Annotated in this window: 50 protein-coding genes, 1 pseudogene and 2 other annotated features (1 of these 53 only partly in view); of the genes and pseudogenes, 27 read left to right on the forward strand and 24 right to left on the reverse strand. The window is 53.9% G+C overall.

Features of this window, described 5'->3' with window-relative positions:
- The first annotated feature begins 64 nt into the window (after positions 1 to 64).
- From AC0LWT_RS15810 to AC0LWT_RS15830, 5 genes are read left to right on the forward strand one after another with little or no spacing between them, the layout of a single operon-like run.
- Positions 65 to 1,216 carry a serine hydrolase domain-containing protein gene (locus AC0LWT_RS15810; RefSeq protein WP_474682218.1) on the forward strand — a complete coding sequence of 384 codons (1,152 nt, stop codon included), beginning with the start codon at positions 65 to 67 and terminating at the stop codon, positions 1,214 to 1,216.
- Positions 1,217 to 1,251: 35 nt separating this feature from the next.
- The gene (locus tag AC0LWT_RS15815; RefSeq protein ID WP_474682219.1) at positions 1,252 to 2,451 is read left to right on the forward strand and encodes a serine hydrolase domain-containing protein; all 1,200 of its coding nucleotides are present in this window, start codon (positions 1,252 to 1,254) and stop codon (positions 2,449 to 2,451) included.
- 5 nt (positions 2,452 to 2,456) lie between these two features.
- Positions 2,457 to 3,266 carry an ABC transporter permease gene (locus AC0LWT_RS15820; protein WP_474682220.1) on the forward strand — a complete coding sequence of 270 codons (810 nt, stop codon included), beginning with the start codon at positions 2,457 to 2,459 and terminating at the stop codon, positions 3,264 to 3,266.
- Positions 3,263 to 4,045 carry an ABC transporter permease gene (locus tag AC0LWT_RS15825; protein ID WP_474682221.1) on the forward strand — a complete coding sequence of 261 codons (783 nt, stop codon included), beginning with the start codon at positions 3,263 to 3,265 and terminating at the stop codon, positions 4,043 to 4,045. The genes AC0LWT_RS15820 and AC0LWT_RS15825 overlap by 4 nt, the downstream gene beginning before the upstream one ends.
- Before the next feature lie 15 nt (positions 4,046 to 4,060).
- Entirely contained in the window at positions 4,061 to 5,074 is a 1,014-nt protein-coding gene (locus AC0LWT_RS15830) for an ABC transporter ATP-binding protein (RefSeq protein WP_474682222.1), read from the forward strand.
- A 5-nt stretch (positions 5,075 to 5,079) separates the two neighbouring features.
- Here AC0LWT_RS15830 and AC0LWT_RS15835 read toward each other — a convergent pair whose 3' ends face one another.
- From AC0LWT_RS15835 to AC0LWT_RS15850, 4 genes are all read right to left on the reverse strand, one after another.
- Positions 5,080 to 5,637: a hypothetical protein gene (locus AC0LWT_RS15835; protein WP_474682223.1), complete on the reverse strand. Its 558-nt coding sequence runs from the start codon at positions 5,635 to 5,637 to the stop codon at positions 5,080 to 5,082.
- Between the two features lie 24 nt (positions 5,638 to 5,661).
- Complete coding sequence (locus AC0LWT_RS15840) at positions 5,662 to 6,843, reverse strand: MGDG synthase family glycosyltransferase (RefSeq protein ID WP_474682224.1); 1,182 nt, start codon at positions 6,841 to 6,843, stop codon at positions 5,662 to 5,664.
- A 69-nt stretch (positions 6,844 to 6,912) separates the two neighbouring features.
- Complete coding sequence (locus AC0LWT_RS15845; RefSeq protein ID WP_474682225.1) at positions 6,913 to 7,512, reverse strand: thymidine kinase; 600 nt, start codon at positions 7,510 to 7,512, stop codon at positions 6,913 to 6,915.
- Between the two features lie 46 nt (positions 7,513 to 7,558).
- A complete protein-coding gene (locus AC0LWT_RS15850) occupies positions 7,559 to 8,536 on the reverse strand; it encodes an HD domain-containing protein (protein WP_474682226.1) in 978 nt (325 codons plus the stop codon).
- Between the two features lie 425 nt (positions 8,537 to 8,961).
- Between AC0LWT_RS15850 and gltB the strand changes: the two genes are divergently transcribed.
- From gltB to AC0LWT_RS15870, 4 genes are all read left to right on the forward strand, one after another.
- Positions 8,962 to 13,554, forward strand: a complete 4,593-nt coding sequence (gene gltB, locus AC0LWT_RS15855; RefSeq protein ID WP_474682227.1) for a glutamate synthase large subunit — start codon at positions 8,962 to 8,964, stop codon at positions 13,552 to 13,554.
- A gap of 358 nt (positions 13,555 to 13,912) precedes the next feature.
- Positions 13,913 to 15,397, forward strand: a complete 1,485-nt coding sequence (locus tag AC0LWT_RS15860; RefSeq protein WP_474682228.1) for a glutamate synthase subunit beta — start codon at positions 13,913 to 13,915, stop codon at positions 15,395 to 15,397.
- Positions 15,398 to 16,405: 1,008 nt separating this feature from the next.
- The gene (locus AC0LWT_RS15865; protein ID WP_474682229.1) at positions 16,406 to 16,843 is read left to right on the forward strand and encodes a PLAT/LH2 domain-containing protein; all 438 of its coding nucleotides are present in this window, start codon (positions 16,406 to 16,408) and stop codon (positions 16,841 to 16,843) included.
- Between the two features lie 309 nt (positions 16,844 to 17,152).
- Positions 17,153 to 17,617: a hypothetical protein gene (locus tag AC0LWT_RS15870; RefSeq protein WP_474682230.1), complete on the forward strand. Its 465-nt coding sequence runs from the start codon at positions 17,153 to 17,155 to the stop codon at positions 17,615 to 17,617.
- Positions 17,618 to 17,692: 75 nt separating this feature from the next.
- Here AC0LWT_RS15870 and AC0LWT_RS15875 read toward each other — a convergent pair whose 3' ends face one another.
- Positions 17,693 to 18,379 carry a response regulator gene (locus tag AC0LWT_RS15875; protein ID WP_474682231.1) on the reverse strand — a complete coding sequence of 229 codons (687 nt, stop codon included), beginning with the start codon at positions 18,377 to 18,379 and terminating at the stop codon, positions 17,693 to 17,695.
- 42 nt (positions 18,380 to 18,421) lie between these two features.
- Positions 18,422 to 19,624: a sensor histidine kinase gene (locus AC0LWT_RS15880; protein WP_474682232.1), complete on the reverse strand. Its 1,203-nt coding sequence runs from the start codon at positions 19,622 to 19,624 to the stop codon at positions 18,422 to 18,424.
- 184 nt (positions 19,625 to 19,808) lie between these two features.
- Between AC0LWT_RS15880 and AC0LWT_RS15885 the strand changes: the two genes are divergently transcribed.
- Both AC0LWT_RS15885 and AC0LWT_RS15890 read left to right on the forward strand, forming a co-directional pair.
- A complete protein-coding gene (locus tag AC0LWT_RS15885) occupies positions 19,809 to 20,747 on the forward strand; it encodes an ABC transporter ATP-binding protein (protein ID WP_474682233.1) in 939 nt (312 codons plus the stop codon).
- Complete coding sequence (locus AC0LWT_RS15890) at positions 20,731 to 21,678, forward strand: ABC transporter permease (RefSeq protein ID WP_474682234.1); 948 nt, start codon at positions 20,731 to 20,733, stop codon at positions 21,676 to 21,678. Before AC0LWT_RS15885 ends, AC0LWT_RS15890 begins: the two co-directional genes overlap by 17 nt.
- Before the next feature lie 59 nt (positions 21,679 to 21,737).
- Here the strand turns inward: AC0LWT_RS15890 and AC0LWT_RS15895 are convergent, their stop codons facing one another.
- The 8 genes from AC0LWT_RS15895 to AC0LWT_RS15930 all read right to left on the reverse strand — a co-directional run bounded on the left by AC0LWT_RS15895 (position 21,738) and on the right by AC0LWT_RS15930 (position 30,058).
- The gene (locus AC0LWT_RS15895) at positions 21,738 to 22,490 is read right to left on the reverse strand and encodes an HAD family hydrolase (RefSeq protein ID WP_474682235.1); all 753 of its coding nucleotides are present in this window, start codon (positions 22,488 to 22,490) and stop codon (positions 21,738 to 21,740) included.
- 131 nt (positions 22,491 to 22,621) lie between these two features.
- The gene (locus AC0LWT_RS15900) at positions 22,622 to 23,077 is read right to left on the reverse strand and encodes a bactofilin family protein (protein ID WP_474682236.1); all 456 of its coding nucleotides are present in this window, start codon (positions 23,075 to 23,077) and stop codon (positions 22,622 to 22,624) included.
- A 1-nt stretch (position 23,078) separates the two neighbouring features.
- A complete protein-coding gene (locus AC0LWT_RS15905; RefSeq protein ID WP_474682237.1) occupies positions 23,079 to 24,071 on the reverse strand; it encodes a peptidoglycan DD-metalloendopeptidase family protein in 993 nt (330 codons plus the stop codon).
- 734 nt (positions 24,072 to 24,805) lie between these two features.
- Positions 24,806 to 25,561: a hypothetical protein gene (locus tag AC0LWT_RS15910; RefSeq protein WP_474682238.1), complete on the reverse strand. Its 756-nt coding sequence runs from the start codon at positions 25,559 to 25,561 to the stop codon at positions 24,806 to 24,808.
- A gap of 23 nt (positions 25,562 to 25,584) precedes the next feature.
- The gene (locus tag AC0LWT_RS15915; RefSeq protein ID WP_474682239.1) at positions 25,585 to 26,955 is read right to left on the reverse strand and encodes a GerAB/ArcD/ProY family transporter; all 1,371 of its coding nucleotides are present in this window, start codon (positions 26,953 to 26,955) and stop codon (positions 25,585 to 25,587) included.
- A 40-nt stretch (positions 26,956 to 26,995) separates the two neighbouring features.
- Positions 26,996 to 27,226 carry a hypothetical protein gene (locus AC0LWT_RS15920; RefSeq protein WP_474682240.1) on the reverse strand — a complete coding sequence of 77 codons (231 nt, stop codon included), beginning with the start codon at positions 27,224 to 27,226 and terminating at the stop codon, positions 26,996 to 26,998.
- On the reverse strand, positions 27,223 to 28,401 hold the full coding sequence (locus AC0LWT_RS15925) for a Ger(x)C family spore germination protein (RefSeq protein ID WP_474682241.1): 1,179 nt from the start codon (positions 28,399 to 28,401) through the stop codon (positions 27,223 to 27,225). Before AC0LWT_RS15925 ends, AC0LWT_RS15920 begins: the two co-directional genes overlap by 4 nt.
- The gene (locus tag AC0LWT_RS15930; RefSeq protein ID WP_474682242.1) at positions 28,388 to 30,058 is read right to left on the reverse strand and encodes a spore germination protein; all 1,671 of its coding nucleotides are present in this window, start codon (positions 30,056 to 30,058) and stop codon (positions 28,388 to 28,390) included. The genes AC0LWT_RS15925 and AC0LWT_RS15930 overlap by 14 nt, the downstream gene beginning before the upstream one ends.
- Before the next feature lie 219 nt (positions 30,059 to 30,277).
- Between AC0LWT_RS15930 and cls the strand changes: the two genes are divergently transcribed.
- Complete coding sequence (cls, locus tag AC0LWT_RS15935) at positions 30,278 to 31,708, forward strand: cardiolipin synthase (protein ID WP_474682243.1); 1,431 nt, start codon at positions 30,278 to 30,280, stop codon at positions 31,706 to 31,708.
- Positions 31,709 to 31,747: 39 nt separating this feature from the next.
- Here the strand turns inward: cls and ligD are convergent, their stop codons facing one another.
- Positions 31,748 to 32,632: a non-homologous end-joining DNA ligase gene (gene ligD / locus AC0LWT_RS15940; RefSeq protein ID WP_474682244.1), complete on the reverse strand. Its 885-nt coding sequence runs from the start codon at positions 32,630 to 32,632 to the stop codon at positions 31,748 to 31,750.
- Between the two features lie 273 nt (positions 32,633 to 32,905).
- Between ligD and AC0LWT_RS15945 the strand changes: the two genes are divergently transcribed.
- The 3 genes from AC0LWT_RS15945 (at position 32,906) to AC0LWT_RS15955 (ending at position 35,333) form a co-directional block, all read left to right on the forward strand.
- A complete protein-coding gene (locus tag AC0LWT_RS15945) occupies positions 32,906 to 33,505 on the forward strand; it encodes a nitroreductase family protein (protein WP_474682245.1) in 600 nt (199 codons plus the stop codon).
- A 660-nt stretch (positions 33,506 to 34,165) separates the two neighbouring features.
- Positions 34,166 to 34,345 (forward strand): hypothetical protein, encoded by a 180-nt coding sequence (locus tag AC0LWT_RS15950; RefSeq protein WP_474682246.1) that lies wholly within the window; start codon positions 34,166 to 34,168, stop codon positions 34,343 to 34,345.
- A 34-nt stretch (positions 34,346 to 34,379) separates the two neighbouring features.
- The gene (locus AC0LWT_RS15955) at positions 34,380 to 35,333 is read left to right on the forward strand and encodes an ATP-dependent DNA ligase (RefSeq protein WP_474682247.1); all 954 of its coding nucleotides are present in this window, start codon (positions 34,380 to 34,382) and stop codon (positions 35,331 to 35,333) included.
- Here the strand turns inward: AC0LWT_RS15955 and ku are convergent.
- Positions 35,326 to 36,207: a non-homologous end joining protein Ku gene (gene ku / locus AC0LWT_RS15960; protein WP_474682248.1), complete on the reverse strand. Its 882-nt coding sequence runs from the start codon at positions 36,205 to 36,207 to the stop codon at positions 35,326 to 35,328. The genes AC0LWT_RS15955 and ku overlap by 8 nt on opposite strands.
- A gap of 166 nt (positions 36,208 to 36,373) precedes the next feature.
- Between ku and AC0LWT_RS15965 the strand changes: the two genes are divergently transcribed.
- Both AC0LWT_RS15965 and AC0LWT_RS15970 read left to right on the forward strand, forming a co-directional pair.
- Positions 36,374 to 36,559 (forward strand): hypothetical protein, encoded by a 186-nt coding sequence (locus tag AC0LWT_RS15965; RefSeq protein ID WP_474682249.1) that lies wholly within the window; start codon positions 36,374 to 36,376, stop codon positions 36,557 to 36,559.
- A gap of 30 nt (positions 36,560 to 36,589) precedes the next feature.
- Complete coding sequence (locus AC0LWT_RS15970; protein WP_474682250.1) at positions 36,590 to 36,772, forward strand: small, acid-soluble spore protein, H family; 183 nt, start codon at positions 36,590 to 36,592, stop codon at positions 36,770 to 36,772.
- Between the two features lie 117 nt (positions 36,773 to 36,889).
- Here the strand turns inward: AC0LWT_RS15970 and AC0LWT_RS15975 are convergent, their stop codons facing one another.
- Positions 36,890 to 37,753, reverse strand: a complete 864-nt coding sequence (locus AC0LWT_RS15975) for a hypothetical protein (protein ID WP_474682251.1) — start codon at positions 37,751 to 37,753, stop codon at positions 36,890 to 36,892.
- A 261-nt stretch (positions 37,754 to 38,014) separates the two neighbouring features.
- On the opposite strand from AC0LWT_RS15975, the gene tsaE reads away from it, so the two are divergent.
- Genes tsaE through tsaD form a run of 4 tightly spaced genes read left to right on the forward strand, consistent with a single transcriptional unit; the run spans position 38,015 to position 40,913 of the window.
- Positions 38,015 to 38,497: a tRNA (adenosine(37)-N6)-threonylcarbamoyltransferase complex ATPase subunit type 1 TsaE gene (gene tsaE / locus AC0LWT_RS15980; RefSeq protein WP_474682279.1), complete on the forward strand. Its 483-nt coding sequence runs from the start codon at positions 38,015 to 38,017 to the stop codon at positions 38,495 to 38,497.
- A 38-nt stretch (positions 38,498 to 38,535) separates the two neighbouring features.
- The gene (gene tsaB / locus AC0LWT_RS15985; protein WP_474682252.1) at positions 38,536 to 39,318 is read left to right on the forward strand and encodes a tRNA (adenosine(37)-N6)-threonylcarbamoyltransferase complex dimerization subunit type 1 TsaB; all 783 of its coding nucleotides are present in this window, start codon (positions 38,536 to 38,538) and stop codon (positions 39,316 to 39,318) included.
- Positions 39,319 to 39,320: 2 nt separating this feature from the next.
- Positions 39,321 to 39,851, forward strand: a complete 531-nt coding sequence (gene rimI / locus AC0LWT_RS15990) for a ribosomal protein S18-alanine N-acetyltransferase (RefSeq protein ID WP_474682253.1) — start codon at positions 39,321 to 39,323, stop codon at positions 39,849 to 39,851.
- A gap of 9 nt (positions 39,852 to 39,860) precedes the next feature.
- Positions 39,861 to 40,913 (forward strand): tRNA (adenosine(37)-N6)-threonylcarbamoyltransferase complex transferase subunit TsaD, encoded by a 1,053-nt coding sequence (gene tsaD, locus AC0LWT_RS15995; RefSeq protein WP_474682254.1) that lies wholly within the window; start codon positions 39,861 to 39,863, stop codon positions 40,911 to 40,913.
- A gap of 505 nt (positions 40,914 to 41,418) precedes the next feature.
- Here tsaD and AC0LWT_RS16000 read toward each other — a convergent pair.
- Positions 41,419 to 41,892, reverse strand: coding sequence for an AraC family transcriptional regulator (locus AC0LWT_RS16000; RefSeq protein WP_474682255.1), 474 nt, complete (start codon positions 41,890 to 41,892; stop codon positions 41,419 to 41,421).
- 154 nt (positions 41,893 to 42,046) lie between these two features.
- On the opposite strand from AC0LWT_RS16000, the gene AC0LWT_RS16005 reads away from it, so the two are divergent.
- The 3 genes from AC0LWT_RS16005 to AC0LWT_RS16015 all read left to right on the forward strand — a co-directional run bounded on the left by AC0LWT_RS16005 (position 42,047) and on the right by AC0LWT_RS16015 (position 44,868).
- Complete coding sequence (locus tag AC0LWT_RS16005) at positions 42,047 to 42,601, forward strand: nucleotidyltransferase family protein (RefSeq protein ID WP_474682256.1); 555 nt, start codon at positions 42,047 to 42,049, stop codon at positions 42,599 to 42,601.
- Positions 42,556 to 43,080 (forward strand): phosphotransferase, encoded by a 525-nt coding sequence (locus AC0LWT_RS16010; RefSeq protein WP_474682257.1) that lies wholly within the window; start codon positions 42,556 to 42,558, stop codon positions 43,078 to 43,080. Before AC0LWT_RS16005 ends, AC0LWT_RS16010 begins: the two co-directional genes overlap by 46 nt.
- Before the next feature lie 501 nt (positions 43,081 to 43,581).
- A complete protein-coding gene (locus tag AC0LWT_RS16015) occupies positions 43,582 to 44,868 on the forward strand; it encodes an RCC1 domain-containing protein (protein ID WP_474682258.1) in 1,287 nt (428 codons plus the stop codon).
- 215 nt (positions 44,869 to 45,083) lie between these two features.
- Here the strand turns inward: AC0LWT_RS16015 and AC0LWT_RS16020 are convergent, their stop codons facing one another.
- Entirely contained in the window at positions 45,084 to 45,530 is a 447-nt protein-coding gene (locus AC0LWT_RS16020) for a GNAT family N-acetyltransferase (RefSeq protein WP_474682259.1), read from the reverse strand.
- 170 nt (positions 45,531 to 45,700) lie between these two features.
- Between AC0LWT_RS16020 and AC0LWT_RS16025 the strand changes: the two genes are divergently transcribed.
- On the forward strand, positions 45,701 to 46,966 hold the full coding sequence (locus AC0LWT_RS16025; RefSeq protein ID WP_474682260.1) for a M48 family metallopeptidase: 1,266 nt from the start codon (positions 45,701 to 45,703) through the stop codon (positions 46,964 to 46,966).
- A gap of 46 nt (positions 46,967 to 47,012) precedes the next feature.
- Here AC0LWT_RS16025 and AC0LWT_RS16030 read toward each other — a convergent pair whose 3' ends face one another.
- The 5 genes from AC0LWT_RS16030 to AC0LWT_RS16050 all read right to left on the reverse strand — a co-directional run bounded on the left by AC0LWT_RS16030 (position 47,013) and on the right by AC0LWT_RS16050 (position 53,716).
- Positions 47,013 to 48,635, reverse strand: a complete 1,623-nt coding sequence (locus AC0LWT_RS16030; RefSeq protein WP_474682261.1) for a response regulator — start codon at positions 48,633 to 48,635, stop codon at positions 47,013 to 47,015.
- Positions 48,632 to 50,440 carry a sensor histidine kinase gene (locus AC0LWT_RS16035; RefSeq protein ID WP_474682262.1) on the reverse strand — a complete coding sequence of 603 codons (1,809 nt, stop codon included), beginning with the start codon at positions 50,438 to 50,440 and terminating at the stop codon, positions 48,632 to 48,634. The genes AC0LWT_RS16030 and AC0LWT_RS16035 overlap by 4 nt, the downstream gene beginning before the upstream one ends.
- 56 nt (positions 50,441 to 50,496) lie before the next feature.
- Positions 50,497 to 51,339, reverse strand: coding sequence for a carbohydrate ABC transporter permease (locus tag AC0LWT_RS16040; protein ID WP_474682263.1), 843 nt, complete (start codon positions 51,337 to 51,339; stop codon positions 50,497 to 50,499).
- Positions 51,340 to 51,342: 3 nt separating this feature from the next.
- Positions 51,343 to 52,287: a carbohydrate ABC transporter permease gene (locus tag AC0LWT_RS16045; RefSeq protein ID WP_474682264.1), complete on the reverse strand. Its 945-nt coding sequence runs from the start codon at positions 52,285 to 52,287 to the stop codon at positions 51,343 to 51,345.
- A 70-nt stretch (positions 52,288 to 52,357) separates the two neighbouring features.
- Positions 52,358 to 53,716: an ABC transporter substrate-binding protein gene (locus tag AC0LWT_RS16050; protein WP_474682265.1), complete on the reverse strand. Its 1,359-nt coding sequence runs from the start codon at positions 53,714 to 53,716 to the stop codon at positions 52,358 to 52,360.
- 243 nt (positions 53,717 to 53,959) lie between these two features.
- Positions 53,960 to 54,203, forward strand: a binding site (T-box leader).
- A 39-nt stretch (positions 54,204 to 54,242) separates the two neighbouring features.
- Positions 54,243 to 54,504, forward strand: a binding site (T-box leader).
- Positions 54,505 to 54,738: 234 nt separating this feature from the next.
- On the opposite strand from AC0LWT_RS16050, the gene AC0LWT_RS16055 reads away from it, so the two are divergent.
- Positions 54,739 to 56,295 carry a 2-isopropylmalate synthase gene (locus tag AC0LWT_RS16055; protein ID WP_474682266.1) on the forward strand — a complete coding sequence of 519 codons (1,557 nt, stop codon included), beginning with the start codon at positions 54,739 to 54,741 and terminating at the stop codon, positions 56,293 to 56,295.
- 325 nt (positions 56,296 to 56,620) lie between these two features.
- Positions 56,621 to 57,671: pseudogene (locus AC0LWT_RS16060) on the forward strand (hypothetical protein) (its annotated part continues 858 nt past the right edge of the window); the annotation flags it as partial.

The following is a 57,671-nucleotide window of genomic DNA, read 5'->3' on the forward strand; positions in this document are numbered from 1 at the left end:
CACTTACAATAGTAAGGTCTTACATTTCCATGATTATCCAAACAAACGACGAGGATGGTGTACGATGGAGCAGCTTATTGCAACAGGAAACGGCTGGACGGACATAAGCCCGAAGGAAGCGGGATATGACGCTTCGGCTCTGCAACGGCTTGATGAGCACTACCGGCATTTGATAGACATCGGGACTATTCAAGCTGCGGGCTACTTGCTCGCGCGCGGCGGCCGGGTGTTCGCGCACCGATCGATGGGCAGGCAGACGTGGCAGCCGGACAGCGGGCCTTTGCAGCCGGGAACGATCCGCAAGGTGTATTCGATTACAAAAGTATTCACGGCGGCTGCCATTCACCGGTTGATCGATCAGGGGAAGCTGCACTTGTCGCAAAAAGTAAGTTCAATCGTGCCCGAATTCGATACGGGGCTCCATCGGGATATTAGTATATTTCATTTGCTTACGCATACATCCGGTCTTTCCGCTGATCCGGGCTTTTATGCCGAGCCCTACGGGCTGCCGTGGTACGAATGGTGGTACAAGCAGGCCAAAGAATCGGGCCTGACCGATAATTGGATCAAACTTTTGCTTAGCGGGCCACTGCAAAATGAGATTGGCAAGGAGTGGATCTACTGCTCGGCCGGATACGTCATTTTGGCGGAAGTCGTTTCACGGGTGTCCGGAAAGCCGTATGAGCAGTACGTCATCGATGAAATCGCCGCCCCGCTGGGGATGAAGCACACCTTCTTTGAAGTTCCCGGGCATCTGCACGAACAAGTGTGCTATGTCGACGAATGGGAAAGGGGGGAGTTGTACAATCCCCAGCCGTTCGAGGGACGACCGCCGCGCGGCGGCAACGGTCTTTATTCCACATTGGAAGATTTGTGGCGGTTCGGGCAAATGATGCTGAACGGGGGCGTATGGGGCGGTACGAGGGTATTGTCCAAACGGGCGGTGGAAATCCAGACGACGAATCATCTGCAAGGAATCCCGCACAACGGATGGGGGGACAGGAAAAAAGATTACCCGTTCGGCCTCGGCTGGTCGCTGTACGGCAAAGACCTGTGCTCGCCGGGCACGTTCAACCACGAAGGCTTCGGACACTGCGGCTTGTACATCGACCCGGTCGAACAATTGGTATTCGTATTCTTCGTTCCCAGCATTAAAGGCTACACGGACGAATCCGTCGTCACTCCCCGTGCGATCGCATGGTCGGGACTACTATAAAGCGGTCAACCGCGGAAGAAAGGTGAACACCTCTCATGCTTACACAAATGTCATTCAGCCATATCAGTCCGGAAGAGGCGCGGTATGAACCTCAAGCCATCAACCGGCTGAACGATCATTTTCAACAGCTAATCGATAAAAAGAGCATCCAATGCGCCTCCTACATGTTGATGCGGGACGGAGAGATATTTGCCGGCGGAGCGTTCGGCCGATTGTCGCATAAAGACGACAACCATGCGCCGTTCAACATCGATTCGATCCGCAAGTCGGCGTCAGTCAGCAAGCTGTTTACCGCGACCGCCGTGTTTCAATTGATCGAGCAAGGCAAGCTGTTTCTGGATCAGCGGGTTTCCAACTGGACCGAAGAGTTCAAGCATCCTTTATTCGAGCGGATACAAATCTGGCATTTGCTCTCCCACACGTCGGGACTTCAGGCGGATGGCGGCTATTATACGGAGCCGTACTCGCGAGGCTGGTGGTCGGTGCTGTTCGCATTCGATCCTGACCGCGATTCTGAAAAGAAAAGCGAGGACGAGCTTGCGAGATTGCGCCGAACGGCATGGATTCGCGCGATGTTGTCCGGGAAGCCGCTCCATGAGCCGGGCGAAGCTTACGCGTATTCCACTATCGGCTATGCCGCGCTTGCGGAGATTGTCGCCAGAGCGTCAGGGATGCCTTTTGAGAGCTATGTGATGACTCATATCGTGGAGCCTCTTGGCATGACGCGCTCTTTTTACGAGGTGCCCGAATCGCTTCGCTCTGAAGTGTGTACGGTCAACGACTGGGATGAAAAGCATTTGAAAGACGAAGAAGACGGGAACGATCCTTACGCCCACCTTGCAATGCCGCCCCGCGGCGGGTACGGATTGTATTCTACGCCGGAAGATTTGTGCAAATTCGGGAATATGCTGCTGGGCATGGGAACCTGGCGTGGGGTTAAAATTTTATCCCGCAAATCCGTGGAGCGCATGCTCCGGAAGCCCTCTGGCAAAATCGGCGGCGTGCATTGGGGAAACCGTCTTGAAGATGTTCCGTTCGGGCTCGGCCCCTGGATGCCGAGCGGCGACGAGTGGGTGTCGCCGGGCTCGTTCGGCCATGAAGGGGCCGGGCGCTGCAAGCTGATCGTCGACCCCCGGGAAAGAGCCGTTATCGTGTTCTTCACACCGTCCGCGTCGGATTGGTCGGCCGAGTCCGTCATTTCGCCGCAGACGATCATTTGGTCGGGGTGGCAGTAGCATCCATGAGAACGCTTCCGCAGTCGATTGCCGCAGTAGGCCTCGCCACTTACAAGGAATGGGCGGCGTTTCGGTCGCATATGGCCGTTTCGCTGCTTGTCGGGCCTGTCTTTTATTTGGTTCAGTATTTTATCTGGCATGCGGTGTATGAAGGGCGCGAGCAGATCAATGGCCTGACACTGCATCAAATGCTGGCCTACTACGGTATTTCCGCCGTCATTCATTATTTGATTTTCGATTTTGCGGACTGGAACTTGCAGATGCTCGTCCGAACGGGGAAGTTCGTGACGTTCGCGCTGCGCCCGATGCCGCACTGGCTGTTCGCCCTGGCCCAAAAGCTGGGGCATCGCACGCTGGGCTTCTGGATCGAGTTCGTGCCGATCGGGCTTTTGTTCCTGCTCGTTTTTCAAGTCGATCTGATTCCGGCTAATCCCGGTTGGGCGGTCTTGTCGATTGCGCTCAGTTTTCTGATGAACTTCATCATCAATTATATGGTGGGGTTGACGGCTTTCTGGCTCGTCAGAGCGGAAGGCATCCGCCGTGTGATGCTGCTGTTGAAGGATATAACGGCGGGCGTGTTCGTGCCGCTTTCCTTTTTTCCCGAGGCGCTGCAAAAAGTGCTGTTTTTCCTGCCGTTTCAGTTCATCGCTTACTTGCCGACGCGGGTCATTATCGGCGATTACGAGCTGGCGGGCATCCGTCTGCCGCTTGCACAAGCCGTCGCGCTCCAGGCGATTGCGGTGGCGTTGATGGGCGCGTTGATGCTGGTTCTTTATAATGCGGCGCTGCGGCGGTTCGCGGGGGTGGGGGTATGAGAGGACTTGCCGCCTGCTTTGCGGCTGTGATCCGCACCAAATTCGGCGAGCAGATGGCGTACCGCAGCCATTTTTTTCTGAGCATCGCGCTGCTTGTGGCGGGCGACCTGATCGTGCCTTTGATTACAGTGCTTGTGTATAAGTCGGGGGCGTCATTTCCGGGCTGGACACTGCATGAAGCGATGCTTATTCAGGCTATTTTCGCTTTATCCAAAGGAATCGCCTTTCCGTTCTTCTTCGGAATGATCGGCACGACGCTCGGGCATGTCCGCGAGGGCACGTTCGATTTGCTGCTGTTGAAGCCGCGCCCGGTACTATTCATGTCGATGCTGTACGGACTTGATGTCGACGATTTTGGCCGTTTGTTCGGCGGGGCGATCTTGTTCGGTTATGCGCTTTCGGGGATTAAGGCGCCGACGACGGCGGAATGGCTGCATTTTGCCCTTATGCTGTTTGTGTCGCTGACCGTGCTGGCATCGTTCTCGTTTGTCATGTCCGCGCTGTTGTTCAAATGGGTGGGCAGCAGCCGGGTTTACGATATTTTCGATGCGGTCACTGCGTTTGGCATGTATCCGGGGACGATTTTCGCCAAGTCGTTTCAAAACCTGCTGACCTACGTGATGCCGATCGCATTGATTGCTTTTATTCCGGCTCAGGCTCTGCTCGGCCAGGCGGGTGCGGAAACATGGCTGATGACAGCTGCCGCTCTGCTGTTCCTCGCTCTGACGCTGGGCTTCTGGCATCGCATGCTGCGCCACTATACGAGCGCAGGCGGATAAGGAAAGGGAGATTGTATGATCGAGATGCGGGATTTGACGAAAACATATACGACCTATGAGCGCGGGCACACCTGGAAGGAAATGCTCGTGAATGTGTTTCATCGGCCGATGAAGGAAGTGTGCGCGGTGCGCGGCATTTCGCTTCAGGTCGGGCAGGGGGAGATGGTGGCGTTCCTCGGGCCGAACGGCGCAGGGAAATCGACGACGCTCAAAATGCTCAGCGGCGTTCTCCATCCGACGTCCGGCGAAGTCCGGGCGCTCGGGTATGTGCCGTGGAAGCAGCGGCGCGAATATGTGCGGCATATCGGCGCTGTTTTCGGGCAGAAATCGCAGCTGCTGTGGGATATACCGCCGATCGATGCGTTTTATATGAACAAATCGATTTACGGCGTACCCGACAAGCCTTACAAGGATACGCTGGAGGAATTATCGTCCCTGCTCGGCGTAACCGGACTTATCCGCAAGCCGACGCGGCAGCTCTCGCTGGGGGAGCGGATGAAATGCGAATTCATCATGGCGATGCTGCATCAGCCGAAGCTCGTTTTTTTGGATGAGCCGACCATCGGGCTGGATGTCATCGCCAAGGAGAACATCCGTGATTTTATCCGCAGCATGAATAAAAAAGGGACGACGTTTATTTTGACCACACACGATCTGGACGATGTGGAAGCTTTGGCGGAGCGCGTCATCGTCATCAATCACGGGGAGATTGTCTTCGACGATGGCTTGCAGTCGCTGAGAGGGCGGCTCGGCAGCAAAAAGATGGTGCGGATTACGACGGAGAAGCCGCTGCGCGACAGCGACCTGGAGGCAGGCATCCGCCTGCTGAGCAGAGGCGGCGATTGCGAGCTGGAGCTGGAGATCGACACGGAGACGCTGCCGCTCAAGCGTTTTATCGCGGAGATCAATGAAACGTACGGCGTGCACGATATGGCGATCGCGCCTTTGGCGATCGAAACGATCATGAAGGAGCTGTACCACGCGGATGCCCGCCGAGAGGCGGCTCCGGCGGGGCAAGCTTCCCGCTGACGGCCTCAGCGCGGCGGCTGGTCCCCATCGCCGCTTTTTCCGCTGCCGTTCGCGCCGCCGTCATTGCTGCCATTGCCGCCGTTTCCGCCACCCCCGCCGCCGCCGTTGCTCCCGTTACTTCCGTTCCCGTTGAAGAACGTATCGGTGAGCGCGCGGATCTTTTCCATAAACTTCCCGTAGCCGTACCCGGTCAGGAAGGCTACACTGATGCGCGCTGCCATGGAATCGCCTACCTGCAGCAGCAGGATGCCGCTTTTGAACAGCACGATCGTGACGATGGCCGAACCGAAGCAGAGCATGGGGCGCATCACATACCAATAAATCCATTGTGTGGTCAGATTGTGATAATGCTCATGAAACATCCGCAGCCCGTAGAGCGCCCCGCCGAGCGCGCCGGCGAAGCCGAAAGAAGCGTAGTCGCGGTACAGCTTCACATCGATGCCCAGCAGCTTCCCTTGCAGCGTTCCGCTGCCGAGCACGGCCATCATCCAGAGGCTGCCGACGAACCAGACGAGCAAATAAGCGAAGATGAACTGTTTGCCGAACCGCTGAACGGGCTCCATAAAAAAACACCGCCTTACAAATGGTTAATACCATTGTATGAGCGGTGTTTTTGTTGATGACTGTATATAGGGGCGATTCTCGGACAGCTTCAAATGGTGAATGATCGCTTTGGAGCAATCCTGCGCCCGGAACTGCTGGCGGGAGCGGATGTCCGACCGGCGCTGCAGCAGAAGCGGGTACTGCTCCAGCAGCAGCCCGAACCAGTGATCGATCATTTCCAGCGATGTGATCATTTGCCCGTAGCCCTGCTCTTGGAAATATTGGCAGTTCTCTTCCTCCTGCCCCGGAATAGGGCTGTAGAACAGCATCGGGATGCCTTTGGCCATCGCCTCGGTGCAGGTCATGCCGCCGGGCTTGGTGATCAGCAGATCGGAGATGTCCATCAGCTTGTTGATTTCCTGCGTGAAGCCGATCAGATGGACGTTCGGATGCCGGAAAGCCGTTTCCCCGAGAAGCTGCTGGCGCGCTTTTTCGTTCGTGCCCAGGCAGATGAGCAGCTGAACGCGATCTTTCCAGGTGGCGATATAAGTCAGCAGGTCTTCTTTTTCATCCTTCTTGAAAATGCCCCAGCCGCCTCCCATGACCATGACCGTAGGCATATCCTTCAGGCCGAATTCGCTGCGGATTTGCTCTTTGCTGTGCTGGCGGCGAAAATTCGGATGCACGGGGATGCCGGTAACTTCCACTTGCACCGCCGGAACGCCGCGTTCGATCATCCGCTCTCTGACCGTATTCGTCGAGACGAGATATTTGTCTACGGCCGGGTCGATCCAGGTGCCGTGCGCGTCGTAATCGGTGATGACCGTAAAGAGCGGCACGGATAGGCCGGCTCGCTTTAACCGGGATACGATGATGCTCGGAAAAGGGTGCGTGCAGACGATGATATCGGGCTTCAACTGCTCGATCACGGCTTTCGTCTGCGAGTAGAAGAGCCGGTGCAGAGCAAGTCCTGCGACGCGATTCAGCGATTTTTTATGCTGATGGCGGTAGATCATACCATATAGTTTGGGCTGTGTAGTCACCGTGCGGCGGTATGCCGAAAAAATCAAGGGAGCCAGCGTCGGATGCAAAAAGGCGCCGAGCTCGATCACGCGCGTAATAATTTCGGAGGAGCTTTGCCTAAGCTCCACGGACAGCGCGTGCGCGGCTTGAGTATGTCCTTTGCCGAAGCCCTCGGAGAAAAGCAGGATCCGTTTTTTGCGCAAGGCACTCACCTTTCTCTGCGATCAAGCCGTAACCGGCTTTTCGCGATCAGACTGTACAAGATTAGACGTTCACTCCGGGGCCTGGCCCTTCACTAACGGGGTTGCCAGCTTTCGTTTTGCGGCATAGCATTTGCGGCATACCGGCACGTAGCTCTCATTGCCCCCGATCTGAATTTGCTCGCCGTGGAATATAGGCTCTCCGTCTTTGCACCGCATATTCATAATCGCTTTTTTGTCGCAGTACCAGCAGACCGTCTTAATCTCCTCAATCGTATCGGCGACTGCGAGCAGCGCGTTGCTTCCTTCAAACAGCTGCCCGAGGAAATCGGCGCGAAGCCCGTAAGCGATGACGGGAATGTCCAAATCGTCCACGATATCGATCAACTGTCCCACCTGCTCTTTATTCAGAAACTGGGCCTCGTCGACCAAAATGCAGTTCGGCCGCTCGTCGCGCGCCATTCGGATCATATCGAGCTGATCGTCGACGACGATGGCGCTTTTGTACATACCGATGCGGGAGGTGATCTTGCCGACGCCGAACCGGTCGTCCACTACCGGGGTGAACAGCAGCACCTTTTTGCCCTGCTCCTCATAATTGTGGGCAACCCGCAGCACTTCAATCGATTTGCCGCTGTTCATCGTTCCATAACGAAAATATAATTTTGCCAACCCGGCCAGTCCTCTCTGCGTAAATAAAATGAAAGAAAATTCACTGTCAAATGGTAAAAAAGTAAGTCGCGGCCAGCCGGTCCAGTTCGTCCAGCTTTCGTCTGGCGTCGATGCTCGCTTCCGAAGCGGGCCTGCCTGCGATCAGCGGCTGCTTTTTATAAAGCTTGCGAATATTGACTTGAATGCTGCCGGGCACAGGCTCGTAGGCGATTCGAATCCGATGGGGCTCGTACATAAGCACATTCATGATTTCCCCGGCCTGACTGTCGCCGCTTTGCAAAAGCTCCTGAATCAATTCATGGTCGGTGAGCGCGGGAATCCGCTCTTTCGCATCCGGCGAGACTCCGCAGTGGAGTGTCGCGGCTTTGGCCAGCAGCGCGTCCATCGCCAAAAATTCCGGCTGCAGGAAGATCCGGTGATCTTCCACGACGGCGTGGATGAGACCCATAGCGGTATCGGCATCCGCTTCCAAATAATGTCCGCGTATCCGCAGCCTTCTAATCAGCTCGGAAGGCGGCTGCAGATGGCGTCCGGCGGCATAAGTATCTCTTAAAAAGCTGTCTAGGTGATCCAGTCCCATAAGGGTCGTTTTGTTGGTTAACGGGCTGTCCTGATTCAATAAAGATACGATGGAAGCCGGAGACATGCCGTATTTCACTAAAATTTGCTCCACTTCGCCGCTTGTCAGCAGCTGCCCGGTGCGCTCATGATGATCGAATCCGATCGTGCGCTCGATCGCATGGGAAAAAGGCAGATGCCCGATGTCGTGAAGCAGAGCGGCAACCCGCAGCTGCAGATCGTCCGGGAAAAAATGAGCCATGAGCGACCAGACGCCGACGGTGTGCTCGAATCGGGAATGGGTCACGGGCGAAAACAGCGCAGAGGCGCCGAAATGATGCAAAAACTTCAAACGCCGAACCGGCTGCGACCGGAAGAGCGCGATCTCTACCGGGTGAGCTTGAATCTCCAAACGGTATAGAGGCTCCCAAATCGTACCGGAAGTAAACGTGTGCTGAATACTCAAAACAGGGTCCTCCTAGGGTGTGATTCTGGATGGGCGTTTCATTGCAGCGGCTTAAGCTATCATAGCATGAAATAGAGAAGGTTCGCTATCATGAGCGTATGAAATACAATCGCAAAACATGCCTTTTATGCAGCAGGGACGCGGATGAAGGGGCAAATGCCGGTTTCCGAAAATAGGACTGCCGCCCGGCCGCATAGCCGTTAAGTCCCGGTGTTTGAAAGTGTGGTAAGGGCCTCTTAACCGCACCTTGAAAAAGAATTATTTTTAATAGTCTGAAAATCCATTCTTTTCAATTTTTTCAATTGATCAATAGGAAACCAGATGATAATATAAAATGAAAATAGGATTTTACTGCGTTAAAGCACACCATAGAGTCTGTCCGATGAACCCGGTAGAAAAAATCAGGAAAAGAAAGGTTGCCCAACATGAAAAGAAACGGATTACCTCCCAAACAGGGAATGTATGATCCTCAGTTCGAGCATGACGCCTGCGGCATCGGCTTCGTGGCCAATATTAAAGGCGTCAAATCGCACGAAATCGTCAAGCAGGCGCTTAAGGTGCTTTGCAACTTGGATCATCGCGGGGGCCAGGGCTGCGAAACCAATACCGGCGACGGAGCGGGCATCCTGATGCAAATTCCGGACGCTTATCTCCGGGAGGCATGCAAGCAGGACAATATCAAGCTTCCGGCGGCAGGCAGCTACGGGGTCGGCATGGTTTATTTGCCGCAGGATTTGGAAGCCAGACAAGCGTGCGAAAATATGATCGAACGCATCGTGAACGAAGAAGGTCAGTTCTTCCTCGGCTGGAGAACGGTTCCGACGGATAACAGCTCGCTCGGCGAATCGGCCAAGTCGGCGGAGCCTTTCGTTCGCCAGGTTTTTATCGGCCAAGCAGGGGACACCGCAAGCAACCTCGATTTTGAACGCAAATTGTATGTCATCCGCAAGCTTTCTGAAAACGCTATCTTAACATCTTACAGCAATATTCCGTTCTATTATTCCAGCTTGTCCAGCCGTACTATAGTTTATAAAGGAATGCTGACCCCCGGGCAGGTGGATGCTTATTACTTGGAGCTGCAGGATGACAAAGTGGAGTCCGCGCTTGCACTCGTTCATTCCCGCTTCAGCACGAACACGTTTCCAAGTTGGGAGCGCGCGCATCCTTACCGCTATTTGATTCATAACGGAGAGATCAACACGCTGCGCGGCAACGTCAACTGGATGCATGCGCGCCAGGCGATGTGCGATTCCGAGTTGTTCGGCGAAGATTTCAAACGCATTCTTCCGATAATCGATACGGCCGGTTCGGATTCACAAATGTTTGACAATACGCTGGAATTTCTGATGCTCGCGGGACGTTCGCTGCCTCATGCGGCGATGATGATGATTCCCGAGCCCTGGTCCAAGCACGAAACGATGGACGACGAAAAGAAAGCATTTTACGAATATCACAGCACTTTGATGGAGCCGTGGGACGGCCCGGCCGCCATAGCCTTCACGGACGGAAGCATCATCGGCGCGGTGCTGGACCGCAACGGCTTGCGTCCGTCGCGCTATTACGTGACGAGCGACGATTTGATCGTGCTCGCTTCCGAAGTAGGCGTGCTCGATATAGCCCCCGAGCGCATCGTGCACAAAGAGCGCCTGCGGCCCGGCCGCATGCTGCTTGTAGATACGGTCGAAGGGCGCATCGTGTCCGACGAAGAGATCAAAACCCGGATCGCCGGCGAACAGCCGTACCGGGACTGGCTCGACAAGCACCTGGTCAGCCTGGATGAGCTGGAGGACGCGCAGGCGGTGCCCGGCTCCGATTTCGATACCGTGCTGCAGCGCCAGCAGGCTTTCGGCTATACGTTCGAGCAGCTGCGCAAAACGCTGGAGCCTATGGCCAAAACAGGCGTAGATCCCGTCGGCTCGATGGGGATCGACGCTCCGCTTGCCGTGCTGTCGGATCGGCCGCAACTGATGTACAACTACTTCAAGCAGTTGTTCGCGCAGGTCACGAATCCGCCGATCGACGCGAACTTCGAAGAGATCATTACCGCACAGGGCACGACCATCGGGCCTGAGCGCAATCTGATCGCCCCCGAACCGGAAAGCTGCCGCCAGATTCGTCTGAAGACGCCTTTCCTGACGAACGGGGAGCTTGCGAAGCTGCGGCATATTCAGCGCGAAGGGTTCAAAACCGTTACGCTTCCGATTTTGTTCGACGCCGCACAGGGAGCCTCCGGTCTGGAAAGCGCGATGCAGGCGCTGTTTGCCGCCGCCGATCGGGCGATTCAGGACGGAGCGACGCTGCTGATCTTGTCCGACCGCGGCGTTGACGGCAGGAACGCGCCGATTCCGGCGCTGCTGGCAACGTCCGGGCTGCATCACCATTTGATCCGCGAAGGCACGCGCACTAAAGTCGGCCTGCTCGTTGAATCCGGCGAACCGCGGGAAGTGCATCATTTTGCACTGCTGCTCGGCTTTGGCGCAGGGGGGATCAACCCGTATCTGGCGCTCGAGACGCTGGACGACATGATCCGCCGCAAACAGTTGGCCGGCGTGGACACGGAGAAGGCGACGGCCAATTATTTGAAAGCGGCGACGAAAGGCGTCGTCAAAGTTTTGGCGAAAATGGGCATTTCCACGATCCAAAGCTATCGCGGGGCGCAAATTTTTGAAGCGATCGGGCTTAGCCAGGAGTTTGTGGACCGATATTTTACATGGACGTTTACCCCGGTCGGCGGCATCGGCATCGACGTGGTGGCGCAGGAAGCGCTGCTTCGCCATAACCGGGCTTTCTCCGGGCAGGAGGGCCGCGACCGCGTGCTGGATACCGGCGGCGACCTGCAGTGGCGCAAGGACGGCGAGGAGCATTTGTATACGCCGGAGACGGTGCATGCGCTGCAGACGGCGGTGCGGACGAACAACTACGCGATGTACAAACATTTTGTGAAGCTCATCCGGCGGGAGGATGAGAAATATATGGCTCTCCGCGGCCTGCTCAGCTTCAAGGACGGGCGCGAGCCGGTCCCGATCGAAGAGGTGGAGCCGATCGAGTCGATTTTGCGGCGCTTCAAGACCGGAGCCATGTCATACGGCTCCATCAGCAAGGAAGCGCACGAGACTTTGGCGATAGCGATGAACCGCATCGGCGGCAAGAGCAATACCGGCGAAGGCGGCGAGCATCCGGAGCGCTTCGCGCCGGACGCAAGCGGCGATCTTCGCCGCAGCGCGATCAAGCAGGTGGCGTCCGGCCGCTTCGGCGTCACGAGCCATTATCTCGTCAACGCCGACGAGATTCAGATCAAGATGGCGCAGGGTGCCAAGCCCGGCGAGGGCGGCCAGCTGCCGGGATCGAAGGTGTACCCCTGGGTCGCCGAGGTTCGCGGGGTTACTCCGGGCGTGGGGCTGATCTCGCCTCCGCCGCACCATGACATTTATTCGATCGAGGATTTGGCGGAGCTGATCCACGATCTCAAAAATGCCAACCCGCGCGCCCGGATCAGCGTGAAGCTGGTTTCCGAAGTCGGCGTCGGCACGATCGCTGCGGGCGTAGCGAAAGGCAAGGCGGACGTCGTTCTGATCTCCGGCTACGACGGAGGAACGGGCGCATCGCCGCAGACGAGCATCCGCCACGCCGGACTGCCGTGGGAGCTGGGGCTGGCCGAGACGCATCAGACGCTCGTGCTCAACAACTTGCGCAGCCGGATTGCCGTCGAGACCGACGGCAAGCTGATGAGCGGGCGCGACGTGGTCGTGGCGGCGCTGCTGGGCGCCGAGGAGTTCGGCTTCGCGACGACTCCGCTCATCACGATCGGCTGCGTCATGATGCGCGTATGCCATCTGGACACCTGCCCGGTCGGCGTCGCGACGCAAAACCCGGAGCTGCGCAAAAAGTTTGCCGGCGACCCGCAGCATGTCGTGAACTTCATGACTTTTATCGCGCAGGATGTGCGCGAGATTATGGCGGAGCTGGGCTTCCGCACCGTCGAAGAAATGGTCGGGCGCACCGACGCGCTGGAGTCCAGGCAGGCCGTCGAGCATTGGAAGGCGAGGGGCATCGACTTGTCGCCGCTGCTGCACCAGCCGGAAGCCGGCGAAGACGTGGGGCGCTTCTGCCAAATCGAGCAGGATCACGGCCTGGACCGTTCCCTCGACATGACGCGGCTGCTGGCCATCTGCGAGCCTGCGCTGGAACGGAAGGAGCATGTGCATGCGATCCTTCCGATCGCCAACACGAATCGTGTCGTCGGCACGATTCTCGGCAGCGAAGTCACCCGCCGCTATGGAGCGGAAGGGCTGCCGCACGATACGATCCGCCTGCATTTCAACGGCTCGGCGGGCCAAAGCTTCGGCGCTTTCGTGCCGAAGGGGATCACGCTTTCGCTGGAAGGCGATGCCAACGACTACGTCGGCAAAGGATTGTCCGGCGGCAAGCTGGCGATTTTCCCGCCCGCCAAGTCCGTATTCGTGCCGGAGGAGAACATCATCATCGGCAACACCGCTTTTTACGGCGCGACCGATGGGGATGCTTACATCCGCGGCATAGCCGGCGAACGCTTCTGCGTGAGAAACAGCGGCGCGCGTGCAGTCGTGGAAGGCGTCGGCGATCATGGCTGCGAGTACATGACCGGAGGGCGCGTCGTCGTGCTGGGGCGAACGGGCCGCAACTTTGCCGCAGGCATGTCGGGCGGCATCGCCTACGTGCTCGATGAGCAGGGCGATTTTGCCGGCAGGGTGAACAGGGAAATGGTTTTGCTCGAACAGTTGGAAGAAACTTACGAAATGAATGAGCTGAAGACGATGATTCAGCATCATGCCACGTTTACCGACAGTTCGGTTGCCCATCACGTGTTGAACAACTGGGAACAATTCGTCTGGAAGTTTGTGAAGGTTATTCCGAAGGACTACAAACGGATGTTCGAAGCGATCGAGAAGGTGAAACGTTCCGGACTCAGCCAGCAGGAAGCGGTTATGGTCGCTTTTGAGGCGAACATGAAGGACGTGTCGCGCGTCGGCGGCAATTAGGAGTTTGTCCGACGGAGTTACTTTTGTGCATACCGGATGAATCATGACCGCATATATTGCCGCTTACGCTGCATGATTACTATCATTTTGCAGATATATACCTTCTGCTGAGTTCTTCGGACAGACTCCCAGGAGTTTGTCCGCGAAATTCCGCAGGTTTTCGGCGTTAACGAACGCGGCCGGCGCCATTCTTTTACGCAGCCGGCCTTCCTGCGGAATGCTCAGCGAAAGCTTACGAAGAAAGCTTTCCTTGCGGAAAAACTCAGCAGATGCTTACGAAGAGAGTTTTCCTGCGGGAAGTTCAGCAGATGCTTACGAAGCCAGCTTTCCTAACGGAAAGCTCTTAGGAGGAAACACAATGGGCAAACCAACTGGGTTTATGGAATATAGCCGTGAAGTAGCGTCCGAAGCCGCCCCGCTGGAGCGTATCGGCCACTGGAACGAGTTTGCGGTTCCCCTTACCGAGGAAAAGCTGCAGACGCAAGGCGCCAGGTGCATGGACTGCGGCATTCCTTTTTGCCATACGGGCAAGCTGATCAGCGGAATGGCCGCCGGTTGTCCGGTCAACAACCTGATTCCCGAGTGGAACGATCTGGTCTACCGCGGGCAATGGAGGGAAGCGCTGGACCGCCTGCACAAGACGAACAATTTCCCTGAATTTACGGGGCGCGTTTGCCCCGCTCCATGCGAGGGCTCATGTACGGTTGGGCTGAAAGATACGCCCGTTACGATCAAAAGCATCGAAAAAGCGATCGTCGACAAAGGCTTCGCCGAGGGCTGGATTACAGCCGAACCGCCCGAAGTCCGCACAGGCAAAAAAGTGGCCGTCGTCGGATCGGGTCCGTCCGGTCTGGCTGCTGCTGCGCAGCTCAATAAAGCCGGCCATTGGGTAACGGTGTTCGAACGGGCCGATCGCATAGGCGGGCTGCTCATGTACGGAATTCCGAACATGAAGCTGGATAAAAAATACGTGCAGCGCCGCGTCGATTTGCTGGAAGCGGAGGGCGTTACGTTTATTACCGGCGCTCATGTCGGCGTGAACTACCCGGTAGAAAAGCTGCAGGAGGAATTCGACGCGATTGTGCTGTGCGGCGGCGCGACCAAAGGACGCGATCTGCCGATCGAAGGCCGCGAGCTGGGCGGCATTCATTTGGCGATGGAATTTCTGGGCAAAAATACAAAAAGCTTGCTCGATTCCGAGCACGCCGACGGCGCATTCATCACGGCCGAGGGCAAAGATGTCATCGTGATCGGCGGCGGCGATACCGGAACGGACTGTGTGGGCACTTCATTGCGCCACAAGTGCAAAAGCGTCACGCAGTTCGAAATCATGCCCAAAGCGCCGGAGACGCGGGCGGCGAACAATCCTTGGCCGGAGTGGCCGAAAGTGCTGAAGGTGGACTACGGCCAACAGGAGGCCGCCGCCGTTCAGGGCGAGGACCCGCGCCGATATCTCATCAACACGAAGAAATTCGTCGGCGATGAGAATGGCAACCTGAAGGAGCTGCACACGGTGCTGATCGAGTGGCAAAAGAACGAGAAAGGCCAGTTCGTGCCGGTAGAAGTTCCAGGCAGCGAAAAAGTGTACCCGGCCCAACTGGCGCTTATCGCCATGGGCTTCACCGGCCCGGAGAATACGATTCTGGAGCAGCTCGGCATCGATAGAGACGAGCGATCCAACGCGAAAGCCGAGTACGGCAAATTCGCCACGAACGCCCAAGGCATCTTCGCCGCAGGCGACATGCGCCGCGGGCAAAGCCTCGTCGTCTGGGCGATCAACGAAGGCCGCGCCGCCGCCCGCGAAGTGGACCGCTACCTGATGGGAGCGTCAAATCTGCCATAATTCTACAAGCAAAATGCAGAGCATCCTTTGTTGTAGGCGGTTTTTTATCGCATCGCCGGCTTCCATGTGGAAAAAGCCTGCAAAAGTGCAGTTTTTTGCTCGATGAGACGCTCACAACGAAAAATTCCTGCAAATGTGCAGGCTTTTAAGCGTGAACATGGGCTTAGGCCCATTTTCATCGAAAATTCCTGCACAATCGCAGGCTTTTCCTCCAAATGGACCGCATTTACGGAAAAAGCCTGCACTTTCGCAGGTTTTCCCGGCTGCCATGCCAAAAGAGCCGCTATAATGAGGCACAGGAGGTTGATTACCGGTGCCTTTTCCTAACGCGCCCGAATCCCGGGCGCGCGTTTCGGCGCCTGCACATGGCGGCGGTCATACCACTCGGCTTGCCTTGGAGCAGTCCGGTTGCCCAGGCTTGCCGCTACGGGGCAAGTCCGGGTTGCCAAGGCTTGCCGCTACGGGGCAAGTCCGGGTTGCCCAGGCTTGCCGCTACGGGGCAAGTCCGGTTGCTAAGGCTTGCCGCTACGGGGCAAGTCCGGGTTGCCCAGGCTTGCCGCTAGGGGGCAAGTCCGGTTGCCCAGGCGTGCCGCTACGGGGCAAGTCCGGTTGCCCAGGCTTGCCGCTTCCGGAGCAAGTCCCGGTGCCAAGGCTTGCCNCCGGGTTGCCCAGGCTTGCCGCTAGGGGGCAAGTCCGGTTGCCCAGGCGTGCCGCTACGGGGCAAGTCCGGTTGCCCAGGCTTGCCGCTTCCGGAGCAAGTCCCGGTGCCAAGGCTTGCCACCTCGGAACAGTCCGGGCGTATGTATTCGAACAGGCTGTCCTTACGGTTGTTTTGATCGTATGGGGCGGCCTTTTTAGCACGTCCATATCCCATTTGCCGCCCGCATCGGGCGTCGGGGTCGTAGTTAAATTATGGAATCCCCACATAATCGCTAGCTTTTATAGTATAATTAATAATATATTTAATAAATATACCAATTTTAACCATCGAAAGGACGTATTTATTGAATGAATCGCAATGCAATTCGGACTCTGTTTTCATTTTTGGCGGTTCCTGTGCTGACGGTTTCGTTGGCGGTGCCGGCTTTTGCTGCTGATAAAAATTACAATATCACCGTCCATACTGCAAACGTGGCCGACGCCGGAACGGACGCCGACATTTATATAGGTCTCAACGGCAGTCTCGGGAACTCTCCGATGGTTAAAATGGATAAACCGTACTATGACGATTTTGAACGAAATTCGACGGACACGTACACATTTTCTTTCAGCGACGTAGGCATTGTCAAATCGGTTACGTTATGGAACAACATGACGGGAAATAAGGCCGAATGGCTTGTGGATTATGTCATGGTGAACGACGGTACGAATATTTGGTATTACTACAATACGAACGATAGCTGGACTAATCTTTATTCACAAAGCGTTACTTTAAACAAACAGTAGATAATAGTTAGTAGTAAGTAGCTAGTAGATAGCGAACAATCGCGAATTTGAGGCGTACTGCGGGCGCTGCGTGGCGGCGGCCGCTCCGGGTTAGGCCCGATGGCAGTCGTCGCCTGGCAGTCCATTTTGTCGTCTCGCAGCAGCCGTGCAGAATTTTCTGCCCGGTTTTTTTTATGTGGGGCCGGCCCTCTGGGTTAAGGGGAAACAAAGCGTGAACATTTTCGGCTAATCATGTAAAATAGAAGGAACAGGCGGCCCAGGGGCTCAAGCACGAGCCGCCCGAATCGAGCGGAACCATGGGGTGAGCGCGTGAAGAAGGAAGATTTCGTTACGCAGGCGGAACTAAGCGCACTGCTTTCTAACAGCGGCAATTCCATGCAGGCTGACGAGCATCAGAACGGCCGCGGGCTCCATTCCTTGCATGAGGCGGTGCTGCTGCTTGCCAAGCAGATTGAACTGCTGCAAATCCAGATGCAGGGGCAATTCCAACTGCAGCAAAAGGAGCAGGAGCAGCTGCTGAGGCATTTCAAATACCAGCTTGAGCATTATTTACGGCAGCAGCAGGCGGTTGCAGGCATCGAGCAGCCGCAGCAGTCCCAACTATCGCAGCTTGCGGCGGAATATGCCGAAGCGGAAGTGTCCGCGGCGGACATTGAGGCTGCTGAAGCGGCCAATCCGGCGGCCGGCGAACAGCCGCCTGCATTTTCCCGCGTGCAAACGTACGGGAAAACCCGAAAAAGAAAAAAATCTTTGTTCGGAAGATTGTTTGAATAAAAGCAAAAAAGCCATTTTCATGACGGACGCCCTGCAAAGGTTCCTTCCATCGTTGAAATTGGCTTTTTGTTTGTGTTACAGCAGGCCTTCGTCGTGAGCTTTTTTGGACGCTTGTATGCGGTCGCGCACGTCCATTTTGGAGTAGATGCTGGAGATATAGTTTTTCACCGTACCTTCGGAAAGGTACAGTTTCTCGGCGATCTCCTTGTTGCTCAGGCCGTCGGCGATGCAGTGCAGCACCTGGACTTCGCGGTCGCTCAATCCGTACGCGTCGGTGCGGACGGTTTCCTCGACTTCCTTGGCGTCGAAATCGCGGTCTTCGAACGTTTGAGCTCCTCGCGCTTGCTTAACGAGCATTTTGGCGATGTCCTGCGGGATCAGCGTGCCGCCTTGGTGCACCCATTTGATGCCGGCGGCCAAATCTTTCGGATGTATCGCCTTGAGCAGATACCCTTCCGCGCCCGCGCCCAGCGCATCCATCACATAGTTGATTTCCTGAAACGTGGTCAGGATAATAACGCGGGTGCCGGGCCATTTTGTTTTAATTTGCCGCGTGGCTTCGACCCCGTCCATGACAGGCATGTGAATATCCATCAGCACGATATCCGGCTGCTGCTCTTCGCACAGCTTGATGGCGGCGCAGCCGTTCTCGGCAAGTCCGACTACGGTAATGTCCGGGTCCATATCCAGCACGATATGGAGGCTTTCTCTAATTAAATCCTGATCGTCGACCAAGAGCAGCTTTAATGGGCTTGAGTTCATCGGTTTACCCTCCTGAACATATTGTACCACTGGCATGCACAACTAAAAAGCAGGCTGCCGCCTGGCAGGGATCTTACAGGAAACTACCGTTCCCTGGTCGGGTACGGAGCGGACCTGCAATGTGCCCTGAAGGGCGGCGATGCGCTCCTGCATCGCGCTGATCCCGAAGCCGGCTTTCAATTGTTCCGCGCCGACACCGTTATCTTCAATGGTGAGCGTCACCTGGTCGCGGCAGTAAGCGAGCTTTACTTCAATGGCCGTAGCCCTGCCGTGCCGTTTGGCATTGGTTAGCGATTCCTGCAGGCAGCGGATGAGCGAAAGCTGCGTCTGCTTGGCAAGTTCATATTCGTCTCCGTCCATCATGAACCGGATCTGGGTTCCGGTATGCAGCGAGAACTCGCCTGTCAAGTGGGTAAGCTGGTAAGAAAGCAGCATGTCGCCGCCGTCAGGCACCATCTGATGAATGCTGCGGCGGACTTCTTCGAGACCGCTTCTGGTAACGTTGCGCAGCACGTCCAGCTTTTCCTTGGCTTTTTCCGGCGATGCTTCAATCAAATAAGCGACGGCATCCATCCCCATGATGACGGACGTAAACGTATGGCCGACGGTGTCGTGCAGTTCCCGCGCCATGCGATTGCGTTCCTCCAGCAGCGTAAGGTGTTCAATTTGGTTGGCGTATTGCTCCAGCGCCTTGTTTTGCTCATGGATCAGCATGTATTGATGCTGGTTTTCGGCCAGCAGGCGCACTGTTTTTTCATTGGAAGTGACGACCCGCTGCAGAGAGATTCCGATGGCAAAAGCGAGCGCCGCATTCATCGTCTGGCCGAGCACATCCGCTAATAGATTGCGGCTTTCCAGGAAGAAAAAATAAGAGAAAGGCACGATCAGCAGAAAAATGGGCGCGATCCACCATGCATTTTTTCGGTCGGTAAGGAATCCGATGATCATTAATGGGCAATTAATAAGAGAGTAGGCTTCTTTTTCCGCCCAAGATAGATAGATTTGCATAGGCGCATTCGTCAAAAGCACGGCAATCGGGTATAAAGTGGGGTTGATATAATTAGGCCGCCAAAACAGCAGCGGCAGCAAATAGCTAATCAGGATGCCGACGATAGTAATCGATACGGAAGCATGCTGGAACTCGTTTAAATGCAGCAGAATATAGAGCAGGCTAATAACGGTCGTACCTATCAATATAATAAAAAGAGACCATTCCGCGCCATGCCACTGTCTTCTTTGGACCATGCCCAAGCTCCTTTGCAGCGTTGTTGACCTTATGTTTATTGTACATAAAAAAAACCGGTTTCCATAGTGAGCCCAGTCATGGCTGTCATATGACTTTGCATGTGACTCCCGCATGACGATCGCCACTAGGAACGTGAAAAGACCATTTGCTAAGATGGATTTAATTGAAAAAGGAGAGGATTTAATGAAAACGGCAAATCCCGATGCACCCATTGTGCAAATCAGACGCGTTTCCAAAAAAATCGGTTCCAAGACGATCATCGACCAGCTCAGCTTTGACGTGCCGCGGGGAGAAGTGTTCGGCTTCTTGGGGCCTAACGGCGCGGGCAAAACAACGACGATCCGCATGATCGTAGGGCTCATGTCGATCACGGAGGGCGATATCCTTATCGGCGGCCGGTCGATCCGCACGCATTTCGAGGAGGCGATCCGCCATGTCGGCGCTATTGTGGAAAACCCGGAAATGTATAAATTTTTAAGCGGCTACCAAAATCTCGTCCATTACGCCAGAATGATTCCCGGCATTAAGGAAGATCGAATTCAGGAAGTCATTACGCTCGTCGGGATGGAGAACCGGATTCATGATAAAGTCAAAACCTACTCGCTCGGCATGCGCCAGCGTCTGGGAATTGCGCAGGCGCTGCTGCATAAGCCGTCCGTGCTCATTCTGGATGAGCCGACGAACGGGCTGGACCCGGCCGGAATCCGCGAGCTGCGCGATCATTTGCGCAAACTGACCCGCGAGGAAGGGATCTCCGTCATCGTATCCAGCCACCTGCTCGCCGAGATGGAGCTGATGTGCGACCGCGTAGCGATTATCCAAAACGGCAAGCTCGTCGACGTCAGGCCGATCGGGGAGTTCGTGCAGACCGGCGAAGCGATGCAGGTCGCTTTCGAGGTCGAGCCTTTGGATAAGGCGGCTGCGCTGATTGCCCAAATATCGCCGGAAACGGGCTTCGAGGTGCGGGGCGCCTCGCTCGTCATGGTGCTGGAAAAAGCCCGGATAGCGGAGTGGAACAAGCGCTTCGTAACGGCTGGCCTTCAAGTCTACGGGATTCGGACCGCGGCGAAATCGCTGGAAGATCAATTTTTGGAAATGACGGGAAGTGATCAGATTGCTTAACTTGGTGCAGAACGAGAATATGAAAATTTACCGCAGGCTGCGGACGTGGATTCTCTGTTTGCTGCTGATCGTTTTCGTCGGCTTCGCGGCGGCTTTCGCTCATGACGGCGTGCAAGCGAAGCAATCGGAGTGGCGGACCAACACACAGCTTTTGATCGAACAACAGAAAAAAGATATGGTGAATCCCGGCATGCCGGCGCGCCTCAAGGACGAATTGCGGAAAGAAATCGCGCTGAGCCAGTATGCTCTTGATCACGATATCCCGCCTGTCGGGACGACGATGTGGGGCGGCGTGCAAACGGCGGCCGGGCTGGTAAGCATAGTCACGTTGTTTACCGTCATCATTGCCGGAGACATGGTGGCGGGCGAATTTACGTGGGGGACGATCAAGCTGCTGCTGATTCGCCCTGCGAGCCGCTCGAAAATATTGCTGTCCAAATACGCGGCTACCTTGCTGTTCGCAGCCTTTTTGCTTGTCGTTTTGTTCGTCAGTGCGCTGATCATAAACGGGCTTCTCTTCGGCGTCCACAATCTGGGGATGCCTTACTTGACGGCCGGCGCCGACGGTGTCGTCCATGAGAGCGGCATGCTGGGGCACATATTGTCCGTATACGGTCTGAAGCTCGTTGAACTGATCATGGTGGTCACTCTTTCGTTCATGATCTCCACGGTGTTCCGCAGTTCCTCGCTGGCGATCGGCTTAAGCATCTTCATCATGACGGCCGGACAAATCGTGACAACGCTGCTGCTGCGCTACAGCTGGGGCAAATACTTTTTGTTTGCCAACACGGATCTGACGCAGTATTTGGACGGTCAACCGCCTGTGAATGGAATGACGATGGGCTTTTCCATTACAGTGCTGCTTTTCTACTATCTGCTTTTTATCGCGCTCTCCTGGGAAATATTCCGCAGAAGGGACGTAGCGGCATAACAAATGAAAACTGCGCTTCTCCCAGGCGGGATGCGCAGTTTTTTTGCGTCAATCTAAGCTTATTCGATTCCTTCCGGATATTTCCTTACATAATCGTGAATCGCACCCGGCACTTCCTGCAGGGAGGAAAGCTGGTAGAAAGCGCCCTGCGGCGCAACATCGATCGTTCCGGTATTGTATTCCCAATCCTGATGGGCTGGGATATGGATCGAATGGATGCCTGCGTGAAGCGCGGGTAGTACGTCGGTTCGGACTGAGTTGCCGATCATCCAGGTATGCCGCCGGTCAAAGCGCTGCTCCTGCAAAAGCGTCTGCATGAACTCCTTCGTTTTATGCACAGTCACAAAAATCCGGTCGTCAAAGTAGGCGTTCAGCCCCGAATCGCGCACTTTTTTCATCTGGATCGACGCGTCTCCGCCTGTATACAGAAACAGCTTGTGTCCGCCATTTTGCAGAGTTTCCAGCGTTTCATTCATTTGCGGATAAGGCTCGACCGTGTATTCGTATACGGTATGTCCAAGATCCATCAGCATTGCTTCCTCGCGCGGGCTTGCCGGGCGGTTGTACGTTTCGGAGAACCATTGATACGTCTCTACGAACGATTTGGGAAAGCGGTCAGGCATGAAGCCGTGGATTTGGACGCCCGCCAGGTCGATCTCCAACTGCTTTTGCTTGATGTGCTGCGGCTGCAGCTGCCTGCCGGAAAACCAGGTCAGCATCAGATCGACGAACTGGTCGATGACATAGTCAAAATATTTGTTGCAGTGAATGAGCGTGTCGTCAAGATCAAATAGAATCGTCTGTTCTTTCATCGGCATGTCTCCTGCATCAGCCAGAAATAAGGAATAACTACCATTATAACATGGCTATGGCAAACAGCCCAATAGAGAATGCGGCCAGCTATGGCAAAACAACTCTCACACGGTCGGATGCGGGGGGAATTTTAAATGGCGACGGTAACTCCGTCCATGGATTCGTTTTCTCCGGCCGGTGCCGGGAGGCTCTCCGGGCTGGCGGCGCTGCCGCTCTGGGCCGCTGGGGACGGCAGCTTTTTTTCCATGACGCTCGTACCCTGGAACACTCCGCCTTCCTCAATCGTGATGGAAGAGGTGTTGATGTTGCCCAAAAGGGAGCCGGTCGAAGTGATGATCAGCTTGCCGTTTGTCGCAACGTTGCCGTGCACGCTGCCGGCCACAATGACGTCCCGGGCCGTAATATCGGACTTCAGACTGCCGCGTTCGCCGATGATGACGTCGCCTGAGCACCGGATGTCGCCTGTGATCCGGCCTTCGATGCGGATGCTTGCCTCCGAACGGATGCATCCTTCGAAAGAGGTGCCTTCTCCGATGAGCGTATCGGTCGTATTCGGATTCGGGGCTTGCTTTTTGCTTTTGAACATGTCAGGGCGCGTCCTTTCGTATCGTTTTCAAATAAGGCCTCGGATTCGTGCTTTTGCCGTTTTTGGTCACTTCGTAATGCAGATGGGGTCCGGTACTGCGTCCGGTGGAACCGACGAGCCCGATGACGGCTCCTTCTTCCACGGTATCTTCCGGGTTGACGAAAATTTTGTTCAGATGCATGTAGCAGGTGCGCAAGCCTCCGCCATGCTCCAGCACGATGTTGTTCCCGCGGAACCGGTCGCTGCCGGTGCTGACGACTTTGCCGTAAGCCGCGGCGAACACGGGCTCGTCAGCTTTGGCGCCGATATCGATGCCGGAATGAAAGCTCGGCTGCGCGGTAAAAGGGTCCTTCCGATAGCCAAAATCGGAAGTGACAAGCTGTGAAGCCGTCGGCCACAGCGATGGGACGGCACGGCTGAGCCGCAGCCGGTGCTGGGCTCCGGTCAAGCTTGCCCGGAGCTTGTTCGCATCGGCGTGGAGCGCGGCCAGCGAGGCGGCCGTCCGTTCGCCGAGCTCCAATATTTCCGCCTGAGACACCGGGTTGTACAACCCGCCGGTGCCGAAGACGGAAATATCGGGTTTGCTTGCCGCGAGGCCGATCCCGGCCTGGGCGCCGGAACCCGCCCCGGGCGGCGCGAGCGTCAGCAGATCCCGCTCCAGCTTTTGTATCCGCGCCACTTCGGCTTTCATTTGCTCGGTCTGGCGGGAGAGCCGGATGACCTCGTTTTGCAATTGGTCGATAGCTTGATTTTTGGCGGCCAGAGCGGCGTTGAGCTGCTGCCGTTCGCCGTGCAGCTGCGATTGTAACACGCCTGCGTGCTGGTTTGCGTGCAGATAGAGCGCGTAGACGAGCAGCGCGGCTGTCAGCAGCATGAAACTGCCTGCGGCGGCCAAACAAGCATATATATTGGCAATTCGGAACCTGACGACGGATCGGTTGGCTTCGGGAATAATGACCAGCGTCAAGTTTTCCTGCTTCCATTTTAATTTCATAACGGTTTTGCATTCTCCTTGCATAGTTTTTGGCGGCTTTCATTGTCCGCCGAAAGGCAGGCACTAGGCGTCGACTTCTGGTGCCCAATGAATCGCGGCTGCATATATGCCACTCGCGCTGCGTCTTTGTACAGACTCCTGGTGGCCGTGCAGCGCCTGCAAATAACTGCAGCTGTGCCGGCCTCGAGGGGCGAGTTGGCCGGCAAGAGACGGCGCATCATTGGCACATGCGCGGCATAGAAAACCTGCAAAAGTGCATCTTTTTGCGGCTTAATACGCTTGCCGCGAAATATTCCTGCAAATCTGCAGGAATTCTCGCTCGTGCGCAGGGCTGGGCCCCGTTTTGAGCGGAAATTCCTGCACAATTGCAGGTATTCCCTAGAAACGGGCCGTTAGCATCGAAAAAGCCTGCACTTTCGCAGGTTTTTCGGCTGTTGGCCCTTTTCGTGGGGCTCGCCGCCAGCCAGCCAGGGGAGCGTAGCCGTCAGTTGGCTTCGCAGGCCTGCCGGCTACGCCCCCGAGGGCGAGCTGTTTTTGCTCGCCGGCCAGATCCGGCGCATCGTTGGCACATGCGCGGCATAGAAAACCTGCAAAAGTGCATCTTTTTGCGGCTTAATACGCCTGCCGCGAAATATTCCTGCAAATCTGCAGGAATTCTCGCTCTTGCGCAGGGCTCAGCCCCGTTTTGAGCGGAAATTCCTGCACAATTGCAGGTATTTCCCAGAAACGGGCCGTTAGCATCGAAAAAGCCTGCACTTTCGCAGGTTTTTCGGCTGCCAGCCCCTTTCGCAGGGTTTTGCCATCCCCGAACCCCGCGATCTTTGCCGCGGACCACCCTCACGCGCTTGCCGCCACCCGCCCCCGCGAGCCCGCCACCCGCCGGCTCCGCGGTTTTCGCCGGCGGACCGCCACACGCGCCGTCTTTGCCGGCCAAGCGCAGCGGAGCCGGCTGCTGCCACAGTCTCCGCCGTTCGGCCGCCGGGCCTGCTGTGCGCTGCATGCTTGCCAATCGCGCGAGCCCGCCGCCCGCCGTCTTCGCGGTCTTCGCCTGCGGACCGCCACACGCGCCGTCTTTGCCGGCCAAGCGCAGCGGAGCCGGCTGCTGCCACAGTCTCCGCCGTTCGGCCGCCGGGCCTGCTGTGCGCTGCATGCTTGCCAATCGCGCGAGCCCGCCGCCCGCCGTCTTCGCGGTCTTCGCCTGCGGACCGCCACACGCGCCGTCTTTGCCGGCCAAGCGCAGCGGAGCCGGCTGCTGCCACAGTCTCCGCCGTTCGGCCGACGGCCCTGCTGTGAGCTGCATGCTTGCCGCTCGCCGTCCCCACAGCCACCCGCCCGCCGTCTCCGCGGTCTTCGCCGGCCAAGCGCAGCGGAGCTGGCTGCTGCCACTCGTCTCCGCCGTTCGGCCGCCGAGCCTGCTGTGCGCTGCGTGCCTGCCAATCGCGCGAGCCTGCCGCCCGCCGTCTCCGCGGTCTTCGCCAGCGGACCGCCACCCGCGCCGTCTTTGTCGGCCAAGCTACGTATTGGATTTCGACTGCTTCAATTGGCTTACTTCCATATAGGTGGTGACGGCGGCAAGCGTCAGGCAGATGGCGTAGCCGACTGCGCAGAAAATTGCGACGCGTGGGGAGGTTCTGCCGAACATAAGGCCGACCCAGATGCAAACCGCGCACAGCAGTATAAGCGCATTGCCCGTCCAAATCCACCCGGTATACGAGAACCGTTGGCTCCATGCAGCAGTCTTGGTCTCGGGCTCAAAGGAAGAGTCGACTCCGGGGGCCTGCTGCGAATGTTCGCACTCAGTCTGCCTGCGGCGAAGTTTGGAGGCGGCAAACAGGATAGCCATAACCAAAGGCTGATAAGCGAGCACGATGACCGGGAAGCTGAAATTGGCAAAAGAGAGCATATCCGTCGTGCTTCGGAACGAGACGATGGTAGTGAGGCATATGAGCAAAGCCGCCTGCTTGTTGAAGATCGGATAATTGCGCTCTTTCAACAAGCTGCTGATCCCCAGCAGCAAAGCGGTATAGATGGCCAACGTCTTGCAGACGATCGTCGGGAACCAGACGCTCAGGATAGCGATGTCAACCCGGTCGAGAAAATCCGTCACATGAATCATCTGGATCAGATTATGCGTCGGATACAAAAATTTGCCGGGCATTTTCGGCCCGAGCACAATCAGAATCGTAAAAATGACAAGAGTCAGAATCACGATGCCAAGCACGGTGCCATGGCGTATCGCAGAACGGATATGATCGGCGTTGTAAAGCCCGTGCAAAAAGGCGCCCAAAACGAAAATATCTCCTGCGCCCCCGAGAGCCAGTATGTTGGTCGAGCCGATCGCCTGGAACGGAACGGTCAAAGCCGGCAGCACGAGTTTAAGGGACAATTCGTTCGACAAAAAGATCGGCATCAGGACAACAGTGATGACGAATAAAGGATAGAACAGATCATTGACGCGAACGATGACTTCCATGCTGCTTTTGCCGTAATAAATGAGAATCAGACAAGCGAGCAAGACCAATATTTCCAATGGCGTATTATGGAGCAATAAAGTGGCGCTGAATCTGGACATGTAAGAAATGTCGCGGACGACAGCCAGCCAAAAATGGAGCAAAATGAGCAGGTTGACGGCCGTTCCTCCCCATCTTCCCAGCAGCAGCATCGAAATTTCAAAAATATGCATGTTCGGAAAATGTTTGGTCAAATAACCGAAAAAGGCGGCTACAAGAAACACATACGCAGCCGGCAGCAAGTAGCTGAACCATGCATCCATCTCGCCTACCCGAATGAGCACATTTTGCAGACTCAGGACGCCCCAGCTTGTGAGCAGGGAAGAGGAGAGCCAGGCGACCTGCCGCTGATTAATGATTTGTTTGCTGTCCATGGAAATGTTGTTCACCCCTTTCCGTGTTAAGTTCCGTGCATTACATGCCAATCAAGCTGCTGAACCAAGGGGCGACCGTAAGAATGAAGAAACGGGTCGGTGTAAAAACGGGCATATGCAAATATTTGAATGTGAAAAGTACGGCGATTCCGGCGAACTGCAGCGCATATAACGTTTTCACGCTATTTTTCTCTTTCTTGAGGATTTTCCAATCCATCGCAACGCTGAGCGCTACGATGAAAAGAAAAGCGAGCATAAATATGAGGTTCATGGATTCATCCCATCCTTCACCGCATTTTGATTGATGAGTCCCGTTTCCGTAACGGAAGCTTCGACTTTAATGTTGAACCGGGCTTTCTTGAAAGTTTCCTCCCAATTTTCCGCCAAACGTTCTTTCCATACCTTCGGATGGCTGCGCCATACGATCAAGCCGAGCTGCGCCGAATCCGTTCCTTCCTTTTGCATCTGCTTGATGGTTGCCTGAACGCACTTCTTCACCTGATCGGCGAACTTTCGTTCGATTCTGTGATCGTTGTCCGCATTGTTTAAATCTTGTTCGGAGCGATCCTCGCGTACGGTGCCGATCGCTTCCAACGTCAAGTCGAACGTTACTTCGTCTCCATTGATCACCGGCACAATTTCAGTGCGTCCTTTTGATACCAATATGCTCATGTATTTGTCATCCTCTACGGGAAAAGTAAGCGTATGTTCTTTTACCTTGTTTCTCAGCCACATGAGGCCTTGCGCCTCGCGGTCTTTATATACGCCTACCATTTTCTCCCCTTTGAACTGAGCGTATCCGGCCAATTGCACCTCTTTGGACTTATGATTCGTGCCTTCGCTGTCCTTTTCTTCGAAGTAAGAGATGAACGGATCGCCGTGGAAGGCGAGCGCGAGACCGATGTCTTTCGTCGAGGTAGGGATGGCGAGCGACGATTTGGCGAGCTCGCGGATCGCTTCCGCCGGAAAACGCTCGAATTTGGGCGTTGTATTGAGCAATTCGTAGCCCTTGCCTTTGGCGATGACGAGAAAGCTGGTCATCCGGCTGTCCGTGGACCGCGGGACTACGTCGAACATGAGGGCTATGCCTTGTTTGGCCAAAGCTTCACCGATGATGATCGTCCGCCGGTGCGCCAGGAACAGCTTGCGGGACATGCGCATCTGCAGCTTGCTGGTAGCTTCCCGAAAGGTCTTGCCCACTTCCGAATCGATGTAGTAGCTTTTGGCTCCGGATGTACCGCCGCCGCCGCCGCTTGCTCCGCCCATGGAGCCGGGAAGCGGAAGCTGGTAAGCTACCCGAAACCTCCCGTCCTCCTCCAAATCGACCGAAGAGCTTAAAACAAAAGCAACGTCGTTCGTCTCGATGCGGTCCCAACAGCCTGTCAGCAAAGGTGCGGTTAAGGCGAAGGTCGCAACCAGCGTGAGCGGCAGTTTACGATTTGCCATTTTGCTTGTCCTCCCTGTTCGCTCTATGTTCATGCCGAATGTTGCTTCCGTCCACGCCTCCGTCCTGTTGAATCTGTTCGCTCAAACCGCCGTCCAAACGATTCGTATCCTGGATGGGCATGAATTCCGGACGTTTTTGCATTTTCCACCATGGGGCGCGGATGAGCACATCTTGGAGGTCGCCGGTCGATAGAGGCCCGAGCGGGGACAAATACGGCGCCCCGAAGGAGCGGAGATTGGCCAAATGTCCGACCAGAAGCATCAGGCAGAAAAAAATGCCGTAAAAGCCGAACAAGGCGCCTGCTATCAATATCGGAAAGCGCATCATCCGGATGGCGATCGCCCCGTTGAAGCGGGGAATGGTAAAGGAAGCGATGCCCGTAATGGATACGACGATAACCATCGGCGCCGAAACGATGCCGGCTTGAACGGACGCTTGTCCGACAACGAGCGCCCCCAGGATGCTGACCGCGGAGCCGACGGCTTTGGGCAGCCGGATGCCCGCTTCCCGCAGCGCTTCGAACGTGATTTCCATAATGAAAGCTTCGACGACCGCCGGAAAAGGAATGGCTTCGCGGGATGCCGCTACGCTCAGCATTAATGTCGTCGGCAGCAGTTCCTGATGATACGTTGTGATCGCCACATACAATGCCGGCGTCGTCAACGACAGAAATAAAAACACATACCTGAGCCAGCGGAGCAATGTCCCGATCTGGAAGCGCTCATAGTAGTCCTCGCTGGCCTGCAAAATTTGCACGAAAACAAAAGGGACGAGCAGCACAAACGGCGTTCCGTCGATCAAAATCGCTACTCTGCCCTGCAGCAGCGCCGTCGTCACGACATCCGGCCGCTCGGTGTTCTGGATCTGAGGGAACGGGGAGTACGTATCGTCCTGAATCAATTCCTCGATCATGCCCGATTCAATGACGGAATCGATATGGATCTGTTCCAGCCGCTTGACGACTTCTTCGACAAGCGATGGCGTAGCCAGATCGTCAATATAAGAGACGACGATGCTCGTATTGCTTTCCTTGCCGATGGTCATCGATTTCATCTTCAGCCTCGGCGTCTTCAGCTTGCGGCGGATCATCGATGTATTCGTGCGCAGACTTTCCACGAAGCCTTCTTTCGGTCCGCGAACGACGGTTTCCGTATCGGGCTCGTTGACCGAACGCTTCTCCATGCCGCGAATGCCGAGCAAAGCCGCCTTCGCGTTGCCTTCCACCAGCAGAGCGGTATCACCGCTCAGCGTCGAGACAAGAAGGTCTCCGTAATTGTCGGAGACCTGGGTTTGCGAGACCGGCAGCGTCACGTTGACGATCCGCTCGATCGACGTCTCGCCGCCGCCAAACAGCATCAGCGACCTCATCGTATCGTTGAGCAGCTGCGTGTTGACCAGCCCGTCTACGAAGAGCAGCAGCGCGGGAACGTTCGGATGAATCTCGAACTCCCGCACCACGATATCCGAGCAATCCCGAAAAATCTCTTTAATGAAGTCGTGATTATCTTCCAGCAAAAGTGACAGCTTCGTCTTTTTCAGATCTTCGATAAATTGGTAGTCCAGCGATTCCGCCAAATCATGCGGCGCATCGTCCGGCTTGCCGTGCACGCGGTTTCGCAGCAGGCGGTTCATCAACCCTTTGGATCTGTCCGACATGTTGGTATACCTCCCGTTGCAGGCTGGAACGAATCCACATATATTGTTCTCGAATCGCAGGATTTTATTACGATTTTTGGAAGCCGGCACCTCCGTCCGGCAGATTCCTGGCACAAAATCCGTAAACTGGAATAGCCGATCAGCCGTTGGTATAAGCTAACACGACAGCATAGCGTGCAGTGTTTCAGCCGGATTTTGAGAGACAAAGGAGATGACGCCGTGTTTTGGCTCGTTATGGTGCTGCTGCTCTTCATATTCCAGGCGGCGACCATCCTGATCGGCGAATATCGAAGGCCTTCGAAGACGGTGGCGTGGCTGCTGGTTCTGTTTATTTTTCCCATCATCGGATTTGTCATGTACTATTTTCTAGCCAAAGAATATACGCAGCGCAAAATGGTCCGCCGGAAAGGTCCGCGCAAAATCGATGAACTTCAGCATCAATTGCTGAGTCAGGTATCCCCGGCAGGCGGCCAGGCCGATGCCTCGCTGTGCGAGCTGTTCAAGGAACCGCGGCTTTGCAGCCTGCTCCATAACATCCCCGGCTCGCCGATTACGCGCAACAACCGGGTGGTCGTGCTGACGAACGCGGACGCCACCTACGATTCCATGCTTGAGGCGCTTGAAAAAGCGGAGAAGCATATCCACTTCGAGTTCTACACGATCAGGCACGACCGGATCGGAACGAAGTTTCAGGAGGTGCTGATCCGCAAGGCGCGGGAGGGGGTCAAAGTAAGGATTATTTATGACGGTATCGGCAGCTACAAGCTGGCGGGCGAGTACATAAACAAGCTGAAACAGGCGGGAGCGGAGGTGCACCCGTTCCTGCCGCCGCTGATCGCCTTTTTTGACAAACGGCTTAATTACCGGAATCATCGTAAAATTGTCGTCGTCGACGGTTTGACGGGCTTTTTGGGCGGGATTAATATCGGGGATGAATATTTGGGGAAAGATTCCAGTCTCGGCTTTTGGCGCGACACGCATCTGAAGCTGCTGGGGGATTCGGTATACTGCTTGCAGCAGACGTTCCTGACCGACTGGCTGTTCGTTAGCGGCAAGCGGCCGGCCGAGGATACCCTGTTTCCCGAACACGAGCAGCCGCCGTCCTCTTTGGTGCAGATCATCTCAAGCGGGCCCGACGCGCATTGGGATTCCATTCAGGAAATGTTTTTTGCCGGGATCGTCGCCGCGAAAAGACGGGTTTACATGACGACGCCGTATTTTATACCCGACCCGAGCATCGCCATGGCGCTCAAAACAGCCGTCGTCAGCGGCGTCGATGTCCGCATCATTTTGCCGTTCAAAGCCGATTCCCGGCTGGTTCAATACGCGTCAAGGTCGTATTTGCGCGAGCTGATGCAGGCCGGAGTCCGCTTTTATTTGTACCGCAAAGGGTTCATTCACGCCAAAGTGATGCTTATCGACCGGATCATGGCTACGGTGGGCACGGCCAACATGGATTTGCGCAGCTTTTTCAGCAATTTCGAACAAAATGCGGTCATGTTTGACCGGGAGGTGATCGAACGGCTGGAGGACGATTTCATGCAGGATCTGAAAGCAAGCGAGGAGCTGAAGCTCGCTGAGTTCGAGAAGCGGTCCCGGTTGGAAAAGGGCAAGGAAGTTTTGGCGCGGATGCTGTCGCCGCTGTTTTGAAGCCGGCATGCCGTTGATGCTGTTTATGCCGCAGTGTTGCTATTGCAGCCGTTCGAGAACGGCATCCAGATTTTGCGGCGGGACCTGCTCGATCAGGTCTCCCATCTGCCGCAGCCTGCCCGTAACGGTATGCAGATTGAACTCGCCGGGCTTTGGGCGCAGTTGGACCTCTTTCCATAAAAGCGGCGTAGAGACCGAAGCGTGCTTCGTGGCGCGCGGCGTGTAGGGAGCGGACAGCGTTTTTCCGTACCAGTGCTGCAAATAATCGATGTAAATAAGGTCGCCCCTGTTCTTCTTGAACCGTTCGATGGTGAAGAGACTGGGGTGTTTTTTTACCGCATAAGCTCCGACAAAATGGCCGATCCGCCGCAATTGCTCAAACGTATAGCCCGGGCGAATCGGAATATAAATCTGTACGCCGGTGGCCCCCGACGTTTTGGCTATGGACTGGATGCGAAGGGAATCGAGTATTTCCCCGATGATCAGGGCGGCCTCCATAATCCGCGGCTCCTCCGTCAGGCTCGGGTCGATATCGATGACCCACTCTGCGGGAAGCGTCTCGCCGACGCGGTGGAAGGACGGATGAAATTCCAGGCAAGCGAGATTGCCGAGCCAGATCAAGGTCGGGACCGAGTCGAGGTTCACGTAATTGATGCCGTCCAGCGGGGCCAGATTGACAAAGCCTGGCACCGGTTCGGGCGCATTTTTTTGGTAAAACGACTTGTCGTTGTATCCATGGGGAAAGCGGATGGTCGTCAGATGCCGGTTGCGGCAGTACCGCAGCAGGAACGGAGCGAGCTCGGTCAGCTTGACCAAATAATCGGCTTTCGTAATTCCTGCCTCGGGCCACAAAGGTTTGCCGGGGTTCGTTATCGTCAACTCGTGGCCTTCTACAAGCAAAATACCTTTCGTTGTAACTGCCATTGCGGCGGCTCCTTTCGGGGGGAATGATTCGCTCTAGTATTTCCAATATCGGATGTTCTCAAAAACAAGTTGACAAAAAGGTTCGAATCTATAATAATAAAAGTGTATTACAATTAGTTAGCGACATCCGAAAGGATAGTTTATATGAAATCGTAATTATATTGAACAAGCCTGGAAAAAGCCGGCGGTGTGGTGCAGTGCGCGCACGGATTTGCGGGCCGCTAACTGACTGTAGATGCACATTTCTTAATAGAAATCGGAGGAGTAAGGCTAATGAGCACACCATTTTTCACTGCTGTAAAAGAAAGACGTTCGGTTTATGGCTTGGGCAAAGAAGAGATCGTATCGCGCGAGAAAATTCAGGAAATCGTATTGGAAGCTGTGAAACATACGCCATCCTCATTTAATTCTCAAAGTGCCCGGGTAGTCGTTCTGTTCGGCGAACAATCCGATAAATTGTGGAACATTACGAAAGAAACGCTTAGAAAAATCGTTCCAGCCGAAAATTTCGCTTCGACCGAAGAAAGAGTGAACAGCTTTGCCGGCGGCTACGGCACGGTTCTGTTCTTCGAGGATCAAACGGTTATCGAAGGCTTGCAAAAGCAATTCGCCACATACGCGGACAACTTCCCGATCTGGTCCGGCCATTCCTCCGGCATGCTGCAATTCGTCGTTTGGACGGCCTTGGAAGCGGAAGGTCTGGGCGCATCCCTGCAGCACTACAACCCGCTGATCGACGCGGAAGTTAAACAAACATGGAACATTCCAAACGAATGGAACTTGATCGCGCAGATGCCTTTCGGCAAGCCAACCGTGACATCAGGCGAAAAACAGTTCCAACCGCTCGAAGAAAGAGTAAAATTCATTCAATAATTTTTCCTATACAAAAGGCTGCCTGCGGGCAGTCTTTTTGTTTTTTGGAAGCTTTCTGCCGGCAAGGTGAAAAACGAGTACACTAGAGCCGGCAGCACAGTTGTCCGGCAACGCGAAGAATAGCTGCAAAAACCCTCATATCGCCGTAGACGTCCCCCCAGAATGGAAATAATCAGGTCTGGTTTGGTTTGAGAATAACTGCAAAACGCAAAGACTAGAGCCAGCAGCACATCTGTCTGGCAACGCAAAGAAGACCTGCAAGGCGTGAGAATGTCTGCAAAGTGCGAAGAAGACCTGCAAGGCGTGAGAATGTCTGCAAAGTGCGAAGAAGACCCGCAAGGCGTGAGAATGTCTGCAAAGTGCGAAGAAGACCTGCAACACGTGAGAATGTCTGCAGCACGCGAAGAAAACCTGCAAAAGTGCAGTTTTTTCCTCGTCGGTGAGGCTGTTGCGAAATATTCCTGCAAAAGTGCAGGCTTTTTTGCATGTTCACGAGTTTAGGCCCATTTTTATCGGGAATTCCTGCACTATCGCAGGTTTTTCCTCAAAATGAACCGCATTCGCAGAAAAAACCTGCACTTTTGCAGGTTTTCGGGCTGTTGTCTGCCCGCTTCATGAATGCGCACTCGCGGCAGCTCCCAGTGCGCGGTGTTGCGCCGCATGACGGCGGCCGGTCGGCCACATGGCTGCGCCAAAGGCACCATCGGGCTGCTCAACAACAGCCTGACTTTTGCAGGCGCACGCTCCCGGCGGTATGCCGGCGAACAGGTTTTGTACACGCTATCCATACATTTGCAGCAGTGCAGGACGTATAGAAGCGGGCGGTTTGGCGGAGTCTAATGGAAAATGACAGGAGTCAAATGGCGGAGGTACTATGGAATTTCAACCGGTCATTCCTTTCGAGCCTGTATCGGGGGCGTCCGCTCCGGAAGGCCCTGAGTGGATTCATCAAGTGAAGTGGGACGGCGTCCGGATGCTCGTCTATTACGACGGCAGCGGCTGCCGGCTGTTCAATCGCAAACGGAACGAGCGGACGCTGAACTATCCGGAGCTGACGGACGTCGCCGCTTACTGCGCGGCCGAATCGGTCATTCTGGATGGCGAGATTATCGCGCTGGACGCTTCAGGCAAGCCATCCTTTCATGAAGTGATGCGCCGGGACGGCATTCGCCGGGCGGATAAGCTCGAAGCGGCACGCCGGGCAGTGCCGATCACATATATGGTATTCGACGTGCTCTACTATAACGGCGAATGGGTGACGGGCCGGCCGCTGACCGAGCGCCTGGCGCTGCTTGACCGGATTGTCGCCGGGAACGAATCCGTGCAAAAAGTGCCGTCCTTTCCCGACGGCGGCCAGCTTTTTCAGCTTATGAAGTCGCAGGGGATGGAGGGAATCGTCAGCAAAAACAAAAACAGCGTCTACGCCGCCGACGGCAAAGACCAACGCTGGATCAAGGTGAAAAATTACGGTGACATCATTGCCGTCATCGGGGGCTACACGCTGAACGGCGGCGTCGTGAACGCCGTTTTGGTCGGCGTATACGATGACAAGCAGCGGCTGTACTACATCGGTCACGTAGGCACAGGCAAAATGGCCAGAAGCGAGTGGGTCCGGCTTACGAAAGAGCTGGAACCGACGGTGATTATGCAGAAGCCTTTTTTCAACAGCCATCCGGATATGAGAGGGGCCTTTTGGGTGAAGCCGCAAAAAGCGGTCAAAATCCAATACACCGAATGGCGCTACCAAGAAGGAAGAACGCTGCGCCAGCCTTCGATCCAGGCTTTTGTAGACGTTCCGCCGCACGAATGTGTGTTCATGTTCAGGTAATGCTTTCCTTCGACTTCGCCTTCCGGGTCCGCGGCTTCGGTTTGGCGGCGTCCTTCTCTTTCCCTGTGGCCTCGGATTCAGGCGCCAAAAGCTTTTCCGCATCCAGCGGCTTCACCGCATCCAGACTGGCCTGAAGCGCGGCCATCAAATCGATCACGCTCGTTCTTTGCAGCTCCGGCGCCGCCTGCACTTCCTCGCCGGCCACTTTATGCTCAATGGCCTCCATCAGCCTGCTGCGGTATTCGTCCTTATACTTTTCCGGCTCGAACGGGGTGGAGAGCTGGTTGATCAGCATTTTTGCCATTTCCAGCTCGCGGTCGTTCACCGTAATCCGCTCGGGCAAATTGGGGACTTGGTTGATCGGGCGAATCTCGTCCGGGTAAAAAATCGTCTCCATAGCAATGCAGTTATCGATGACGCGGATCGCGGCAAGCGAGCTTTTGGAGCGGATCGACACTTTGGCGATGCCGATTTTGCCCGACTGCTTCATCGATTCCAGCAGCAGATTGTAGGCTCCCGCTCCGGTCTCGCCAGGGGCCAAATAATACGTTTTTTGAAAATATACCGGATCGATGTCCGTTAAATTGACAAAATCCAGTATTTTAATTTCCTTGTTCGCCTCGCCGGAAATCATTTCAAGCTCTTCTTTTTCAAAAAGCACAAACCGTCCCGGCTCATACTCGTAGCCCCGCGTAATTTCTTCCCACTCTACTTCCCTCTCGCAAGTATGGCATTTACGCACATAAGCCAGCGGGGTAATGCAAGCTTTGTGAATATAACGCATGGAGATGTCTTTATCCTCCGTCGCCGAAAACATTTTCACAGGCACATGGACCAGACCGAAGCTGATCGCGCCTTTCCAAACGGTATGCATGCCGACTCCCTCCAAAAAAGGTTGATTCTATCAATTGTTCTTATACAGTATTCTCCAGGATGAGAGGCTTTATACGATAGACAGCGGCGAGCGGCGGGCATGATTTTGCGCTGTGGGGGCAACTTAAAAGTGGAAGCATGGACACAAATAGAGGAGGAATAGTCGGATGGCTGAAAATCCGCAGGCGGAGAAAGATTTGGACCACCAGGGGCAAAAAGATTATTTCATGGACATCGACCGCATGATCAACGAAGGGTTGGGCGGCGGTAATGTAACGGTGCATAACGGTCTGATCGAAGAATCCACGACAGATACGATGGATCATCCGGAATCTGTTGTGGATGAGCCCTAGACAATCGCTTGGAAAAGGAGTGCAGCTGTCATGAATGTGAACCGTGCCCGGGAAATATTGGCTGAAGGCCGCAAAATTACGGTCGAGCTGAGCGGAGTCCCCGTCTGGATCGATAGTGTCGATTCCGCCAAAAACTCGGCTAAAGTACATGCGGAGCATAATCCGGCCGACTCGCGCGTCGTATCCGTCGAGGAGCTGGAGGAAGTGTTCTAAAGAGAAACGCACACGGCAAAAGCCCAAGCCGGACAGGGAATAACATCCCTTGCTCCGGATGGGCTTTTTGCGCTGCTCGTCGTATGTAGTGTGGGCTATCCGGCGAATCCGGTTGCTTTAAGCAAATTGTTCCATCGCTTGTGTGACTTCGTCGAACAAATCCGATACGCTTTGATCGGTTGCTGTCGACGAATCGAAGCCTGACAGCGCATTTTTGATCGTATAGATCGTTTTGGCCGCGCTGCCGGTGCCGGCACGATTGGCCGACTCGCCTGAGCCTGATTCAATGGAGTCAAGCGAACTCAGCTTGTTTTGGATGTTGGCCAAAATCGATTTCTTTTGTTCCGTCGTAAGCGTATTAGCGGCGTCATTGCTTTGTTCGGAATCTTCCGGGGAGCCGTTCAAGCCCCAGGCAAAAGGAGGCGTAATCCCGTCCATCGCTTTCATCATCGGCGGCAGTCCGGGTCCGCCTGCGGGCGGTTGAGCGTTATCGCCATTGAATGAAGGGCGGGAGCTTTTCAGCGTTTGCATCACTTCGTCGAACAGATCCGATACCTGGGAATCGGTCGCACTGGAGGCGTCGAATCCGGACAGCTCGCTTTTGACCGTCGCAATGGCATCAGTCGCGCCGTCAGCGCCATTACCGCTCGAATCGCTTGTCTGGGAAGCGGAGAGCGAGCTCAGCCTCTTTTGCATGTCGGTCAAAATCATTTTCTTTTGCTCCGCCGTCAACGCCGTATCGTTGGAATCGGAACCGTAGTTGCCTGTCGATACTGGAGCCTGGTTCTGGCAGCCCGATAAATAATCCATCATCTCCGGGCTCAGTTGTACGGAATCGGAAGCTGTTCCTTGCTCTTTGTCCGCTGAACTTTTGGAGGTCGGATGATGAGAGTGATGGCGGCCTGTGACCGTATTCGAGCTGTCCGACTGCGTCGTCGAATAGGAAGAACCGGTACTGTAAGGATTGATGGATAGGGACATGATTATTCTCCTCTCTTTTCCATTCGCTAATGCGGAAAGCCCACAGGATATACATCGGACGGCAACATGAATGCAGGGTGAACGCCAGTTGAATGTTTACTGAGAATTGGCTTAATATATATGGGAACGCCGGTTGACAGAATCGGCAGTTGCTACCCATCCTATTTTACCGGGAAATGTGTTTGGGAGTTGCTGCGGCTGCGGACGAGGACTATAATAGGAGCAGCAGTACAAGGAAACGGAAGGAAAGAGTTGAGGAAGCTGGATCAAGCGGCGTACACATACAAATCCCTGAGCGAAGACGATACGGAAAAGCTGGCCCGGCTGCTTGCACCTTATTTGGAGCCCGGCACGGTCATTACACTGGACGGCGACCTCGGGGCCGGGAAGACGAGATTTTCCCAAGGCTTCGGCAGAGCCATCGGCGTAAGTGAAATCGTGAATAGTCCGACTTTTACGATAGTGAAAGAATATGAGGGGGCGCAGCTCCCTTTTTACCATATGGATATGTATCGCATTTCGCAAGAGGAAGCCGACGAGCTGGGGCTGGACGAGTATTTTTATGGCGGCGGCGTCACGCTGATCGAATGGTCGGTGCTTATCGAGGACCTGCTTCCGCAGCAAAGGCTTGGCATATTTATTGAAAATTCGGGCGATCCATCCCGCGTGTTCCGGCTGACGCCGCACGGAGAGCCGTATACGGCCTGGTGCCGACAAATGAAGGAGAACGGACATTTACAATGACAGAAACGACACGACAAAATTCAGGATATTGTCTGGCTATGGATACATCGACCTCCTCGATGACAGTGGCCTTACTGCGCGGCGGCGAACTGGTCGGAGAGCAGCATTCCCAGGCGGAACGCAATCACTCGATCGGGCTGCTTCCGCATATTCACAAGCTGCTTGAGGCGCACGGCCTAAGACCGCGCGATTTGCAATCCGTCGCTGCCGGAATGGGGCCGGGCTCCTATACCGGGGTCCGGATCGCCGTTTCCGTAGCCAAAACATTGGCATGGTCGCTCGGCCTTGATTTGCTCGGCGTCTCCAGCCTCGAAGCGATGGCGCTTGGAGGCGCTCACACGTTGGCCCAAGAGCAGGAGAGCCGCGGCGCGCAAGGGCCGGCCTGGATCGTGCCGCTCATGGATGCCAGACGGACGCAGGCGTTTACGGCGGTCTATGAAGACCGCGGCGTTGCGGGCTCGGGTCAAGCCGGGCCGGACGTGTGGCGGGAAATGATGCCTGACGGCATACGGCTGATGGGCGCGTGGACCGAACAGCTGCTGGCCCTCGCCGCGGAAGCCGGACAGGCCCCGGGCCAAATTGTTTTTGTAGGCGAAACAGAAAGTTTTGCGGCTCAAATCGAGCGTTTCACGGAGCAGTGGACGACCGGCACGGTTCGCACGCTTGCATACCGAATAGAAGCCGAGTATATCGGCCGCTTGGCCTTTCCTCGCTTTGCAAATGGGGAAAAGGATGACGTTCATTCCTTTGTCCCGAACTACACGCAGCTGCCGGAAGCGGAAGTCAAGCTTTTGGCAAAGGCGCAAAAAGGGGAGGATTGACGATGGAGCGGCAGCATGAGCATTCGCAAGAACCCGGACCCTCGGTCGAATTCCGTTCCATGCGTCTGGAAGATATTCCGTTTATTTGCGAAATCGAGCAAGAAGCGTTTACGACTCCGTGGACCGAGGGCGCCTTTCACAATGAGCTGACGAACAACCAGTTCGCCCGCTATATGGTTCTCGACGTCTCCGGCGAAGTAGCCGGTTATGGCGGCATGTGGCTGATCATGGAAGAAGCCCATGTGACGAATATCGCGATTCGCCATACGTACCGGGGGCAAAAGTTCGGCGAGCGACTGCTGCGCGAAATGATGCGGACGGCGGCCTTCTTGGGCGCCATCCGTATGACGCTGGAAGTGCGGGCTTCGAATTTTGTGGCGCAAAGCCTGTATGAGAAGCTCGGCTTCCGTTCGGTCGGTCTAAGAAGAGGTTATTATACCGATAACCGCGAGGACGCGATCATTATGTGGGCGGATCTGCCCAAGTCCAAGAAAAGAAGCGACGGTCTCGAAGCCGGAGACCGCATGGAATAGGTGAACCAATTGACAACGGAAACGAACGTACAACAGGAAGCGGGTTCCGCAAAGCCTGTCTATATTATGGCGATCGAAACGAGCTGCGATGAAACGTCGGTGGCTATCGTCGAGAACGGCAAAATCATCCGGGCCAACGTCGTGTCCAGCCAGATCGAAACGCATCAGCGCTACGGCGGCGTCGTACCGGAAGTGGCGTCCCGCAAGCATGTGGAGTCGATTACGTGGATGCTGCAGGAAGCGGTGCAGGAAGCGGGAGTGCCGCTGCGGGACTTATCCGCGATAGCCGTCACGCAGGGGCCCGGGCTCGTAGGCGCGCTGTTGGTGGGCGTCGTGGCCGCGAAGGCGCTTGCCCTGTCGCTGGAGCTGCCTTTGATCGGCGTCCATCATATCGCCGGGCACATCTATGCCAATCAGCTCGCCCATGAACTGGAGTACCCGCTGATTGCGCTCGTCGTCTCGGGCGGTCATACCGAGCTCATTCATATGGAGGGTCCGGGGCAGTTCCGGATCATCGGCCGGACTCGCGACGACGCCGCGGGCGAAGCGTACGACAAAGTCGCGCGGGCCATGGGCCTGCCATATCCGGGCGGCCCTCATGTCGACCGGCTTGCCGGCGAAGCCGACCACGAGATCCAGATGCCGCGGGCCTGGCTCGAGGCGGACTCCTACGACTTCAGCTTCAGCGGATTGAAATCCGCGGTGCTGAACGTCGTGAATCAGTCCCGGATGCGCGGCGAAGCGCTGCAAACCGCGCAAATCGCCAAAGGCTTCCAAGAGTCGGTCATCGACGTCTTGGTGGAGAAGGCGAGCCGCGCCGTACGCGAATACGGCGCCAGGCAGCTGCTGCTCGCGGGCGGCGTCGCCGCGAACAAAGGGCTGCGCAGCCGGCTGGCCGAGCGCGCCGGCGAGCTGGGCGTGCCGCTGCTCGTGCCGCCGCTGAGCCTTTGCACGGACAACGCCGCGATGATTGCCGCCGCGGCGTTTCTGAAGTGGCGAAAGCGCGAGTTCGCCGAGCTGGACCTGAAGGCGGAGCCGCTGCTCAAGCTCGAAGAGTGGTAAGCCGGCCGGGGGCTCGGCCTCCGAGTGGAAAGACACCTCCAAGCGAGGCGTCTTGTTGTAAAAAGGGGTGAACGATGCTCACCCCTTTTTAACGTTTCGTCAAGCTGTCACGATACTCACAGATTGCTGGCCACCCTTTTGCCAAGGCCGCTTGTTCTTTTGCCGTCCAGCGAACGGTGCCGCCGTCTGTGAAGTGGCCTGACTGCCTGAACAACAACGACCTTCCAACCGTAAAAACCTGCGAAAGTACATGTTTTTTTGATGGAAACGGTCGGTTTTGGGGAAAAGCCTGCAATTGTACAGGAATTTCCGCTGATGAGGGGGCTAGACCCCATGTATGGGCGGAAAAGCCTGCAGATTTGCAGGAATTTCCCGCTGCAGGCGCATAATGGAGCAAAAGGATGCACTTTTGCAGGCTTTTCTGCTCATTGCATTGCCAAGCAGATGCACCAGCTCTAGCCGCAGGGGGATTTTGTTCTCGGATTGGCTCGGAGGGCCAGGCAGGCTAGTTGAATAAGTGTGTACGAGGCGGTTTTACAGGTATACATATCTCGCAATAATTGTTGTAAATCATATCGCCTGTGTATCTTTCAAAAATCGGTTTGTTGTCAATTTGATATCCGCTGTTTTGTAAAGACGGAAAAATTTCAGCCCATGCTTTTTGAATGTCTTCTGCCGTATGTTTGATTTTGCAAGTAACATAGTTTCCGCCGGAAAGTTCACTTTCGCAAATGGAATTATCCATTTGATAATCGTTGGAAATGACCATACAAGCATCATATCGACAGTTTTCAGGAAGTGTCGTTTCCGGGTTATCTTGCGGAATTCCCAGCAGTATAGCCGATTCGCCAAGCAGATTTTTCTCCTTGGCCCATTTTTTTAATTTTTCCATTGCATGAATGTTTCCAGGGCCATAGGGACCTACTTGTCGCACATACGCGATGCGATATTTTGGAAGAGTTTCGACTTTAAGATTCATATTTTCTTTGTCCTCTCTGTATGATATTTCTTACATTCCGAATGCTAACATGATATAAAAATATAATCACTTGTTTTTTAAAATGCTAAAATGTCCCCATACCGTTTACAGTCATGTGCGGGATCATACCCTTATCCGGAGGAGAGGGCGATCTATGAATATATCGATTATCCAGATGAATCCTGTTTTGGATGCTGTTATTAGAAAAGCTCCCGAACTTAAAATAGAGCATTATTATATAGGCGCGGGTTGCATAACTCAAAGTGTTTGGAACCGCCAATGCGGGTTTCCGGTTAATAGAGGTATTAAAGACATTGATTTTGTCTATTTCGACTCGGACCTATCGTATGAAAAGGAGTGCGCGGTCATAGAACGAGTCAAAGGTCTATTCGGCGATCTTCCAATAAGTGTTGATGTCAAAAATCAAGCGCGTGTCCATCTATGGTATGAGCAACATTTCGGTTACGCGATAGCTCCGTATCTTTCGCTTGAAGAGGCAATTAATACTTGGCCTACAACAGCTACTGCAATCGGATTGAGAAAAAATGAAAACGAAACATGGAGATTGTACGCGCCTTTTGGATTAAATGATTTATTCGGTTTAATTGTAAGGGCAAACAAAGCCCAAATCACAAAAGAGATATACGAAAAGAAAGTACTTCGGTGGAAAACGAACTGGCCGAATCTTACTGTACTCCCATGGGATTAAATGCGGCTGCCTGGCTTTTTATTTCACGTTCGGGATTGCGAGGCTTGGAGCAGCATCCGCTTAGCGAAAGGAAAAATACCATGAATCCAATCAGAGATATTAGTTGGGTAGAAAAAGACCAGCTCGTTGATTCGCTTTTAGAATACAGCAGCTCACTAACCGTAGTCCCTTTAAATTCAGGGCTTGAGGCGGAAGTGGCAAAGATTTGTTTTGATGAAACCAGTTTTGTGCTCAAAGTATGGAATAGGTCTTCAAAGCCAAATGTTGAGTGTCAATATAAGCTGTTGAAGGCGTTGTTCAACCAAGGTTTATCGGTATCGCGGCCTATGGGTTGGGGGTTGGATAAAAATTCCAATCAAGTATTGTTAACCGGTTTCGATGGTTCGCCGGTGATGAAAGTAAATCAGTCTATACTTATTTATTTTGCGAAAATATTATCCGATATTCATAGGTTTCCTCCGGAAGATTTAGGTGGTTAAGAACATATTGAAGAGCAATAAACATTTGAACCAAAACCTGATTTGAAAACTAATCAAAGAATGCGGGAATTTCTTAGTCAACTACAATAAGGTCTGGATTTTAACGTTTTCTGAAAGGAAGCAGAAATGAAAATATTAAAGATCGCTTGGCTGTCCTTATTTGCTTTATCTGTACTCACTTTCATTACCGGTATGAATATACACCCACTAATTCCTTACCAGGATCCAACTCCAGAGATGTTAATACAACAAAACAATGCGACAAATTTGGCCGATCGTTTTTTCCTGATTAGTTTGGCTCTGCTAATAAGTTCGATTTGTACATATATCATCTGGTCATTTTTGCGGAAAAGAAAGAAAAATTCAGATCGATTACGATAGCATCTACTTCTGCATGAGAACGAGCACTCACTACAATGAAACTTTTTCCATATATGTCGCGTCTAAATATTTGGATTTTGCTTATGGGAATTTATACCACCCAATTAGGAGGAGCATTTCATGCAAGCAAAAAGTAAAAGTAACAATCGGTTTGTACGACCATTGCTGTTGGCCGCGGTACTGACCGCTGCGTTCGGTTCTTCGGCCTATGCCGAATCGACACCCGCCGGAGTGCAGACTGCCGATCGCATGCATGTAGAAACAGGGGGTGTCGACGTTGCATATAACGACAACGGAGACATTTGGTACTGGGGAGGGTCTCCGAATGGGAGCACTCCTGTCCGAGTGGGTCAGATGAAAGATATTGCCCAAGTGTATCCCGGAGGGCTCAGTATGTTTGTTAAAAAGGATGGAACGGTATGGAGCTGGATGACGAGTCCGGATCCGAACCGCTCCTACTCCGAGAAAGGAAAGGAACCGCAGCAACTTCCCGAATTACACGATGTAAGCAGGTTTGAAGCCGGATTCGGCTTTCAAGCAGCCATGCTCAAAGACGGTACCGTCTGGGTCTGGGTGCCGATTCCTTCTTTGTCTTCGGAATATGCTGCAGGCCACGGAAAGCCAGTGAAGCTTGAAGGCGTCCGTGATGCGGTTTCCATCGCACAAACGAATAATAAATTGATCATTCTGAAGAAAGACGGTACGGTATGGCAATGGAATAAGGATACGTCAATTCCCAACTTGTTGAACATTGACCCTGCCAAAATTTCACAAATCGAAGGCTTTAGCAATGTCGCGAGTATTGCGGTTCAAAGTTTCTTCGTCGGTCAAGATGCCGTATTGGCTTTGAAGAAGGATGGAACCGTCTGGGGCTGGGGCAGTAATGATCTTGGCCGAATCGGCCTTAAAGAGCACAAGTTTTATGATGTCGCCGAACCGATACCCGGATTGACGGATGTAGCGAAAGTAATATCAGGAGGGTACGGCCAATTTGCAGTCAAGAAGGACGGATCTGTCTTAAGTTGGGGTACCAATACAGGTCAACTAGGCCTCAGCGAACCGAAAATTTACGAGCCGACACCGGTTCCGGGTTTAAAGGATGTGGTCGATATCGTCGCTGATATCGATTTCTCCAGCGTACTTAAGAAAGACGGAACCGTCTGGACACTTGGACCCAATAACGTGGTGTCGGGGGGCAGCCTTGAGAGTAACCCCACTTCATTCCCGACAGAACCGAAGCGTGTCGAGGGTTTGAAGGATGTAGTTGCTATCGCCGGCTCATTCAGCCACACCGTTGCGGTTAAGAAGGACGGAACCGTCTGGACTTGGGGCGTGAACAGTTCCGGTCAATTGGGGGATGGAACCACGACTTCACGCACGAACCCGATCCAAGTGAAACTCGATTAGAATTGATGTCGGGATCGGGGATCGGGGCTGTTACCCGGGAATGGATTGAATAATTGTATACTCTTCCATTTTATTAGCGAGGGCATCCATCTGCTTTTCTATGGCGGTTAGATGCTCTCGGTAATGGAAGATGCTGAAATACGTTTCAAGACCGCCGGATGGCTTTAAAACAGCGTATTAATTCGCATATATGGCCCGGAACCGCAACGCCTTTCCTAGATTATGGAATAATTAATCCAATCCCCTTGAACGCCCCCCATTTTTTCAAAAAAACGTTGAGCTCGTTTATTATCAGTACCTGTTATCCAAGTCATATGAGCGTAGCCGTGTTCCCGCGAGTAATTTTGACATTTTAAAAACAATTGTGATTCAACTTCTGTATCTCTGTATGGCTCAATGAGAAAAAGATCGTTCATTAAAGCAATTTTATCTGCTTTCATTGTGCTGAATGTAAAGTACAACGTAGCGAATCCGACTAATTTTCCGTCTTTTTCCGCTACAAATTGTATACCCAGTTGCTTTTCTAAAAGAGTTTGAATCAAACGATGTATCTTTTCAATGTCCGGTCTAGGTTTTCGATAAAAACCAACTATGTATTCATACATTAACTCGGTTAAATTGTTTACGTCATCCGGCTCGGCGTTTCTTATGACAAGAGACATGGGGGCTCCTCCTAATTGTTTATGATGAATAAATATACATCATAACGAATTATTATTCAATCCTTGGATGAGAAAAAGTCTCTATAAGCTTGAATCTTTTTGGGAGGAATAAGCTTGGCAGAAATAGAAATTCGATGAAGTGATATCTGCTGTCGAGAAAGGAGCCTTCCATGTCAAAATCGTCAGAATCCACATCTGAGAAGCAGTGCCCCGAATGTCAAAAGCCTATAGCATTAACAAAAGGTTATGCCCTGTGGTGTGAACACTGTAACTGGAATCTGCAAGCTGATTCTTTCTTGACTAAGCCTGCTAATCTATTTGAAAAAGTTTATCTATCAATCGGGAATAAGCTTGGTCTCAATTTGCTTAACTCATTTATTGAATCAAAACATCAAGTTTCTTCTATGTCATTGAGCAAAATATGCACGCTGCTATTAGCAGCTTGTGTTCATGTATTAAGTATTGGTACATTTTTGATTGGCGTTTACCTGCTTGTGCAAAGTTACCCCAACTGGATAATGATGTTGTTAAGCTTTGTGATTCTTTTGTTCGCTTGGTATGCGAAACCTCAATTTCCAAAGTTGGAAAAAAACACACTCTCAAGAGCCGACTTTCCGGTTTTGTATAAAGTAATCGATGATATTGCAATCAGCATGAATTCGAACAAGGTTTCCGGAATTATCATCAACGAGGAGTTCAATGCATCATTTTACCAAGCAGGATTTAAACGAAAAAAAATCGTACGCCTCGGCCTGCCATTGTTATTGATACTTGATAAGCAAGAATTCGTCGCACTGGTTGCTCACGAACTCGCTCATGGAATCAATGGGGACTCGAAGCGTGGACTTGTGGTTGGCACCGCCATTGATACATTGAACGGTTGGCATGAAATAATGCGTCCTCTTGATGTAAGGGGCAGCATCTTTATGATAATTCCTAATGCCGTACTTTGGTTCGCAACCAAAGTGATTGAACTATGGCTTTATATCCTTTGCCATCTGAACTGGCGTAATTCCCAGCGTGCCGAGTATTTGGCTGATCAGTATGCAGCAATAACTGCAGGTAAAACATTCAAGATGTCCTTGCTTCACAAGCTGCATTTGCGAGAAATGTTTCAATTTTCCGTATTAAAGGTGATCAATACGAAGCAAGATGGCCATTTTTTTGAAACGCTGCAGGAGTACATCCATAATATGCCCGCTAAAGAGTTGGAAAGAATTAAACGTATCAAAGCAGCATCCGGTTCAAGACTGGATGCATCCCATCCGCCTACAGGTTTCCGAATAATCTATATTCAATCATTAGATGATTCACAGCCTTTATATGAATTGAAACAAGAAACATATGAAGCACTGCTTCAAGAATTAAACAAACTAAAAGCGCCTATTGAGAGTACATTGTTAGCGAATTTTCGCATGCTGTATATGCAGCAATAGAGCCTTTACAAGCCAGTGCCGCCATTGGGCCGCGGCTGGCGGCAGCCTACGGCTTGAAAAAATCGGATGGGCTTTTGCCCGTAATCAGCTTGCACACCTGGCTGAAATATGTCGTGTTGTTGAAGCCGACCATTTCGCTTACTTCGTAGACCATATGCTGGCCGGATTGCAGATGTTCGATCGCTTTGCCGATGCGGTAACGGTTCAAATAGGTGACGAAATTTTCCCCGGTCACCCGCTTGAACAGCGCGCTCAAATATTTCGGATGGACGAACAAATCTTTGGCGATGGCCGCGAAGCTGATCTCCCGCATGTAATTTTGCTCCACATACTGTTTGACGCTGCTCACCAGCGGATTGCTCTTTTTCCCCGACAGTTCCTGCGCGGCGCACTGCATCCACTCGCTTACCAAACCGTTCATCCACATGGCCAAAGGCTTCAGCGTATAGTGCTGCTGGATTTCCTGCAAAAATTGCGACATCGTGCGCGGCGGCTCGATCAGCGGAAACTGATCGTTCCAGTAGTGGGTCAAGGAACTGAACAAGGTCACGCATACCGTTTGGATATCGGTGAGGGAAATCCCCGGGCTGCCCAGCATGCGGTCATAAATCGACTGCCAGATTTCGCCGGCTTTGTTCCAATCTTTTGCGGCCAGCGCTTCGCCCCAATGATGCAGCAGCGGCGCCAAATGATCCGCAGCCGTCTGGTACTCGGCGTAATCGCGGAACTGGTACACGGTGCTGGAATCGTGAAACTCCAGCGCTTCGAGCGCTTCCCGGCTCTCCAGATACGAGTCGATCAGCTCGTTCAGGCCGTTTTTTACCGAGCCGATCCCGGCGGAAGCTTCGATTTTCAAATAAATTCTGATTTTCTCGATCGTCTTTTGGGCAATCATTTCAGCCGCGCCGTACAAAATTTCCTGATCGGCCGTCCCGCTGAGCAGCGGCAGAACAAACAGGTGATCGGAATAATCGAGCACATGACCGCGCAGGCTTGGATAGGCGGCAAGCTCTTCCTTGATCATTTCCCGGACAATATTGCCTGCGCCGAATTTCAGCAGCTGCCAGTCGCGTTCCTTTAGCTTCGAGGCGAAGGAGGGGCGCGCGATGCGCAGGCTGACGGCAATCACCTTTTGCGGCCGGGGGATTTCCAAATATTCCAATCGTTCAGGCGGAAGCTCGCCAGGGGAATAGCGGGTCGTTAAAATTTCAAAAAACAGCTTCTCCCGCAGGTAGGGCAGCATCAAGCCGATTTCCCGCTTGTAGTGCTCCTCCAGCCGCTGCTTTTGCTCTATCACATCCAGCTCCTGGTTAATTTCCTTCACAACCGCTTCAATTTCGCTTACGCTGGAAGGCTTCGTCAAAAAATGATTCACGCCCCAGCGCATCGCCTGGCGCGCATTTTCGAATTCCTCGTAACCGCTCAGGATAATGATCGGGATGTGCGCGTTTTCTCCCCGGATCGATTGCACGAGCTGGATGCCGTCCATGCCTGGCATGAACACATCGGTCATCAGCATATCGGGCCGGAGCGTTTTGTAAGCTTCAAAAGCTTCTATGCCGTCCTTCGCCGTTCCGGCAATGCGGATATTCATCGAGGCCCAATCGACATGCTTGGACAAGGCTTTGAGAATAGCTTCCTCATCATCGACAAGCAAAATTGATCTCATGAATTCTCACCATCCAACCATTGTTTTAACTGCTCTTCGCTCTCGATGACCGGCAGCAGGATCGTGACGAGAGCCCCGCGGGGCTCACTGTTGGACATTTGCAAACCAAAGCGCGGGCCGCAAAACAGCTGGATGCGGTTGTGCACATTACGGATTCCGATCCCTTTGGACTTCTCCATATCCCAACCTTCCGGGAAGCCTTCGCCGTTGTCGCTTAAGCGGATTTTCAGCATTTTCGAATGGCCGGGCCCCTGGATTTCGCGAATTTCCAGCCGGATTTCGAGAGGTTCGGACGGATCTTTGGGCTTGCCGTGAATGGCGGCATTTTCAATGATCGGCTGCAAAATAATTTTAGGTATATAGTAGCTCTTCATGTGCGGCTCTATATGCTCGGTAAAGATGATGGCAAAAGGCAGCCGCTCCTTCTGGATGCTGACGTAGCAGCGGGCGTGCTCAAGCTCGTCCCGCAGCCGGATGAACAGCTTGCCCCCGCTTAAGCCGATATGCAGCAGTTTGCCGAGCTGATTGATCATAAAGCTGATATCATGCGCGTTGTAATCCAGCGCCCGCCAGTGGATCATATCCAGCGTATTGTATAAAAAATGCGGCTTGATCTGCGCTTCCAACAGGCTCGTCTGCGCCTCGCGCTTCGCCTTGCTTTCCGTGCGCACGCTCTCCATCAAGTCCTGCAGCCGGGTTACCATGTGATTGAAGCCGAAGGACAGCTGGACGTATTCCTCGGTAAACGAGCTTTTCACTTGGGCCCGGAAATCCCCGCGCTCCAGCTTTTTCATCTCGATCATCATCCGGCGCAGCGGTGTGATCATGTTTTTGACGAACACGTAGGCCAGCACGCCGGAGACGAGCAGGCTGAGCCCGCCGATGCCGAGTACGTACCAGCCGGCTTTTTGAGTGCTGGCCAGCAGCATGCTCACCGGAATGATCTGGACGAGCCGCCACTGCACCGTGCTTGGCTTGGAGAACATGACCAAATATGACTGGCCGCCCTTTTGATAAATTTCCGAGCCGTCGCTAAGCCCGTCCGAATGCTTGGACAGCCAGCCGGCGTCCAGCACGGGCTCTTTATCGAACGCCGTCGAATCGTTGACCTGCACGATCACTTTGCCGGCTGTGTCGACGAGCAGCACCTGCCCGTCGAGCGACATCGGAACGTCGGCGAATTTGTGCAGCACATCGGCGGCCGACATGCGGATCAGCACGTAGCCGATCGTCTCGCCCTTGCTGTTGAACAGATGCTGGACGTAGCCGATCAGCGAATTGGGCACGTCGTTTTCCTGATCCGATAGCCAGATCGCGTCCGCCTGTTTCAGCTTGTCGAACCAAAATTTCCCCGATATGTGACTGATCGGAAAGACGAGATCCGTGGCGCTGTAGGGAGCGGCGTTGAAGGCGTCGGAATATATTTCAAGTGAAGAAATGCCGTTGTTGACCACAAGCGAATGATGCAAAATGTCCGATATGTCCCGCCGGTTGCTGACGATTTCGAATTTGGTCGGATGCGGTGACTCCAGCTTTTCGACGATTTCCTTGTTGCTTACCGTGGAGTAGGCGATGCCGGAGACGTTCGTAATAAAATCGAAGCCCCGGCGGGTGCTTTCGTTGAGCAGCGCAAGCCTGGCCTTGCTGATTTCGGTAAAAGTAACCCCGGAAAAAGCCTGATAGGCCAGACCGATAATGCCGATCAGCACGAGCAGGTTCAAGCATATAAAACAGGTAATCATCAACGTGGAAAGCTTGCTCCGCTTCAAAACGGCCTTCATCTGCATCCAGAGCGCTCGCATCATCTAAGCATCATCCATTCTTGTAGGCAATTAATCTTGTTGGCAAATTACTTCCGATTTTAGCCCTTAATGCCGGATGTCGCAATTCCTTCGACAAAGTATTTTTGACAGACGATAAAAATAACGAAGCACGGGATCAGCGACAGGACGGACATCGCGAACATAGGTCCCCAATCCGACTGCGAGCTTGCATCCAGAAACAGCCGCAAACCGAGCGGAACCGTGTAACGGCTCACTTCGCTCAAATAAATGAGCTGGCTGAAAAAATCGTCCCACGTCCATAAAAAGGTGAAGATGGCCGTCGTAATCAGCGCCGGAAGCGCCAAAGGAATGATGATTCGGGTGTAAATCCGGACCGGGCCGCAGCCGTCGATCGTCGCCGATTCGTCGAGTTCCCTGGGTAAACCGCGGATAAACTGGATCGTCAAAAAAATAAAAAACGCGTCTGTCGCAAGCCATTTGGGCACGATTAACGGCAAAAAGGTGTTCACCCAGCCCAGCTTGTTGAACAAAATATATTGCGGAATCAAAGTAACGTGATGCGGCAGCATAATGGTCATTAGCATCAGTCCGAAGCACAGCGCCTTAAAGCGGAAGTCAAGTCTGGCAAAGGCGTAAGCGGCCATGGAGCAGGAAATGACGTTGCCGAGCACAGCGAATATAGAGACGATCAGCGAATTGGTCAAAAAGGTGGAAAACGGATTGCCGGCTGCGCCTGCCCAGCCTTTCGAGTAATTGTCCAGCACCCACTGCCGGGGCCAGATCCATGTTTCCGTGAAAATCTGGTTGGCCGGCTTGAAGGAGCTGCCGAGCATCCACAGCACGGGATACAGCATGACGAAAGCGATGGCGATGATCAGCGCATGCTTGAGAATGGGCAGTCTGCCCGTTGTCGTTTCCATAAGCTATTTCCCTCCATCCTCATAGTGCACCCAGGATTGGCTTGTTTTAAACACAAATACGGTCATAATGCCGATAATGACGAGCAGCACCCAGGCCATGGCCGAAGCATACCCCATTTGGAAAAACGAAAATCCTTTTTTGTATAAATACAAGGAATACATCAAGGTCGCATTGATCGGTCCGCCTGTTCCGTTGCTGATGACGTATGCCTGAGTGAACGATTGGAAAGAAGAGATGAGCTGCATGACGAGATTAAAGAATATAACCGGCGTAAGAATCGGAATCGTAATCGAGAAAAACTGCCTTGCGGGCTTCGCGCCGTCGACGGCCGAAGCTTCATAGAGCTCTACGGGAATTTGCTTCAAACCGGCCAGAAAAATAATCATGGAAGAGCCGAACTGCCAGACCGATAGCATGATGATCGAATACAGCGCATATTTCGGGTTGGACACCCAATCCGGAGCTTGGATGCCGACATGCAGCAGCAGTTGGTTCAGCAGGCCGTCGCCGCCGAGCATTTTGCGCCATAGAATCGCAATGGCCACGCTGCCGCCGAGCAGCGAAGGAATATAGTACACAGTGCGGTATATGCCGAGGCCGCGGATGCCTTTATTCAGCAGCACGGCTACCCCGAGGGCAATCGCCAGCTTGAAGGGAACGGACAAAAATACATAGATAAAAGTCACCTTGAGCGATGTCAAAAACAGCGGGTCTTGAGTGAACAGCGTCGTATAGTTGGAGCTGCCGACCCATGTCGGACTGTTTAAAATCGTATAGTCGGTAAACGAAAAATAAAGCGATGCCAACATAGGGCCTACCGTCAGAACAAGCACCCCGATAAACCAGGGGGCCAGAAACAACGCGGCAATTCCGTTTTGCCGGAAACGCCGTTTCGCTCTCGCCTGCAATTGTGCAGCCGACGCGATGGAAGTGGTTGATGAATTCATAATCGTATCCGCCTTCGCTATAAGAATACGGTAACCGTAAAGCAGGTTTACGGTTACCGGGTGGCTGCCGCTATTTGTTTTTGCTCAATGTTTGATTCGAGCTTGTGACGAATTGATTCGCGACATCGTCGATGGAAGATTGGCCGAAGCCGACCTTTTGCGCCGATACGGTGAAGTTTTTGTCGATTTCCGCATAACCCTGCGGGTATGGCGGATCGATGTTGCTCGAATTTTTGGAAACCGTATCGATAAAATCAAAAATCATCTGATCGCCTTCCGAGAGCGATGATTTCAATTTCTGGCGAATTTGCGCGTTGATCGGCACGCCGCGCTCAGAGCCGAGAATTTGCGCCGCGTCAGGGTCGTTGACGAGGAAATCGATCACCATCGCAACTTCCGCAGGGTGGGCGGATTTGGCATAGCCGGAAATGAACATGCTTGGTTTCAAATATTCGCCGTTTTTCTTTTCGCCTTCCAGGTGGGGCAGAACTTGCACTTTGATTTTGTCATTCTGATTTTTGATCACCTTCTGGAACGTGCTCACCTGGTTGGAGAAAGCAAAGTCCATGGCGGCGGTGCCCAGGGAAATCGGTCTCGTCTCCAGCGCGTTCGTCGTTGCCGCCGTAATCTCGGGCGTAGTGGCACTGCCGTTTTTGCGCATACCCGCCCACATGTTGTACCATTCGCTCAGCATATCTTTCGTGAAGCCGACCTGGTTGTCTTTGAACATCGACGCGCCATGCTGCCTGACAAAGAGCTCGAACATGTTCGTCGTGCCGGCGATGTCGAACGTGCCGAAGTATCCTTTGCCTTTGGCCGCGGCGATTTTTGTGGAAATATCCTGAAAATCTTTCCACGTCCAGTTTTGCTGAGGCTCGGCGATGCCCAGTTCTTTAAATACGGAGGCGTTGTACACGACAGCCGGAGCGTTCACGCCCAAAGTTACGGCATACAACTTATTGTCTACGGTACCGGCTGTAATCATGCTTTTGTCCAGATCGGCCGTCTTCAATTCCTTGTCCATGTACGGATTTAAATCAAGCAGCGCACCGCGCTTGGCGTAATCGGTCAAAAAGGCGTAATCCATCTGAATCAGATCGGGGGCGTTGGCGCCTGCAACCTGAGTGGCGATTTTGTCAAAATAGCCGTCCCATCCTGAATATTCGGGCTTGATCGTAATATTGGGATGCTTTTGCTCAAACAGCTTGAGCGCTTTCATTGTCAAATCGTGGCGGGTTTGCGAGCCCCACCAGGTCATGCGCAGCTCGACTTTTTTACCGCTGTCCGCCGGTTTGGCCGCGGAGTTTGGAGAGGTGGCGGAACCGGCTTGTCCGGTCGATGGCGCAGCTTGATTGCCACCGGAAGAGCAGGCGGTTAAGGCGGTTACAAGAAGAAGACTGACCATGGCTGCGGTTCTTTTTTTAAACATAGATACCCTCCTTATTTGTGTCAACGCTTACATTTTTAATTGTAAATCGTTTTCCCGGATTGAACATAAAAAAAAGTAAGGTGTTCCTTCAAAAAGGTAACCTTCTTGGCACGCGCTCGTAGGCGCATATTGTTCATGGGAAATGAATTGTATCAACTATCCGGGAAAATGTCATCGCAAAAAATTTGGGAAAATAGAGTATTGACTTTGCAAAATACGCATATTATAATCACATCAATACTTTCAAACGCAACGAACGGGATTAGTAAGGATGAACAGTTTCGCTCAGAGAGCTGCAGATTGGTGCGACGCAGCCGAAACGTTGCCTGAACTCGCCCTGGAGCGGTAAGACTGATAGGGATGCCAAGGATCCGGCAGCCAGGCAGGTCTTGACGGTTGACCCCCGTGATCGGGTACATGAGTGGTTTCGAGCATGCTCGGAACAACAAGAGTGGTACCGCGGAAGGCACAGCCTGTCGTCTCTTAGTTAAGAGATGGCAGGCTTTTTTGGTTTTTCACATATACGACAAACGCGATGAACAAGAGTAGTAAGGGCAAGGTTAACGGTACAGAAAGCTGCGGGACGATGCGACGCAGACCGGGGCCGCCCTGAACTCGCTTGGAAGCGGTCATCCTGACCGGCCCGTACAGGCCGCTAGGGATGGACGGTTAACCTCCGTGACCGGGTGACGCCGGGCGCTTGAATGCTGCCGGCGTCCGAGGTGGGCTTCTTTCAGGAAGCCAACAAGAGTGGTACCGCGCCGGGCTTTGGACCTGTCGTCTCTTTGATGGAGACGGCGGGTCTTTTTGTTGCAGTCAGGCAGGGAATCGGCAAATGAGGAATGGAACCGAAAGGCGCAACTGCAGTGCGCGAACGGTCCGTATCTTCAGTCCGATGCCGCCTGGCTGACGAATTCCGCGGGAGATCGGCCCGAAGTACCTGTAAACAATTTTTGCAAAATTCAAATTAAAGCAATGGCATATACATGAAACAACCTAAAAAACTTTGGAGGTAGTTGACTATGGAAAACAAAAATCGCCGCATTCGCATTTTTGACACGACGCTGAGAGACGGAGAACAGGCTCCCGGAGCTTCCCTGTACCCGGAGGAAAAAATCCGCATCGCCAGACAGTTGGCCCGAATGGGCGTAGATACGATCGAGCCGGGCTTTCCGATTTCCAGCCCCGGCGACTTCCAGGCCGTGCAGCAAATTTCCCGCGAGCTGCAAACGGTGGAAATCTGCGGCTTTGCCCGCGCGGTAAAAGCGGATATCGACGCCGCAGTGAAGGCGACGGAAGATGCGGCTATGCGCCGCATTCACATGTTCCTCTCCTCCTCGGACATCCATCTGGATTTCCAGCTTCGCAAATCGCGCCAGCAGGTCGTGGAAATGGCCCGCTCCATGGTCGCTTACGCCAAGCAATTCGTGGATCGTGTCGAGTTTTCACCGATGGACGCGACCCGCACCGGCGACGAATTTTTGTTCGAGGTGCTGGAGGCCGTTATCGCAGAGGGAGCGACCATTTTGAACATCCCCGATACAGTTGGTTACGCGCTGCCTGAGGAGTACGGCAACATGTTCCGCAGAGTCCGTGCCGGCGTCAGAGGCGGAGATACGGTCGAGTACAGCGCCCACTGCCACAACGACCTTGGGCTGGCCGTAGCGAACAGCCTGGCAGCTATAGCCGCAGGCGTTACGCATGTGGAAGTAACCGTGAACGGAGTCGGGGAACGGGCGGGCAACTGCTCGCTGGAAGAGCTGGTCATGGCGATTGAAACCCGCAAGCAGACGATGGGCGTGGAGACGGGCATCGTGCCGGGCGAGGTGTTCAATACGTCCAAAATGGTCAGCCGCATTATGGGCTTCCCGATCGCATTCAACAAGCCGATCGTCGGACGCAACGCCTTTCAGCATGAAGCGGGCATTCACCAGGACGGATTGCTCAAAAACCGCAGCACTTACGAAATCATGGACCCCGAGAAGCTGGGCATTCCGCGCTCGATGATCATTTTGGGCAAGCACTCCGGCCGCCATGCGCTCAAGCACCGCGTAGGCCAGTTCGGCGTAGAACTGACTGCCGAAGAGCTGGATGCGCTGTACGCCCGCTTCAAGGAAAAAGCGGATGCGCAAAAAGTCGTGACCGACGACCAATTGATGGAGCTTGTCGGCGCTACGGTCGAAGGGCAGATGGAGGCGTTCACCCTGACCCATGTTCAGGTAGTCAGCAGCAGCGACCGCAGCCGCGTTGCGTCCGTTGCGGTTCGCCACAACGATACCGGCATGGAGCAAGTATACTCCGGCACAGGCGAAGGGCCGATCGAGGCGATCGTCAACAGCTTGAAGCAGGCGATGCCGATGCCAGTGGAGTTCTCCGACCTGGAGCTGCATTCGTTGTCCACAGGGGAAAAAGCTACCGGCGAAGCGGAAGTTACCGTAACGGTGGGTGGCGAAGTTTTCAAAAACACAGGCATCGATCAGGACGTTCTCGTCGCAGTGGCAAAAGCGTTCGTATCCGCCTGCAACCAAGCGGTCCGGATGCAAAATTCGGCCGTCAAAGCGGAGGCTTCCCCGGCTTAACAATTTATTCACAATGCATGTGGGTAAAGTTATCCACAACCCCTGTGCATAATGTGTATAACATTCGACAAATCTACGGATACCAACGTTTTCAAAATCTTAATAAAAAGAATAACTTTCTCACAGATTTTTGTGAATAATGTGGATAAAAATGTGGAGAAAGCAAAAAAAGCTTGATTTAGAGGCATATGATGCCTCTTTTTTTTGTGCATAAAGATGTGGAAAAGTGAATAATCCCACAGGGCGGGTCAGGCCGAGGCGTGCCGCTGCGAATATGTTGGCTTTTGGATGAAAATGCTATATGAAAAAACGGGGGGACATGCGCATGAAATGCCGAAACCGAGCTTTGCTTGCCGGCATCGCCATGTTATTGCTGAATGCATCCCCAGCGGCAGCCGCAGTCACGGTCCAACCGGTTGATCGTACGGACTGGGCCGGGCAAGGGGGGTGTATGGCAAAACAGGTCACGGTCGTTTCGATACCGGGATTTTCCTTTTTGGAGCTGCAGCCGGAACGGTTATCCGCACTTCCCTATCTTGCCCGATTGCTGGATCAGGCTGCGGTCGGAGCGATGAATATTCGTACGCCGAACAGAAGGATGCAGGATGTGTACGCATCGATCGGGGCCGGCCAAACGGCTGTCGGGTCCGTTGAAGCGCAGGCGCTAGAGGCCTCTCAGGCGTGGCAGGGAACGAATGCGGCGGATTTGCTGCTGCGATACTCGGGGCGGTCCGGAGCGGAAACAAGCGGCGGCTTGCTCGTGCCCAAAATCGGCATGCTCCACAAGGCGAACAAAGGCCAATTTGCGGAAAGCGCGGCAGGAACTTTAGGCGGGCTGCTCAAAAGCCAAGGCGTCCGCCGATCCGTATTCGGCAGCAGCGATCTGGGCGCAGCAGGCCGGGACGAGCAAAAGCTGCGGAGATACGCGGCGCTTATGCTCATGGACGCTAATGGCGCTGTGGACAGCGGACAAGTCGGGGAAGAAACCCTGACGGAAGCTGTGGACAGACCGTTCGGCGTGAAAAGCAATTATCCACAACTGCTTAAAGACTGGGAGCAAGAGAACGGCATGGCCGCAAATAAGGCGGTTCCGGCGGAGAATCGGAAAAATCTGCAAAACCTGCAAAACCCGGAAAGCTTGGAAAGGCTTGAAAGCCCGGAAAACCGGGAAAACCGGGAAAACCGGGAAAACCGGGAAAACCGGGAAAACCGGGAAAACCGGGAAAACCTGCAAAACCTGCAAAACCCGCGAAACCCGGAAAACCCGGAAAACCCCCAACCCCCACAACCCCCACTCTTCGGCGTGACGCTGCTTGAACTAGGAGACTTGTACAGATTGTACGCGGATAAAGGGAGCTACGGAGAGGAGCGGTTTC

This window comes from Paenibacillus sp. sgz302164, assembly GCF_056120505.1.

Bases quoted from the DNA above. Each gene is read 5' to 3' on its own strand.
- AC0LWT_RS15810 (WP_474682218.1), top strand. From the start codon at position 65: ATGGAGCAGCTTATTGCAACAGGAAACGGCTGGACGGACATAAGCCCG.
- AC0LWT_RS15815 (WP_474682219.1), top strand. From the start codon at position 1,252: ATGCTTACACAAATGTCATTCAGCCATATCAGTCCGGAAGAGGCGCGG.
- AC0LWT_RS15820 (WP_474682220.1), top strand. From the start codon at position 2,457: ATGAGAACGCTTCCGCAGTCGATTGCCGCAGTAGGCCTCGCCACTTAC.
- AC0LWT_RS15825 (WP_474682221.1), top strand. From the start codon at position 3,263: ATGAGAGGACTTGCCGCCTGCTTTGCGGCTGTGATCCGCACCAAATTC.
- AC0LWT_RS15830 (WP_474682222.1), top strand. From the start codon at position 4,061: ATGATCGAGATGCGGGATTTGACGAAAACATATACGACCTATGAGCGC.
- AC0LWT_RS15835 (WP_474682223.1), bottom strand. From the start codon at position 5,637: ATGGAGCCCGTTCAGCGGTTCGGCAAACAGTTCATCTTCGCTTATTTG.
- gltB (WP_474682227.1), top strand. From the start codon at position 8,962: ATGAAAAGAAACGGATTACCTCCCAAACAGGGAATGTATGATCCTCAG.
- AC0LWT_RS15860 (WP_474682228.1), top strand. From the start codon at position 13,913: ATGGGCAAACCAACTGGGTTTATGGAATATAGCCGTGAAGTAGCGTCC.
- AC0LWT_RS15865 (WP_474682229.1), top strand. From the start codon at position 16,406: ATGAATCGCAATGCAATTCGGACTCTGTTTTCATTTTTGGCGGTTCCT.
- AC0LWT_RS15875 (WP_474682231.1), bottom strand. From the start codon at position 18,379: ATGAACTCAAGCCCATTAAAGCTGCTCTTGGTCGACGATCAGGATTTA.
- AC0LWT_RS15880 (WP_474682232.1), bottom strand. From the start codon at position 19,624: ATGGTCCAAAGAAGACAGTGGCATGGCGCGGAATGGTCTCTTTTTATT.
- AC0LWT_RS15885 (WP_474682233.1), top strand. From the start codon at position 19,809: ATGAAAACGGCAAATCCCGATGCACCCATTGTGCAAATCAGACGCGTT.
- AC0LWT_RS15895 (WP_474682235.1), bottom strand. From the start codon at position 22,490: ATGAAAGAACAGACGATTCTATTTGATCTTGACGACACGCTCATTCAC.
- AC0LWT_RS15900 (WP_474682236.1), bottom strand. From the start codon at position 23,077: ATGTTCAAAAGCAAAAAGCAAGCCCCGAATCCGAATACGACCGATACG.
- AC0LWT_RS15905 (WP_474682237.1), bottom strand. From the start codon at position 24,071: ATGAAATTAAAATGGAAGCAGGAAAACTTGACGCTGGTCATTATTCCC.
- AC0LWT_RS15915 (WP_474682239.1), bottom strand. From the start codon at position 26,955: ATGGACAGCAAACAAATCATTAATCAGCGGCAGGTCGCCTGGCTCTCC.
- AC0LWT_RS15920 (WP_474682240.1), bottom strand. From the start codon at position 27,226: ATGAACCTCATATTTATGCTCGCTTTTCTTTTCATCGTAGCGCTCAGC.
- AC0LWT_RS15925 (WP_474682241.1), bottom strand. From the start codon at position 28,401: ATGGCAAATCGTAAACTGCCGCTCACGCTGGTTGCGACCTTCGCCTTA.
- AC0LWT_RS15930 (WP_474682242.1), bottom strand. From the start codon at position 30,058: ATGTCGGACAGATCCAAAGGGTTGATGAACCGCCTGCTGCGAAACCGC.
- ligD (WP_474682244.1), bottom strand. From the start codon at position 32,632: ATGGCAGTTACAACGAAAGGTATTTTGCTTGTAGAAGGCCACGAGTTG.
- AC0LWT_RS15945 (WP_474682245.1), top strand. From the start codon at position 32,906: ATGAGCACACCATTTTTCACTGCTGTAAAAGAAAGACGTTCGGTTTAT.
- AC0LWT_RS15950 (WP_474682246.1), top strand. From the start codon at position 34,166: ATGACGGCGGCCGGTCGGCCACATGGCTGCGCCAAAGGCACCATCGGG.
- AC0LWT_RS15955 (WP_474682247.1), top strand. From the start codon at position 34,380: ATGGAATTTCAACCGGTCATTCCTTTCGAGCCTGTATCGGGGGCGTCC.
- ku (WP_474682248.1), bottom strand. From the start codon at position 36,207: ATGCATACCGTTTGGAAAGGCGCGATCAGCTTCGGTCTGGTCCATGTG.
- AC0LWT_RS15965 (WP_474682249.1), top strand. From the start codon at position 36,374: ATGGCTGAAAATCCGCAGGCGGAGAAAGATTTGGACCACCAGGGGCAA.
- AC0LWT_RS15970 (WP_474682250.1), top strand. From the start codon at position 36,590: ATGAATGTGAACCGTGCCCGGGAAATATTGGCTGAAGGCCGCAAAATT.
- AC0LWT_RS15975 (WP_474682251.1), bottom strand. From the start codon at position 37,753: ATGTCCCTATCCATCAATCCTTACAGTACCGGTTCTTCCTATTCGACG.
- tsaB (WP_474682252.1), top strand. From the start codon at position 38,536: ATGGATACATCGACCTCCTCGATGACAGTGGCCTTACTGCGCGGCGGC.
- rimI (WP_474682253.1), top strand. From the start codon at position 39,321: ATGGAGCGGCAGCATGAGCATTCGCAAGAACCCGGACCCTCGGTCGAA.
- AC0LWT_RS16000 (WP_474682255.1), bottom strand. From the start codon at position 41,892: ATGAATCTTAAAGTCGAAACTCTTCCAAAATATCGCATCGCGTATGTG.
- AC0LWT_RS16005 (WP_474682256.1), top strand. From the start codon at position 42,047: ATGAATATATCGATTATCCAGATGAATCCTGTTTTGGATGCTGTTATT.
- AC0LWT_RS16015 (WP_474682258.1), top strand. From the start codon at position 43,582: ATGCAAGCAAAAAGTAAAAGTAACAATCGGTTTGTACGACCATTGCTG.
- AC0LWT_RS16020 (WP_474682259.1), bottom strand. From the start codon at position 45,530: ATGTCTCTTGTCATAAGAAACGCCGAGCCGGATGACGTAAACAATTTA.
- AC0LWT_RS16025 (WP_474682260.1), top strand. From the start codon at position 45,701: ATGTCAAAATCGTCAGAATCCACATCTGAGAAGCAGTGCCCCGAATGT.
- AC0LWT_RS16030 (WP_474682261.1), bottom strand. From the start codon at position 48,635: ATGAGATCAATTTTGCTTGTCGATGATGAGGAAGCTATTCTCAAAGCC.
- AC0LWT_RS16035 (WP_474682262.1), bottom strand. From the start codon at position 50,440: ATGATGCGAGCGCTCTGGATGCAGATGAAGGCCGTTTTGAAGCGGAGC.
- AC0LWT_RS16040 (WP_474682263.1), bottom strand. From the start codon at position 51,339: ATGGAAACGACAACGGGCAGACTGCCCATTCTCAAGCATGCGCTGATC.
- AC0LWT_RS16045 (WP_474682264.1), bottom strand. From the start codon at position 52,287: ATGAATTCATCAACCACTTCCATCGCGTCGGCTGCACAATTGCAGGCG.
- AC0LWT_RS16050 (WP_474682265.1), bottom strand. From the start codon at position 53,716: ATGTTTAAAAAAAGAACCGCAGCCATGGTCAGTCTTCTTCTTGTAACC.
- AC0LWT_RS16055 (WP_474682266.1), top strand. From the start codon at position 54,739: ATGGAAAACAAAAATCGCCGCATTCGCATTTTTGACACGACGCTGAGA.